We start from the raw sequence: 57671 nt of genomic DNA on the forward strand, positions 1-57671 counted from the left end.
CAGAAGGCAAGTCAACCTTGAACAGCGTGACCGTGGGGCCGGCAACCCAGCCGACAACCTGCGCCATGATGCTGAAATCTTCGAGGGTGTTTTGCAGCTCAGCGGCAAGCGTGCGAAGCTCAGCCTCATCGGCTTCGGTAGCAACTTCGGTATGGCGAATGAGGCCAAACGCCGGCAAGGTGAAATCGCCGCGCGTCTCCCCTTCTTTATTAAACGCAGAATTATCGATTTTCTTAGCTTTGGCCGAACCCGCAGCACGCGTTTTCGACGCTCCAGGCGCGGCGGAAACATCGCTCAAACGACGCGTCATCGGCTTTTCGGCAGCGCCCTCGTTCGAATCGGGCTGCAAAGCGTTGTCGACAGCCTCGGCTTCGTCTTCCCAAGGAAGCGGCTCACGCTTCGCTTTCAGCACCCGCGTTTTCGCAGAAGGCTCAGGAGAGCTGCAACCTGCCTGCTTTTTTATCCGGGAAGGCGCGGGCTTCGCGCCAAGAAGTTGAGTGATGGCTTCATCTTCGGCGGCATCGAGAGCAGCACGGCCACCCTCGGCCGCATGCGCTACGCCCATGCCAGTGGCAACACCTGCAGCCCCCGCCGCAGCATTTGAAGCAGCGCTCACGACATCGTCGGCAGCGCCGAAAGCGTATTCAGCTGGCCAATAGGTGTCGACCGTGGGAACAGGAGCCTGGCCAGGACGACGGCCTTCGAGCAATTGCGTCGAAAGCGACTCCGATGCGCGGCGAGGGCGTGAAAGGTCGCGAGGCACATGCACAGGCTCGGCACGACGAATGCGTGCTGGCGGCACCTCTCGTTGGGCCTCTTGCGCAGCCTTCGCAGCAGCGGCAGCTTCGCGTTCCTTTTTCGTCATGCCGAAGCCGGCAAGCAAGCCGCGCTCTTCGCGACGAGGGACGCGAGCCTCGGGAGACTCGACCTGCGCCTGAGGACGATTTTCGTCAAACGCAGCATAGGGATTATCGTTCTCATCGGCAGCTTCGTAAGGAATGCCAGGAAGTTCGTCGTCTTCCGCATCGCGTGCGGCACGCAGGCGCGCATTGAATTGCGAACCCTTCTCGCGAAGCGATTCGAATGCGCCCGTAAGCGAAAAGCCGATGATGACGGCTCCAGCAAGCGCGACCCCGAGAAGGAGCACGATGCTCACGGCTTCGCCGAACAGCTGCAGAAGTGCCCATGCAATGCCAGAGCCAACGTAGCCACCGCGCGAGGCAAGCACATTCGCGTCGAAAAGCACAGCGCCATTGGTTGAAGCACCAGGCGTAAGCAGCGAAAGGGCCGACATGAACGCAAAGAAGAGCATGGCAAGCCCCACGCCCAAGCGTAGAGGCAAATCGGCGCGATCGACGCGAACAATGAGGCTCGCGCCCACGATAACCAAAATGAACGGCAGCACATACGCGCCAATTCCGAGCGAAAGATGCAGCGCACTCGAAAGAGCGCTCGTCAGAAAGCCAGAAGGCTGCAATAGAACGGCCAAGAAGAGCACGACGGCAAGCACGGCGACAATGACGCCGGCGATATCGCGCTTGGTGCGATCGTCGAAAATACGCGGCTCGCGATCGATTTCCTCAAAGGGGGCTTCCTCTTCGACGGCGCGTGCCCGCGCCCTGCCGCGAGACGGAGCATCTTTAAGTGCGACGCGATCTTCGGCGTCGTTCTTTCCCTTTTTCCTTTGGGCAGAAGCGCCTTTGGCGCTATTCGATTGTGCGGTGTTCTTCTTTGAACCGCGGGCCAATGGCGTGCTCCTTCAAATACTGCGTTTACGATGCATATAAATTCGGCAGCGGCCGAGTCGCCTGAAAGGCAACCCGGCCGAAATATTCATACGGCTTGCACTGACGTGCGAAACCTGAATTATAGCGCAGCGGAATGTTCATTCCGCGAAACGTTTACACCTCGATAATCGTCGCGATGACCATAGGACGCTGCTTTGTGCGGTCCCACAGAAGCGAATGCAAGGAATCGCGGCACGCCTTCTCAAGGTCTTTGCCCTTCACGCCGCGCTCAACGCTGCGACGCAGGGTGCATTTGACGCCGTCGGTCGCCTCGCGACGAAGCTCAGCAACATCGCCGCCCGTGATGCCGTGCATCTCGACGCGCACATTGCCCAAAATCTGGTGGCGCTTATGATCGACAGCGGCGCAAATGCAAGCGAAGCCGCAATTGGAAAGTGTCGTGCGCTCATCGAGCACGTCTTTCGAGGTATCGCCCACAGAAAGGCCGTCAACGTAGACGATGCCGTTTTCGACGGGCTCACCGAATTTAACGATGCCGTTCGTCATCTCGAGCGTATCGCCGTTTTCGCACATAAAGATATGGCTCGGGTCAACACCCGTGGCCTGAGCGAGATTCGCATGAGCGCGAAGATGCATCGACTCGCCATGCACCGGCATGAAGTACTTCGGCTGCACGATAGAAAGCACGAGCTTGAGCTCTTCTGCACTCGCGTGGCCCGACACGTGAACCATGGCGCGGTGCTTGTCCCACACATCGCAACCAATCTTGGAAAGCTGGTTCACGATGCGCGTAACAGCTTTCTCATTGCCAGGAACGGGCGTCGCGGAAATGATGACCGTGTCGCCTTCGTCAATCTGGATGGTCTTATGCTCGCCGTTCGCGATACGGGCAAGCGCCGAAAGCGGCTCGCCCTGGCTGCCCGTGCACATAATGACAACCTTCTCGGGCGGAATACCCTTCAGGTCATAGGCGTCGATAAGGTCGACGTCTTGAATCTTAAGATAGCCCAAGCGACGTGCGATATCGGTGTTTTGAATCATCGAACGGCCCGTGACCACGACTTTGCGGCCGCACGCGACAGCCGCATCGGCGATCTGCTGCAGGCGATGGATATGGCTTGCAAAGCTCGCGATAATGACGCGACCCTTGGCGTTCTCAATAATGGGACGCAACGTCTTGCCCACTTCAGCCTCAGAAGGCGTGAAGTTCGGGTTTGTGGCATTCGTCGAGTCGCTCATCATGAGGTCGACGCCCATTTTCGAGAAACGCGCGAGCGCTCCGAAGTCGGTGCGAACACCGTCAATCGGGCTCTGGTCGAGTTTGAAGTCGCCTGTGTGCAGCACATTGCCGGCCGGAGACTGGAAGAACACGCCGAGCGCACCTGGAATAGAGTGATTCACTGCGAAAAAGTCGACCACGAAATTGCCGATTTTCATCTCGTCGCCGGGATTGACTTCGCACAGCTTCGCCTTGATGCGATGCTCCTTGAACTTGCCCTCGATAAGGCCGAGCGTCATCTTCGTGCCGTAAATCGGAACCTTCTTGGTAAGGTCTTTCATGAGGTACGGCAAGCTACCCGTATGGTCTTCGTGGCCGTGGGTAATGATGATGCCGCGAAGCTTATGCTCATTCTCAAGCACATACGTGTAGTCGGGAAGAATGAGGTCGATGCCCGGATGGTCGTCATCGGGGAACATGAGACCAGCGTCATCGAGAATCATGTCGTCGCCGCACTCGATGACGGTCATGTTCTTGCCAATGCCGTCGAGACCGCCAAGCGGAATGACCTTCAGAGTCACATCGGGGTTGTTCTTCACCGCACGGCGAGAATTGCTGCCAGAGCGAGGCTTGCGCGTGCGCGGTTTATTGAACGATTCGGGCTCGAGTTCGGAGCCTGGCGTAAGCTGCGGGCGCTTGTGATCGAGCGAGACGTGCTTGGTGCGCGTCGTGGAACGACGACGATTTCCGTTCGAAGCCCTCGATGACTGCTCGGCCTGATTGGCAGAGACAGCCTTGGTGTCTTGCTGGCTGCCGTTTTGCGCGGCGTCTTTCTTAGGACCGCGGCCGCGGCCCCCGCGAGAGCCGCGAGAACGGCTGCGATTTTTCGTACCATCGGTGCCTTCAGCGTCATTTTTTGCCGCAGAAGACTTGGCAGCAGCAATAGCGCCGCCAAGCGTGCCGGAAGACAGCTCCGGCAAGTTCTGTTCGTTAGTCAAGTTTCATTCGCTCCTTAAGCATAGTGAAACGCACATAGAGGCGCCCAAAGGTCGCACGGCGTTTCGGTATTCCAATGAACACATTGCCCGGCAGCACCAACGCGCGCCAGCGCAATGCAACATCCATACAAAAGAACGCGGTATGCGCTCGAAGACCAACCACCTATCGCACAATGCGAGCCGCAGAATAATTGGCAGTTTGGCCAGACGTCCAATAAAGCGGACGTAAATCAACAACGCAATATTGTACGCCAAAGGCATAACTGCCGCCAAATCGGCGGTATGACGATGCGAAGAAATGGTGAATTGAGACGAATCGTCGGTTCGCCCCGAGCCCTCAGCGGGCGGAGAGGCGCGCCACGACCGCGGACCGCTATCGCTCGCTTCGCTCGCTACGCGCGGTCCTCGCTGCGCTTCATTTTGAAATGAAGTGCACGAAATGAGCGCAGAGGGTCTCACACGCCCCTCCGCCCGCTGAGGACTCGGGGCGAACGTGAGCGAGATTCTTCATCTCAAAGCTAAACGAAGCCGGGCGAGCATAGAGGCAGCGCTCGAAGGGCGCGAAACGGTAGCGACCCGTGGTCGCAAGCAGCGTCACGAGACCAAAAACTGGCAATTGGGCCGAAATACGAAACGACCCCGCATAAGCGGGGTCGTTAGATGCGGAAGTCTTTAAGCAAAGATGCTCGTGTAGCCCATGACGAAAATGGCCACGATGAGCACAGGGATGCCGTATTTGATCCACGGTTTTGCCCAGGCGGGGAATTTCACGCCTTTCCCCTGGTCGGCTTCAGCAAGGAAGTTATCCCAGCCCCAGCCGAATTTCTGCGTGCAGAACAGCACGAAGACAAGAGCGCCCAGCGGCAGCATATTGTTCGAGACGACGAAGTCCTCGATGCTCTGAATATCGCCGATTGAGGGAATCGAGATATCAGAAAGCACATTGAAACCGAGCGCGCACGGCAAGCTCAGCAGCACGAGCAAAATGGCGGTTATGGTAACGGCACGGCTGCGCCACATGCCGAATTTGTCCATCGTCCAACTTACGAGATTCTCGAACACGGCAATAACCGTGGAAAGAGCCGCAAAGCTCATGAACACAAAGAAAAGCGCTCCCCATACATTGCCCAGAGGCATTTCCGCGAACACGGCGGGAAGGGTGACGAATACGAGCGAAGGGCCCGAATCGGGCGTGACGCCATACGCGAAGCATGCGGGGAAAATGATGAGGCCCGCAAGAATGGCAACGACGGTATTGAGCGCCGTAACCGAAATGGCTTCGCCCGTCAGGCTGCGCTCGCGGCCAATGTAGCTGCCGAAGATCTCCATTGCGGCAATGCCGAGCGACAGCGAGAAGAACGCCTGCCCCATTGCGGCGTAGACCGCCTGCCCAAACGTCGCCCACTGCTCAGCAGGCGTATTGCCGGCAAACAGCTTACCGAAATCGGGAATAAGATAAAACGCAATGCCCTCGCCCGCTCCCGGCAAGGTAACCGTGCGAATGCACAGTGCAATCATGATGACAAAGAGGGCGGCCATCATGATTTTCGTGATGCGTTCGACGCCTTTTTGCAGGCCTAGGCGGCACACAAGAAAGCCGATGAGCACAACGACGACCATCCATCCAATAAGCTGCGCAGGGTCGGCCAGCATGCCTGAAAACGTCGCGGCGATCGCATCGGGGTCGGTCGTGGACAGTTCACCCGAAGCCATTTTGGGAATGTACGCAAGCATCCATCCTGCAACCGTCGTATAAAACATGAGCAGCACGTAGCAGCCGATTTGGCCCCACCACGTAAACCAATGGAAACGGCGATTCGGCTCCAAAACGTCATAGGCAAGCGCACCGCTCTTCTGGCTCGCACGGCCCACGGCGAATTCCATCACCATAACGGGCAAACCAAGAATAACGAGGAAGATGAGATATAACAGCACGAATGCGGCGCCGCCGTATTCGCCGACGATATAGGGGAAGCGCCAAACATTGCCCAAGCCAATCGCGCAACCTGCAGCGATAAGCAAAAAGCCGATACGCGACGCAAAATGTTCGCGCGCAGGTGTGGCTTGCTCGTTAGAAGCCATCGGAAACCTCTCTATATAAATAGGTAGAACAACGATTGCGTCACAGAACGCAAACTCTAAAAGTATATCCAATAGCCAACTCTCTGCGCGAAAAAAGCCGCCCCTAGGGGCGGCTTTTCGATAAACGCAGCAGAAAACGCAATATGACAACGACCCTACCACTCAAGGCGCTCATTGAGAAATGGCTCGAACCATCGCATCACCAGCATGTTGAGACTCGCGTCGCTCTATCGAAGCAGCGGCTCTTAAGCGGTAGCTACAGACCCTTCGACGATCTTGCCTTCCTCATCAACGCGAGGCGCGCCAGCAGCGATTTGCTTCGCAACGAGCTTACGCGCGAGCTTCACCGAGGCAACCATGCACACACCCATAACGACCGAGATCACCATGCCGAAAATCCAGGCGGGAGTAAAGCTCAAAGCCGCGTCGAACGCCTGGCCGGAAACGATGGCGCCCATAATGCCGCCGACGCTCTGCACGGCGACCATGATACTCGTGGCCCTGCTGATATCGAGACGGCCGAATTCTTTCGTCATCATAACCGAAGGACCAACGGTGCATACGCACGTGCCGAACGCAAAGAACACTGCACCAAGAATCGGACCCCAGTCGGTCGTGTTGAAAATCATGAAGAAATTGGCCGCGAAGCACGTAAAGGTGCCGATAATGGTCGAAGGAATGAGTCCAAGACGGTCATACATCGAGCCGAGCGCAACCTTGCAGAACACAACAAGCACCAATTCGGCGGAAAGCACCGTAGAAGCCCAGGCGATATCATGGCCGCCCGTCACGATGGTCTCACCGTTCATGACAACGGAAGTCATGTTCGAAATCGTGTTCACGACGATCATCGCATTAATTGCGCCAACCAGCATGAAGCCCAGCGCAAGCAGCCAGAACGCAGCGCTTTTCTTCATGACCTTCCAACCAATGGCAACCGTGACCTCGGGGTCAGCCTGTACAACCTTTTTCTTGCCCTTGCTCTCGATCGCTTTAATTTCGTCCTCGGTAAGCTCAGCGCCATAAGGCTGCAGGCCTTTATCGGAAGGGTGCGAACGGAAGAAAATCACGGCGATAGGAAGTGAGCCGACCAGGCAGATAACCGCAAGTACCACGAAAGCAAAGCGCCAACCAGAGGTGGCGATGATGTTGCCGACGATCGGCGAGAGAATTGCGCCGCCGAACGCGGAACCGCACAGCGCCAACGACACGGCGAAACCGCGCTTCAAGTTGAACCAGTTCGTGATAATAACCGAGACGAACAGGCGGGCACCGGCAGTGATAATGGTGCCAGAAAGCGCAGCAAGCAAGTAAATATGCCAGGGAGCGCTTGCGACCGAATACCCGAAGAGCATCACCGTCGCAAGGGCCGTAATGCCCACTGCGATAGCGCGTGCATTGATTTTATCGAGCAAGAAGCCGATGATGAGCGTGCCCACAATCGAAATAAGCGACGCGAGCGATGTACCCGTGTTGTATTCGCCGATCGTCATGCCCAAATCGCCCACGATTTGCGCCTGAAAAAGCGATATGCAGTTCACGAAGGCCGTGTAGCACGTAGCCATGATCATAAAGCCGCCGATGACGATCCACCAGCCGTAGAAGAATCCCTTTTTCTCTTTGCCGCCCGTTTTCGGCGCGCCGTCTTGCGCACCATTCGCGACTTGTTCTTCCGCCATTGTTCTTCCTTCCAATATGGCCCCCGCTTGTACAGAAAGCCGGAGATATAATGTGTAAAGGTACGACGAATGGGCACTTTAGTCAACTAAAGTTTTCAACTCATTTACCTTTTAGCTGATTTTTTTGACATTTGCCATGAAACGCGTAGAATTGCTCGCCGAACTCTTCAGAACTTCAGCTTGCCCGAGGCTACGGCCCAGGCGGAAAGCGAGGCACCAGTGCCGACATCCATTAATTTCTTCGAAGAGGCGACCGCGCTTAAAGAGCAACTCATTGCATGGCGCCGTGACATCCACCAGATGCCGGAAATCGGACTCGAAACGCCCAATACGAGCGCCTACATTCAATCGGAGCTTACCAAGCTCGGCATTCCCTTCCACACGATCATCAACGGTTCGGGCGTCGTGGGAACCATTGGCGAAGGCGAACCGTGCCTTATGCTGCGAAGCGACATTGACGGCTTGCCAATGGCCGAAGAATCGGGCGAAGAGTTCGCATCGATCAACGGCAACATGCATGCCTGCGGCCATGACATGCACGCAGCAACCCTGCTTGGTGCTGCCCATATTCTGAAAGCGCACGAAAGCGAATTGAAAGGCACGGTGAAGCTGTTCTTCCAGCCAGGCGAGGAAGGCTACAACGGCTCTGACGAGGCAATTGCAGAAGGCGTGCTCGAAAACCCGCACGTCGACCGCGCATTCGCGATGCATGTGGTCTCGACGGTGCCCACGGGCGTCATCGTGTACGGCGAACGCCCTATGGCCGCGGCATACAACTGGAAAATCGTCGTTGAAGGCGTAGCGGGCCACGGGTCCATGCCCGACTCGTGCGTCGACCCCATCACCGCCGCCGCCCATATCCATATCGGACTTCAGGAAATTCTCGCCCGCGAGATTTCTCCCATGAGCGAGCTTGTTATTACCTGCGGCGCATTCAACGCCGGTGACGCCGGCAACGCGATTCCACAGTCGGCGACGATGCAAGGAACTATTCGCGTATTCGACAAGAAGACCGAGGAGCTCGCCAAAAAACGCATCACCGAAATCGCAAGCGGAATCGCACAAACCTACCGCTGCGCAGCCACGACGACCTTCGGCCGCCCGAGCCCTGCGGTGTTCAACGACAAAGAATTCATGGAACAATGCGTCGAATACGCCAAGCAGACGCTTCCCCAAGCGCAACTCTACGGCGGCGCACACGGCATGGGCTCCGAAGACTTCGGCAGCATCTCTCAAGCCTGCACCGCAAACTACATGATGATCGGCGCAGCCGCTGGTCCGCTCAACGAATGCTACGGGCAGCACAACCCGCATGTTCGATTCGATGAAAACGCACTTCCTATGTCGAGCGCGCTTTACGCAAGCGTCGCGATGAACTGGCTTGACGACAACGCGAAATAGAGCAATCGCGACATATCGCTTCAATTGAAATGGACTCATAAAATGTGGGTCCATTTCAATTTGCGCAAAAAGGCCTTCGAATGTGGCACGATGCAGCGACCTCCGCATTGCGCTAATATGTTCATGAGTTTCTGACCTGGAAATTCTTGAAATATGCGCGCGCACTTCTCAATCGCTCGATTCTACCGCCTTGAAAAAGCCACATTCGGGGGCCTTTTTAGACAAAATAAAACGCATATCCACATTGGGAATCTCATTTGAGCAATTTCCAATGCGATAGAGCAAAAGCCGACATTGCCCGCGAATAAAAGACGCTCAAGCACGAAAGCTTCTTAGAGACTTTTCGCCATCTCTTCCAAACGACGCACGCGATGGTACACCGCGCTTTTCGACAACGGAGGATTGGCGCGCTGACCAAGCTCTTTAAGGCTTGCATCAGGGTTTTGCAAGCGCAATTTTACAAATTCCTGCAAGCCTGGCGAAAGCTCTGCCATTTTGCCGCTCTCGGCGAGCTTTCGAATGCTCACGATCTGATCGATGGCGGCTTCAGCACTTTTCGCCTGGTTCGCGACTTCTGCGTTCACCTTGCGGTTGATTTCATTGCGCACACTCTTGCGCACACGCTCGTTTTCCATTGCGAGCGCACACTGATGTGCGCCAACAAATGCCAAGAATTCTGAAATCGCTTCCCCGCTCTTGAGGTAAACAATGTACGAGTTACGGCGATGAAGCACACGCGCATTAATGTCGCGGTCGGCCATGAGCTGTACAAGACCATCTGCCAATTCTTCGCTTTCCACGGTTATCTCGAAGTGGAAATCGCCACGTGGCTCGGCGATGAAACCGCTGCCCAGAAATGCTCCGCGCAAATAAGCAGCCGCGCAACACGTCTTCTCGACCAAATGAGGAAGAATTCCCATTTCAATACCAGTTTTTGCAAGAATTCCCAAATCGTGCAGCGCTGGCTCGAGATTCGGCTGCGAAGGAACGGTAATGAGGTAGTTCGGGGTTTTATGGAGCACGCTGCGTCGTACCGTAAGCTCGGTTTTCAGCTTATAGAGGGTGTGCAAAGAACGAATGACGAGACGCGCAACCGAGCTGATTTCCGTAGCAATCTCGAGCTTGTATCGCCCCGGGCCAGAAAACAGCAACGTGCCTTCAATGCGAGCGATTGCGGCAAGCGTAGCTTTATCGCAATGACTACACGTAGGAATCACGCGCGTGAGTTCGTCTTTGACATCGGCGGTAAACGACATGAATAAAGGCTTTCTAGGCTTCAGGAGCGAGTCGAAAGTTCAGTATACTGCAAATCACTTGCAAAATGGGACAATAGCGGAGCTCGATCGGGTGATTTCCCTGCTCATTCGACCGAATTGCAACTGCTATCCAGAGTTTTCGAATGAGCGCGACATGATTGAATAGCGCCGAAGAGCGCAACGAACATGTCATGTTCGCACACCTTTGTTTTGTTCAAAGTATACGCTGTGGTGGACGTACGCGAGAAGGCCATCACACAAGCCAATGCGGAAAAACAGCCATAGTGGCCCTATGCAACCTATTCGGCATGGGGCCACGGCTACAACGAAACAACAGACAGCATGGCGTCACAGTGCAGCAGCGTGGCAGCATGGCGCATTATCGCTATTCTTTCGTACGCACTTTCACCATATCGGCAGCGCGACGCTCTACCTCGCGATCCCTTGCGAAACGAGGCTGTGTGCGGGAAAGACGCAAAACCGTGCGGAACGCATTGCGCAGCGCAATAGGGTCATGCCAGGTAGGACGATCAGGGTCAACGAGGTCACGAACCATAACGACCGTGCCGCGTGATTGAATTCGATCGGCGTCATCGCAGGAAATGCGCACGGGACGAATTTCCTCGCCATGCACTCCAATTTGACCAGAACGGGCATCAAGGCCAACCCGATCGCAAGCACCATCACCAGGATGGAGCGAGTCAACGCTATGAACGAGCATGTAATCGACGAGCCCTTCCATGCCATGACGACAAAGCGCCTCGTAATGCTCGAGCGCCGTCATGCCACGCGTCTCGCCTTGCTGATCGGCAAGCGAGCACACGAACAAAGTCGCAGCATGCGAATCGCGAATCGCATCGATGACGCCCGGCACAAGCAAATTCGGCAGAATCGACGTGAAGAGCGAGCCAGGCCCAAGCACGATGAAGTCGGCTTCGCGAATCGCGTCGAGCGCGGGTTCATAGGCCCGAACCGGCGCAGCCGATTCAAGCCAAACACGATACAGCGTTGAATCGGAATGGCTCGCCTTCGCCTGACCATCAAGCTTGCACCCGTTCCATGTCGCGGCGCACAGGCGCACCTCATCGAGTGTCGAAGGAAAAACGCGTCCCCTCGCGTTCAATAATCGCGAGCAAATGTCGATAGCCTCGGGAAACGAACCCGTCGACTCTTCAAGAGCCGAAAGCATGAGATTGCCCAGCGTATGATTGCGCGCAAACGAAAAGCGGTATTTGAACGCCTTGGTGAGCGGGTCGCCCTCGTCAGCGGCCATCGCGACAAGGCACTTACGAATATCGCCAGGCGGCAATACGCCCGCCTCTTCGCGCAAAATGCCCGTCGATCCACCATCATCGGCCATGGCAACGACAGCAGATGTATCAGCTTCAAGGGAGAGTAGCGTACGAATAGATACGGGCGCGCCCGTGCCGCCACCGATGACCACGGCCTTTACCGGCGCTGCCGTATCGTGAAGCGCCTGAGCACCTACATCTTGTTCAAGTTTCGCAAACGCCGCCGTCGCCGAGGGATCGAGAGAAAACGGAGCGCCCATTACGCATGCACCTTAGCCTCACCCGTAAGTTCATTTTGCACCGATTCCGCTAAGGGCAAATCGCGATGCGTCACGCTCACGCGATATCCGCGCGTGCGCAGATAATCGCCCGTGGCCTCGGCAATCGCAACGCTGCGGTGTTGGCCACCTGTGCAACCGACCGCAATAGCGAGCTGCTGCTTACCTTCCTTCACATAGCCAGGCATCACACAATCAAGCAGGCTCTTCCAATGAGACATGAATTCAACCGTCTCGTCGCGATACATCACGAAATCGCGAACAGGAGCATCGAGACCCGTAAGAGACTTAAGCGCAGGGTCATAATACGGGTTCGGAAGGAAACGCACGTCGATAACGATATCGGCATCAAGCGCGGCGCCATGCTTGAAACCGAAGGAATACACGGTAACGGCAAGGCCTTCCCGCTCATCTCCCTCGCCAAACAGCTCGCGAATTTTCGCGCGCAGCTGCATGGGAAGCATATCGGTAGTGTTCACCACGTCTTGAGCCATAACGCGAAGCTGATAGAGCAGTGCGCGCTCGGCAGTGATACCCTGTGCGATCGTCATACCCTCGTCGCACAGCGGATGGCGTCGGCGACTCGCCTTATAACGAGCTACGAGCTTATCGTCATCGGCATCGAGGAACACAATACGAAACGGAATGCCCTTGCCTTTCAGAGCATCGAGCTCGTCGTCGAGATCGGCAAAATAATCTTTATTTCGAGCATCGCAAACCACGGCAAGTTTGCGCGAAAGACCGCTTCCGGCATCGGCGGTCACCACAAGCAATTGTCCCAACAAGCTTGCGGGCAAATTATCGATGCAAAAATAGCCCAAGTCTTCAAAAGCATGCATAGCTTCCGTGCGGCCTGCACCGCTCATACCTGTAATGATAACCAAGTCGTTCGGGCTCTCGCCCATCTTGCGCTCAACCATAGATACGCTCCCCCATCGACAAGCTACTCACCACGGGCCCATTCGGGCACGCTAATGTTTTCATCAATCACGTTTTCAGCAGATTGGTCAGGCGCAATGCCCTCGCCCAACCCCTCGACCCTATCACGCTCTCCATTATACTGCGCGAGCACGGTGACCACCTCACGCGCAACCTCTTCGGGCACCGCGCCAAGGCCAATAACCTCATCAACACTCATGTCTCGCAGTTTACGAAAGCCGCCCGCCGCCGAAAGCAGCGCCTTTTTACGGACAGGGCCCAAGCCAACGACGTCATCGAGAATCGACTTCGTCATGCCTTTGCCACGGAGCTCTCGGTGGAACGTAATGGCGAACCTATGGGCCTCATCGCGAACCTGCTTCACCAGATACAGCGACGCCGACCCGCTCGGCAGCACCACCGGACCGCTCTCCTGCCACGGAACGAAAAGCTCCTCGTCTCGTTTGGCCAAGCCGGCAAGCGCAATATCGTGGATGCCCATTTCGTCAAACATCTCAAGCACGGCGTTGAGCTGCGGCAAACCGCCATCGAGAATAATCAAATCGGGCTTCGAACCAAAACGCTCGTCGGCCATGCGCTCTGCGCAATATCGGCGCTGCATGACCTCCTGCATCGACAGGAAGTCATTTGCCTCATCGAGCGCCGTCTTGATTTTAAAGCGCCGGTATTGGTTTTTATCAGGCCTTCCGCCCGTGAACACCACCATGGAAGCAACGGTATACGAGCCATGGATAGTTGAGATATCGAAGCACTCGATGCGCATAGGGGCAACATCCATCGCGAGCGCGCTTTCGAGCTGCAGCAGGGCGTCGTTGATGCGTTTATCCTCGTAGTTCGTACGCACCTTGTAGCGCATGAGCGTATGCTGCGCATTCTTGCATGCCATGTCGAGCAAGTCTCGTTTTTCGCCGCGTTGGGGCACGGTGAAATGAACCTTTGCACCATGGGCGGAGTCAAGTTTGTCGGTAAGCCATGCCTCCATCGCCGATGCATCTTCCAATTCGCGCTCAACGATGACCTCGTGCGGAATGGATGTGGTGGCGTCGTAATAACGAAGCAGAAAGGTATGGAGCAAATCCTCGTCAGGCACATCACGGCCGCGGTCGAGCACGAACTCGTTGCCATTCACAACGCGGCCTTCCCGCACCATGAACACATGAACGCCCGCTATGGTCTCCTCTCGCGAAATACCCACAACGTCAGCGTTCAAGTTGCGAGACGAAACCGCGTGCTGTTTGTCGGAAAGCGAATTGATTGTATCGATGCGCGCCTTGATGCGACCGGCGCGCTCGAAGTCGAGCTCAGAGGCGGCATCACTCATTTCGCCCGTGAGCTCGTCAACGAATTCACGGCGATTGCCCGCGAGAAAACGCTCGATCCGTTCGACATTATGCCGGTATTCCTCGGGGGTAATTCGGCCGCAGCACGCACCAGGCCCAAGGCCTACGTTCGCATCGAAGCACGGCCGCGTTCCCGACTCCGACAAAAAAGCCTCGAGCGACCCCGCGTCGAGCTTGCGCTTCAGGCGGCGCCATTCGTTGCATTTCGACGAACAAATCGGCACGACTTTGCGCGCGATATCAACCAACTGGCGCGCCGCGCGGCTATCGGTGTAAGGGCCAAAATATCGCGTACCCTCTATGTGCTTTTCACGCGTGTATTTAATAGCGGGGAAAACATCGCTTTTCGTAATCGCGATGAACGGATAGCTTTTATCGTCTTTAAAGTCGGCGTTGAAAAAAGGTGAGAACTGGTTGATAAGGTTTTTTTCGAGCACGAGCGACTCATGCTCGTTATTCACCACCACGTACTCGAACGTCGACACCTGCTCAAGCATCATAGGGATTTTAGCGCGCTCGTCTTGACCCATAACGTACTGCTTCATACGGGCGCGAAGCTGCTTTGCTTTGCCGACGTAGATTACCCGCCCTGACGCATCTTTCCATAGATAGACGCCAGGAAGCGTAGGCACGCTTTTCAGCTGTTCTTTCAGACGGGCGATTTTTTCGTCGAATGATTCATGTTCGGGCGGCGCATCGAGCACCACGCCCCCCGCAGCGCTTAGGAAATCGGAAGCCATCATTCGGCCTTCGGCGCGCTAGCCACATCAACAAGCGCCGGCATCGGCTGCCACTCGGAGTCGCGCAAGATTTTGCGGGAATCACGCCAACCAGAAAGGAGCCGCTTGGTTCCCGAAGCAATATGCTCCCGGTCGACGACAACGAGTCGCACAAATTCCTTTGCAAACGTGAGCAAGGTTCCCAGACCAAATGCAAAGCGGCGATAATCGCCGTAGTATTTGAAATATCGAGCCATATAACCGCGATTTCGCATGATGTAATAACGCGTATTATCACTCGTGGAATTAAGCTGGCGCACGCCGGCAATATCCCAGTTCTTCATTTCACGCGTGCGTCGCATGATGAAATCGGGAACGACAACCGGCTGGCACACCTTCGAAGCGCGGTAGCCATACATCGCATCGTCCCAGTACAGAAAGAAGCGATCATCGGGAAAACCGATTTTTTCAACAACTTCACGCGCGAAAAGCCCACCCTCGAAGCAGGCAACATTCATAGGTCGTTCTTCGTCGAAATTAAAGGCCGCTGGAGCAAATGGGTCATAGATGCCTAGAGCAATGCTGAAGTGGTATTGCCAATAAAACGGGCCATCATCGTAATCGTATCTCGACCCTTGAACTACTTTGTAACGCTCTGTCCATTTCGAAAGACGAGCAAGGCCTTCTGGCTCAATGGCAACGTCATCATCCATGAGCCAAAACCATTGGGCTCCAAGTTCATAAGCAGCTTTCACGCCGGCAGAAAAGCCGCCGGAGCCGCCCAGGTTTTCTTGCTGCGGACAATACACAACGCGACTCTTCCCGCCACGTCCATCCGCGGCCGTGAGTCCCCACAGCGCATTGGCTTCCCTCTCGAAAACATGCACAACATCTGCGGTTGCCTGGGAATTCTCATTATCGACGACTACGATGCGCCATGGCGCCACCGTGGATTGCAAATAAGAATCAAAAAGCTTGCGGAGCAATTCCTGACGTTTGAAAGTCACCACAACAATGGCAACGTTTTCCATGTATTTCCACCTCTCGAAGCACGACCACTCCAGTTCGAAAATTGAAGGAACGATTGAGGAGCATGTTCTTCGGCATAATTATGCGCTGTTACGTGAATATGTATTATAGAATATCCGTTTGGTACCAAGAAGGACGTCGAAGATGACTTCGTATTCCTACACATTCAATCGAGCGAGGAGCGTGCATGACCTGGTTGCAATATGCCATCGTGGCAGCGGTTGCGTGCATTACCACCATGGCGCTCGTTCCGCCCGTTAAACGGCTCGCATTCAAGATTGATGCAGTAGACTACCCCAGTGAACGACGAGTCAATAAACAACCCACCGCGCGCTTTGGCGGCGTGGCAATGTTCGGCGGTCTTTTATGCGGCCTCGCGGTCATCATCGGCGGCGTCACTTTCTTTGATTGGCATTTCCCCCTACATTCGTTTGTAACCCGCGAAATTTCCTACCCTGGAATTTTCGCGGGTATAACGCTCGCGTTCCTCGTTGGCGTAGCCGACGACATATTCGACTTACGCCCCATGCATAAATTTCTGGGGCAGGTCATTGCGGCGACGATTGTGGCGGCGTCGGGCCTTTTACTCACCGATATGATGAACCCATTTGGCCACGAACAGCTTATGTTCGGTTGGCTCTCATACCCCATTACGGTGTTTTACTTGGTCGCCTTTTGCAATGTCATCAATCTCATTGATGGCCTTGACGGCTTAGCGGCCGGCATTACGGCAATCTCTTCGGCCGCCATGGTCGTATTCGCCATTCTCACCGTACGTCCGGAGGCAGCTTTCTTCGGACTGGCGCTCGTCGGCGTATGCGCTGGCTTCCTTCGATACAACTTCCACCCCGCAAGCATCTTTATGGGGGATTCAGGATCCATTTTGCTTGGCATGTCGCTTGGCGTTGTCTCACTTTTCGCCACCACGAAATCAACGCTCTTCGTTTCGCTGCTCATGCCCATCATCGTCGCGGGCGTGCCGGTAATCGATACGGCTGCCGCCATCATCCGCCGAAAGCGTCAGCACCAATCTGTCATGCAAGCCGATCGTGGGCACATCCACCACCGGTTGCTTTCAGAGGGCTACAGCCAACGATCAACCGTTCTCATCATGTGGGGATGGACAGCGATTTTGTCCGTTTCCGCCCTCTTCATCACCGAAATGCACGGGCTTGCCCGCCTGCCGTTCGTCTGTCTTGCGCTTGGCGTTTCGGCATTCTTCGTTATTAAGCTAAACCTATTGGGCCCTGTTTTGCAGCATCATTACAATCCGCGCCCGTCTACAGGCAAAAAACGAATCAATGAGCAATTCAATGCAGTTTCGGGCAATACTTCGTCATCTTCGCATACCGACGAAAGCTCAGACGAACAACCTTAGCGCCAATTGCTCACGTACGATGTTCTACAAGGCGTATTTGCAGAGGGGAGGAATGCAATGCCGTATAACAACGAGACGCACAACGAGCACAGACAGTATCAATCGCACTCAAGGGTCACGAGGCCAAAAGCTAAGCCCGATGGGCAATCGACCCGAACACGCCGTCAAGCAACTTCGCAACCCGGCGAGTCGTTCCAATACAGCCGCCATGCCCACAGATATGCCGCAAGGGAACGCGAGCTGAGGAATAAAAAACGCGCACGAGTCGCAGCGCTATCGTGCGTCGCGATTATCGCCCTCTGCGCACTGTGCTTTGGCGCCGTCAAAGCGTTCAACACCGCCACGAGCGCACAAGGCCCCCTCGGCAACGTACAACAGACTCAACAATCAGCGGCCTACGCCAAAGAGGAGCAAACGACCCCACAACCCAACGACGACCCGGGCGATATCGTTATCGGCGTCAATGGCGACGCTGATACCTATATGCTCCGCGGAGAAGAATACATAGAGGGCGGCGCGCATGCAGCGTCGCCAAGTCATGGAGTTTTGACGCCAGCAATCGAGACGAGCGGCAGCGTAGACCCGAATACGGCAGGCGACTACATCATCACCTATACGGCAAGCGATTCTGAGGGCCATGCAGCCAAGGCAGAACGCACCGTGCATGTCGTTGACACCATGGACACGATGAAAACAGGTGTCCCGGTACTCATGTATCATTATGTGTACGATGCGAGCAATCCGCCAAGCGACCTCAATGGCAACTGGATCCTTGACACCAAGGTTGATGAGCACATGCAATACCTCAACGACAATGGGTTCTATTACCCCTCTTTCCCAGAAGTGCAAGCATTCATTGAAGGCAAACACAGTCTCCCTGCCAAAAGCGTCGTGCTCACCTTCGACGACGGAGAAGACGGAACGCTTGGCTTCCTTGACGCGCTTTCAAGCAAGCATCGCATCCCGGTAACTTCCTTCATGATTTGCAGCGACCAAACCGCCGCCGCAAATAAAGTCGCGAAATACGCCAGTCCCTATGTGCAATTCGAAAGCCATTCCGTCTCTATGCACCAACCCGGTGGAACCATTGGCCACGGAGGACGTATCTCGGCCATGACGAAAGACGAAATTCTAAACGACCTTCGCGACAGCGCGTCAATCGTCGGAAGTGGGCAAGCATTTGCCTACCCCTTTGGCGATACGACCCCCGATGGACAGACGGCTGTCTCTGAAGCGGGCCTAAACTGCGCCTTCACTACGAAAAACGATTGGTGCTACATCGGAGATGACGTAACGGCCCTTAATCGAGTGCGCATTTCGGGAGAATACTCCATCGATAGCTTCGTGTATCTCGTAAACGAACAATAGAAAAACTGCGGTTGAGATTTTTGCCGATTGTTTGCATGCCAAAATGGCAGTGAATCGCAACTCTCTAGAGGATATAATTTTCTAGTTTATGTTTTAAAAACACGAGCAGTCCCTAACGGAGGCTTTGATGAGCGAAAGCATCGCGGTTCTCATACCGTGCTACAACGAGGCCGTGACCATCGCGAAGGTGGTCGACGACTTCAGGCGTGAGCTGCCCGAGGCGGCCATCTACGTCTACGACAACAATTCGAAGGACGACACCGCGAAGATAGCGGCCGAGCACGGCGCCATTGTGCGCCGCGAGCCGCGCCAGGGCAAGGGCAACGTCGTGCGCTCGATGTTCCGCGACATCGACGCCGACTACTACATCATGGTCGACGGCGACGACACCTACCCCGCCGAGGCGGCCCGCGACCTCATCGCGCCGCTCGCCGCGGGCGAGGCCGACATGACGGTCGGCGACCGCCTGTCCAATGGCAGCTACGGCGAGGAGAACGACCGCGCGTTCCACGGCTTCGGCAACGACCTCGTGCGCTGGCTTATCAAGGCCATCTACGGCTTCGCCTTCGACGACGTCATGACGGGCTACCGCGCCTTCAACCGCGCTTTCGTCAAGACAATGCCCGTGCTCTCCGAGGGCTTCCAGATCGAGACCGAGCTCTCCATCCACGCGGTCGACAAGCGCTGGCGCATTATCGACGTGCCCATCGAGTACCGCGACCGCCCCGAGGGCAGCTACTCGAAACTGTCGACTTTCGGCGACGGCGCGAAGGTACTCAAGGCCATCGCAAGCCTGTTCAAGGAATACAAGCCGCTCGCCTTCTTCGGCTGGATCTCGCTCATCCTCGTGGCGCTCGGCCTTATCGTGGGCATCCCCGTAATCACGGCGTTCGTTGCCACGGGCGTGGTGCTGCGCATTCCCTCGACGGTGCTCGCCGTGGGGCTCGTGTTCTGCGGATGTCTGTCCATGACAGCCGGCCTCATCCTCGATTCGGTGGCGAAAGCCAACCGCAAGCAATGGGAGCTCGAGGTCTATAAGTTCATGTCGAAGGATAACGAATAGCCGTTCCCATTTGTTAAAACAAGAACTATAGAAAAAGAGATCCGCGAACGCGGATCTCTTTTTCTATGGAGCGAAGGTTCGAAAAATTATTTTGCGATTTCGACGCCAAGCTCGTTTTTCACCAAATCAAACGCGGCTGCGACAGCTTTATCCATATCGTAATATTTATAGCCGCCCAGACGACCCGCAAACACCACGTCACCTTCCTCTGCTGCAAGCTTTTCATACTCAGCATACAGCGCCTCATTGCGTGCGTCATTCACGGGATAGTAGGGCTCGTCGCCAGGTTTCCAGTCGGCAGGATACTCGCGCGTCACAACGGTTTTCGGCTGGGTGCCGAATTCAAAATGCTTATGTTCAATGACACGGGTATAAGGAACATCGCGAGCCGTGTAATTCACGACCGCAACACCCTGATGGTTCTCTTCGTCAAGAATCTCACTCTCGAAACGAAGGCTGCGATATTCCAGCGTGCCCAATTTGAAGTCATAAAAAGCATCAATCGGGCCACAGTAAATCGTTCGATCGGCTATGTCGGGCTGTTCTGAAATGAGTTCTTTGTATTCGACGCCGCAACGTACCTCTACGCCCTCAAGCATGCGCTCGACCATCTTCGTATAGCCGCCCATAGGAATGCCCTGGAAACGGTCGTTGAAATAATTGTTGTCATAGGTGAAGCGGCATGGCAGGCGTTTGATGATGCTGGCGGGCAAATCTTTGCAATCTCGACCCCACTGCTTCTCGGTGTAGCCCTTCACGAGTTTTTCGAAGATGTCGCGTCCGACGAGGGAAAGCGCCTGCTCCTCAAGATTCGTAGGCTCGCCGATATTCTCGGCAGCAACCTGCTCAGCAATCTTTGCTTTTGCTTCAGCAGGCGTGAAAACACCCCAGAGCTTGCTGAACGTATTCATGTTGAACGGCATGTTATACGTTTCACCATTGATATACGCAACGGGAGAATTCACGTAGTTATTGAACTCGCAGAATTGGTTCATGTAATCCCATACGCCGCGCAAAGAGGTGTGGAAGATGTGCGCACCATAACGATGCACATTAATGCCCTCGACCTCTTCGGTATAGATATTGCCAGCAATATGATTACGGCGATCGATAACGAGGCATTTCTTACCAAGCTTTTTTGCCTCATGTGCAAAAACAGCGCCCGTAAGGCCTGCGCCTACAATAAGATAATCGTACTGAGACATGCGGTTTTCTCCTTAACGAATCGGAAACGTCGCATAACAAACTTACAGTAGTATACTCTTTCGCCCGTTCGACATGCGATATCATGAGGGCGCACATGAACACTCCGCGCAAAGCGCGATATTAATGATAGGAGGGCTTCATGCCCGCAATGCTCGCAGCGCGCCTTTACCGCGTTTTGCCCCTTCTCGCAATACTCGCGATAATCGGTATCGTCGTCTATATATTCATGTCGTGGCGATACACGCCGGCGCGCGCCAAAGAGGCAGTCATAAAAATCTTCATCGCCCTAAACGGCGGCCTGTCGATTCTCTTTGCGCTCGCAACGCTCTACGCATGGATTGAAAGCAATGCGTTCGTGGCCGATTTCTTCATTACCTGCTTGGCAACCACGCTCATCATGCTCGGCATTACGTTCATCTGCCGCAGGAATTTCCTCAAGCACAACCCCAACTACCGCTGGCGACTTACCGACCGCGCAAAGAAAGCGCCCAGGAAATAGAAAAACCCGTTAAACGCTACGAGCATGTAACAGGTTTTAAGCAGATTCGTCAGGCTTCGATGAACCCGAGGTGAACGCACGCATTCCAAATGCCGTCATCGTCGACATTGGTCGTCACGTAATCGGCACGCTGCTTCAGCTCGTCGATGGCGTTCCCCATGGCAACGCTCGTCCATTCAGGTAAAAACATGCACACGTCATTACTGCCGTCGCCAAATACCACGACGTCTTCGATCGACGCCCCTAAGTGCGCCATGCAGCGCTTGATTCCCTCGCCCTTATCAACGGGCTCAACGAATACGGCATATGGGCTGAAACGCGCCGTAGGCACTTTCGATAGAGAGGCAATGCGCCCCTCTTCTTCGGGCGAGCAAATCACATAGACCTTATAGAAGCACTCAATCGAACGATAATCGAGCTCCAGGTCGACAACCGTCTCCATATACGAATCATGCACAAGCGCATCGTAGTTGGCATAGCGAGTCCAGCGGCGGCGCGAATCGTCGAAAGAGATCGCCCATACAACGCCGAGTCGCTCGCATTCCTCGATAACGTCGATACATGCTTGCGTATCGAGCGGTTTGATTCCCAAAAACTCGCCATCGAGCGTAAGGCTATTGCCGCCGTCGGCCACCATATTCTGGAACCCGAGCTCATGCATGAAGCCCTCACCCATCGCATGCAGGCGTCCCGTGCATATCGCGAGGAAATGGCCTTCAGATTTCAAGATTTCGAGCGCTCGCTTCGTCGATTCGGGGATATACCGCCCCATAATCGGCCCCGCAGCCAAGGTGCCATCAATATCGAAAAAGAAATAATGTTTGCGCATATGCCTTCATCCCTATCGGCTCGATTGCATGAAGCAAACGAACTATAACCGCGCTCATAGCGAGCAAGCAGCATCCTAATCAGGCGCATCGACTCAAATGCGGGCTAAACACAGCCCGAACAGCAACAACAGAAAGACAAGGCACCATTGAGAACACCGCGCGACATCCATAAAAAAGGCCGACGGTATGTCGGCCTTAGTTCGTTCATGGAGCCAGTGACAGGAATCGAACCTGCAACCGACTGATTACAAATCAGTTGCGCTACCGTTGCGCCACACTGGCAAGTGAGCTTGGTTAGTGTACCACAACTACTTTACAAGCAGCTGAGCAATTTGCACAGCATTGGTCGCGGCGCCCTTGCGAATCTGATCGCCGCAGCACCAGAACGTGATTCCGCGCGATTCATTGGGGTTCGAGATATCGCGACGCATGCGGCCAACCCAAATAAGGTCTTGGTCGCTCGTATCGATAGGCATCGGGAAACGGTCGTGCGCATCAGCGGCGTCTCGATCGTCAACGAGTTTCACGCCAGGAGCCGAAGCGAGAACCTCGCGAGCCTGCTCAAGCGTGATGTCGCGTTCGAATTCAAGCGTGATGCTTTCGGAATGCGAACGAAGAACGGGCACGCGAACACAGGTGCAATTCACGCGCAACTCGGGAAGATGCATGATTTTGCGGCCCTCGTTCTGAAACTTCATCTCTTCCGAAGTGAAGCCCTCGTATTTAAAGCCACCAATCTGAGGAATGAGGTTGCTCGCAAGCTGAGCAGCGAATGAGCTCGGCTCAGGCATAGGTTCGCCCTTGCCCATCGCCGCAATTTGCGCCTCGAGCTCGCGCATGCCCGGCACGCCTGCGCCACTCGCGGCCTGATAGGTGCTCACAATCATACGCTGCACGCCCGCGGCCTGATGAAGCGGCCACGTAGGAACAAGACCGATAATGGTGGCGCAATTCGGGTTCGCAATAATGCCCTTATTCCATTTCACATCTTCGCCATTGATTTCCGGCACAACCAGGGGCACATCTTCATCCATGCGGAAGGCGTGCGAATTGTCGATGACCGTTGCGCCCGCTTCCACGGCATGCGGAAGCAATTCCTTGGCGATGCCATCGCCAGCGGCGCCCAAGACGATATCGCAACCCTTGAAGCACTGCGGGGTGGCTTCTTCAATGACGACTTTTTCGCCCTTGAATTCGATCGTTTTGCCAGCACTGCGCGCACTCGCGAAAAGCCTCAAACCAGCGACAGGGAAATCACGCTCCTGAAGGCACTCGAGCATCTGCTGGCCCACAGCGCCCGTCGCACCCAGAATTCCGACGTTGTAGCTACTCATTGGTCGCCTCCTCTTCGGCTTCCTCGACAGTAATGATGTTATCGTCACTATCGACAAACGCGCCGTAAATAACGCGAATAGCACGCTCAAAATCGTCGACATCGACGCCAACAACAATGTCAAGCTCTTCGGATCCCTGCGCGATCATGCGAATATTGATGCCCGCATGGCCCAGTTCGCCGAACAGGCGGCCCGAAGTGCCCGGGCGACTCGGCATGTTGCGGCCGACCGTGGAAATAAGCGCAAGCCTATCGACGATTTTGATTTCGTCGGGCTCGAGCTCGCTTTTAATATCGGCAACAATGGAATACAGGCAATCTTTCACATCGCTGCCCTGCACCACCACGGCAAACGAGTCGATGCCCGTGGGAATGTGCTCGATGCTCACGCGATAGCGCTCGAAAATCGACAAAGTTTTGCGAATGTAGCCAACCTTGCTCGACATATGGTTCGTCTTCACGTGAATAGCGACGAAATCTTTCTTGCCCGCAATACCCGTGATGAGCGGCTCGGCCACGCCAGGCTCGGTTTCCTCGGAAATCACGGTGCCGGGGTCGTCGGGCGCATTCGTATTCTTAATCACAAGCGGAATGCCGGCATCTTTCACCGGGAAAATCGCCTCTTCATGCAGCACGCTCGCGCCCATGTAAGAAAGCTCGCGAAGTTCGGCGTAGGTAATGCGCGAAATCGACTTCGGATTATCGACGATGCGTGGGTCGGCTGTAAGGAAGCCGGAAACGTCGGTCCAGTTCTCATACAAGTCGGCGCCCAGGCACTGAGCCACAATCGCGCCCGTGATGTCTCCGCCGCCGCGGTCGAGCAGCTTGATTTTGCCATCTTCCGTCGCGCCATAGAAGCCAGGAAGCACGAAGCACTTTTCCTCGCCGATCGCAGCCTTGAGCTTTTCGGAAGTCTTATCCATATCGATAGAGCTATCGGCGCGGAACGTAATAACGTCAGCAGCATCGACGAACGGGAAGCCCAAATATTCAGCCATCATGCGACCCGTGAAGTATTCGCCGCGGCTCACGATATACTCAGGCGTGTATTCTCCACGCTTCGCGAGCTCGCGGAAGATGCCGAATTCATGGGAAATGGGGTAGCTCAGATTCAATTCTTTGGCAATTTCGCAGAAGCGCTGGCCGATAGTGCCCAGAAGGTCATCGCATGTCACGTGGTATTGCAAGTGAGCGTTCACCAAATACAGCAAGTCGGTAATTTTGCTGTCGAACTTATCACGCTTGCCGGCGGCGCTCACGACGACAAAACGGCGAGAGGGGTCGGCCTGGACGATTGCCTTGACTTTTTTGAATTGGCCGGCAGAACTCACACTCGAGCCGCCGAACTTCGTAATCTTAATCATAGAACTACCTTCGATGCGCAGTACACGTAAAATCGATGATGCCACTTTAGCATGCAAAAGCGCAAGCCCTTTCGGCAGATGGCCAGAAGTCACCATATGTGGTACCTATTTGAGAGCCTCAGTCAAAATACGAAAACGCGCCGAGGAGACATACCCCTTGGCGCGTTTGAGTGTTATGCAAGTTGAATGCGCACTCCCTGAGTGTCGCACTCAAGCACATGCACCTGGAAATCGGGATGCATACTCTGCAGGCGCGCTCGCAGGCTTTCAGCGACCAGTCCATCATCGGTTACCGCCATAAGGGTGGAACCCGAACCAGAAATCCACAGCGTAGCCGCACCACCATTCAGGCAAACCTCCCGCACCTCATCGTAATCGGGAATAAGTTCACGGCGATAGGGTTCTTGGATTTTGTCGTCGCAGGCGGCAGCGATAAGACGAACGTCACCCGACTCCAAACCGCGCGTAAGGCCAGAGATGCGTCCCATTTGCCACACAGCGGTAGACAGGGGCACTTCCTGAGGCACAATCTTGCGCGCCTCCTCGGTTTTAACCTCGTAAGGCGGAATAACCGTGACGAAGCGCAGGTTCGGATTCACGTTATAGCGAATGCAATTCGGCAATTCGCCCTGCGGCGTAAACGAGCACACGAGCGACCCCATAATGGCGGGAGCGACGTTATCGGGGTGGCCTTCCATTTCGGTCGCGATGCTCACCGCCTCAGCGCGACCCACAATGCGGCCCGTGAGCGCAGCGGCACCCATGATGCCCGCAACCGTGCACGTCGACGAGGAACCCAAACCACGTGAAACGGGAATCGCTGCATCGATATGCAGCTTAATAGGAAACGGCTCCTCGCCCCAGTGCGCAAGCGCAAGCTCAAAGCTTCGATACACGAGATTATTTTCATTGCGATACTTCTCGGAGCAACCCGAAATCTGCAGCTCATCAGCACGTTCGAACGTGAATTCCGAATACAGGGAAACCGCCATACCCAGGCAGTCGTAGCCAATGCCAAGATTCGCCGACGTAGCCGGCACCGTAATTTTTACGCTCACAACAACTCACCGCATTTCGTTTCAACATAAGAAGACATGTCGCTAACCGCGATCACGTCGCCGAAACGCTCATCGGCGTTTTCGAGGGCGGCCAAAGCGGCAGGAGCTTTCGTTTCACTCGCGCCTTCGAGTTCGCGCATGCAAGCAAAATCGTCCTGCGGCGCAGCCAGACCCAGCGCCTCGCACACGTCATGGCAGAACTTATACGGGCTCGCGGTAGAAAGCACCACGCGGGGAACGCCTTCGGAATGAGGATGCATCTTTGAAACATGCCACGCACACGCCGTATGGGGATCGAGCACATAGCCCGTTGCATCGTGGCATTCCTTCATGGCAGCCTCGGCCTGCTCGTCGCTCGCCCAGCCGCAGGCGAACGTTTCCTGAATACGCGCAAGCACCTCGTCGGGCACCTGATAACGACCCGTTTTCGCAAGGTCGCCCATAAGGCCAGCAACAAACCCAGCAGCGCCATCGCTCGCGTAGTACAGAAGGCGCTCAAGGTTCGACGAAATCAAGATATCCATCGAAGGAGAAATGGTTTTAAAGAACTCGCGATTGCGGTCGTACACGCCCTCGGTAAGGAAATCGGACAGCACGTTATTGCAGTTGCTCGCGACAATAAGCTTGCCAACGGGAAGGCCCATGCGCTTCGCAAAATACCCAGCAAGCACATCGCCGAAGTTTCCGGTGGGAACGCAGAATTCGACGGCATCGCCGCATGCGATTTCGCCTGCGCGAACGAGCTGGGCATAGGCATCGAAGTAATACACGACCTGCGGAGCCAAACGGCCGATATTAATGGAGTTCGCGCTTGAAAGCACCGTATCCTGCGCCGCAAGACGCTCGCGCAGCGCCTCGTCTCCAAAAATACGCTTTACGGCGCTTTGGGTATCGTCGAAATTGCCTTCGACGGCAGCGACGGCAACGTTGTCGCCGGCCTGGGTGACCATTTGCAATCGCTGGATTTCGCTTGTGCCGTTATGCGGGTAGAACACGGTAATGCCCAGCCCGGGCGTATTCGCGAAACCAGCCAAAGCAGCCTTGCCGGTATCGCCGCTCGTTGCGGCAAGAATCATGATTTTTTCGCCCGCGCCTTGCGCAGCTCGGCTCATGAGCTGAGGAAGCATCTGCAGCGCAACATCTTTGAAGGCACTTGTCGGGCCGCGGAAGAGTTCGAGCACGAACGCATCGCCGACCTTTACCACGGGCGCAACGTCATCGGTTTCAAAGGTGCCTTTGTATGCAGCCTTAACGCACGACTCAATTTCTTCAGCGGAATAATCATCGAGCAGCGTACCCAAAATATACGCGGCATTTTCGCGATACGTGTTCGTCACAACGCGTTCGAGATCGATTTTCGTTTCGCCCAGCGCATCGGTAACGTAGAGGCCGCCATCGGAAGCAAGGCCATTGAGCACCGCGCGTTTCGCGGACACGCATGCATCGGCGTTTCGAGTGCTGTGGTACATCGAAGTCATATGCCGCCCTTTCGTTTGGTTGAATTCGCTCTAGCATACCAAGCGCGGGCAATGCAATATTACAGCTTTGTTAAATACACCGCTCACCAGCGGTAAACGGCCGACATGGCAGCCGAAAGCCACAAGCGATAGATCACTCGGCACACGAAGCGAGCTCGGGGCCCACAACTCCTTCATGCGAGGCGAAATCGGGAATGAAACTTTCTTCGGCAGCTCCCCCCTCTTGCCAGAAATAATCATCGCAGCCGATATCGTCGGCATAATCGAGAAGCTCCTCGAACGCTTCAGGATCGACTCTCTGCTCAAGTTCAGGATGCAACGGAAACGCTCCCATAGGCGTGTATTGGCTCATGAGAGAAAGCTTAAGCTGGCCGAGCGTTTCTTGCACGGCATAGGTTTCATGCACATATCGCACGATTCGCTTTGTTTCCTCCAAGTGCGTCGGAAGCAGCAGCACGCGAACGATAACGTGCGCGCCCTGTTCCACCATCGCATCGAGCGAAGCCATAGCGAATTCGGGGTACGTTGGCGCTTTCGAATAGCTGCGCGCCGTCTGGGCATCGATATAGCGAAAATCGACCAGATAGGTATCGACGAGCCCTTTGAGCAAAGCGATAGTTTCTGGCGTTTCGTAGCCTGAAGTGTTGTACACAAACGGAATGGTGAGCCCCGCTTCACGCGCGAGCTTTGCCGCTTCGATAATTTGGGGCACATAGTGCGTTGGCGTTACGAGGTTCACATTAAGAGCGCCTTGGTCCTGCAATTCCAAAAAAATACAAGCAAGACGACGCACGCTCACATCGACGCCGCAGCTGCCGTTCGCGATGGGTTCGTTTTGACAATACACGCAATGCAGCGGGCAATTCGAGAAGAAAACGGCCCCGCTGCCCATATTGCCCGAAATCGGCGGCTCCTCCCAGAAATGAAGGGCGGCCCGGGCGATGCGCAGCTCATCAGCCGCGCCACACACGCCCCGCGCACCCGCTACGCGATTCGCACCACACGCACGAGGACAGAGCGAGCAATGTTCAAGCAAGGAAATCGTGGCATCAGAAAAAGAGGCCGTCGAAAGAGCGGCCTCTTCCATACATGACGTGTTATCGCGCACACCCATCGATCGCCTAAGCGCCGCCTTTGATTTTACGTGCGATGCGATCGGCTACCGAAAGGTCCTCTCGGCGGTCTTGTCCCCAAAATACGATTGCAATCATACCGGGGCCCACATGGGTTCCAATAACGGGACCAATATGCAAATCAAGGAACATGGCATCTTCTTGTTCCTTCGCGATAAGCTCATGCATGCGCTCAAGGTCTTTAGGACAATCGGCATTGCCCGTCACAATGGCGCCCGAAGGGCCGTCCTGAGAAACTTTATCGAGATAGAACTGAGCGAGCTGGCGAATGCCCTTTTTGCGGCCGCGGGCCACACCCTTCAAGGTGAGCTTGCCTTCCAAATCGATAGTGAGCATAGGCTTCACATCGAGTTTCGCACCCGCCGCAGCAACGCCATCGGGAATGCGGCCGCCACGACGCAACGACTCAAGGTCGTCGACCATAAACATCATGTTAAGGAAATAGCGCGCCTCTTCAGCCCACTCGACGAGCTCTTCAGCCGTAAGGCCCGCATCGCGCTGGCGCAGGGCTTCATATACCAAAGCCCCTTCCGCAACAGAAGCAAGCTTGGTATCGACGATGTGCAGCTGCATATCGGGGTACTTTTCCTGAAGCTGATCGCGCACGAGCAACGACACATTGTAGCTGCCCGAAAGCGCCGAAGAGAAACTCAAATACACCGTAGGAATGCCCGATTGCGCAGCGCGCTCAAACACCTCGGTGTAAGCGGGAATGGAAATTTGAGACGTCGTAGGGAAATTGCCCTTGCGCATGCGGTCGTAGAATTCCTTGGCGGGCATGCTCACGCCGAAATCGTCGAGATGCTGCTCGGTGTCGAAGAGGAACGGGAATTCAACGAGATACACGCCCTCGCGCTGCACCATCTCCAGCGGCAAATCGCAACACGAGTCGATAATAAGATTGCATTTCGCGGTCATTCGTGGCCTTTCTGAAAGCGATTCCGCGCTCCTTACGCGCAATACTTTGACAGACGAACTATATCAGGTCACGGCAGCATTCGAGTCGCTTTGTCAAAATAGAATCAAATTGTCACTTATGCCGAGCGCACCGAAACATCCCCACAACGCAAAAGGCGGCATCGAACCATAAGGCCCGATGCCGCCTTGTTATTCCGCGCTCGAGTTGAAACAAGAATTCTTACCAGCCGATTTTTTGGCCACGAAGCTCCGCCACGAGCGCCGCACGGCGATGCCACATGCCCTCTTCCAGACCCACGGGATACGTATGGGGGTTCAGCAAGCGTTTCTGAGATTCGTCAAGCTTTCTAAGAGCTTCTTTCGCACGCGCCTGCGCGGCCATAGCGCAACGGTCTTCGGCGGCGAGCACCGATTTGCCATCACGCGAAAGCGGACGAAGCAGCGTCTCGCTCGCAAGCCCCGCAAGCGATTTCTGGCGAAGCAAGTCGGATGGATCGATGATCTTGTCTTCGGCATTTACCGGTTCATTCACGTCGAAAACCATATCGCCTGCGATGCGCCCGTCTTCGAAGAAGAAGCGACGCACATCGAGAACGCCTGGGAGCGTGAGCTTGCTCGACATCTCAGTTACCTTGAGGCGAGCCTTCCATTTCGAGTCGCCCTGCGATTTCGTAGCCGACAGCTTATACACGCCGCCAAGCGCCGGCTGGTCATACGCGGTTGCGAGCTTCGTGCCAACGCCCCAGCTCATAACGTTCGCGCCCTGCTCGCGAATAGATTCGATCGTATACTCATCCAAATCGTTCGAGAGCACGATGCCGCAATCGGTAAGGCCCGCTGCATCGAGGCGCTCGCGCGCATAACGCGAAAGCCACGCAAGGTCGCCCGAATCGATGCGAATGCCGGCAAGCTTTTCTCCGCGCTCGCGCATTTCGAGGCCCACGGTAATGGCATTTTCAATGCCTTTTTTCACGTTGTACGTATCGACGAGCAGAACGCAGTTCGTGGGGAAGCATTTCGCATACGCGCGGAAAGCTTCAAGTTCGCTATCGAACGACATGACCCAAGAATGGGAATGCGTGCCTGAAACAGGAATGTCATAGAGCTTGCCCGCAAGCACGTTGGAAGTCGAGGCGCATCCGCCGACAACCGCAGCGCGACTCGCCCACAGCGAACCGCCTGCGCCTTGCGCGCGGCGCAGGCCGAATTCCGCAACAGGCGTTTTCGCAGCAAGGCACACACGAGCCGCTTTCGTCGCGATGAGCGTTTGGAAATTCACGCAATTCAAAAGCGCGGTCTCAAGCAGCTGGCATTCAAGAATGGGGCCCATGACGCGAACGATGGGTTCCATCGGGAAAATAACCTCGCCCTCGCGCACGGCGTCGATGTCCACCGAAAGCTTCAGAGCCTGAAGGTATTCAAGGAACTTCGCCTTGAAGAGCTTTCCGCCGCCGGGAGCATTGAGCCCCGCCAGGTATTCGATATCAGATTCGGTGAATTCGAACCCATCGATCATTTCCGCGAGCTGCGACATACCGCACGCAATGGCAAAGCCGCCTTTGAAAGGAGCATCGCGGAAGAAAACCGTGAAGCACGCCTGCTCGTCAAGCTTGTCATTTTCCCAATACCCTTGCGCCATAGTGAGCTGATACAAGTCGGTAAGCAGCCCATACGCCAAGCGCGGCGTTCCGTTTTCAACGGTTGGCTCGTCGAGGGTTTTCATCTTGATGCTCCTTTCAAAAAATGGAACAGGAGCTTATTCCTGTCCCATTTTGGGTTATTGCTCGCGGTTCTGACTCTCGCCGCCCTGCGCTTTATGTGTGCGACGACGGGGACGCCTATGCGTCGAGGTTTCGCTTGCCTGAGTCTGCTGCGAGCCTTGAGCCTTCGTCTGAGACAGGCCCGAGGAACGCTGCCCGGGGCGACGTTGTTGTTTGGGCTTATCTTGCTTTTGTGCCGCGCCGCGGTTTTTCTGCTGCTGCGGCTTATCGGAGGAACGCTTAGGCTGCACATTCTGAGAAGCCTGGCCATCGCGGCGTTTCGAACCCTGGGCGGTTTGCGAACTGCGGCGTTTCACACGACCCTGGCCCTGCTTCTGTTGGTCTTCGCCGCCTGCGGTTTCGCCGCGAGAACGCTGCTTGCGCTGCGAATCGCGCTTCTCTTCAACCGTAGCTTGCGAGGAAGCGCCACGCGAACGACGACGGCGGCGCGAAGAACGGCCCTGCTCCTCGTCGGCTTCGGCCTTGCGTGATTTACGGGAGCTCTCATTATGGCGTGCCACGGGCGCTTCGGCGAGCTTATCGGTGCCTGTGAAAATCGAGCGATCGACGATTTCCGCAACCTGCATATTCGGATTCGCGGCATTGATGGCAGCTTCGAGCACGTCGGCGGAAACAGAATTCGGCTTACCCGACTTTTTGTCGACACCCATCTCGGCAACAGGAACACGCACGCGCTTGTCTTCGACCTGCAGCGTGACGGTTTCGCGGGGCACGTTGATTTCAACGACCTTCGCTTCGCCGCCCGGCACCTTCACCATGGACCCTTGCTTGGGGCAATGGCACTTGAATTCCTTATAGGTATCTGATTCATAGCGAAGGCAACACATGAGGCGACCGCACAAACCCGAGATTTTTTGCGGGTTCAACGACAAATCCTGGTCTTTCGCCATTCGAATTGACACTGGATTGAACTGGCCGCCTAAGCGAGCACAGCACAACTCCTGGCCGCAGTGCCCGAAGCCGCCGACGATGCGCGCTTCGTCGCGCACGCCGATTTGACGCATATCGATTCGAACGTGGAATTTCGCGGCGAGCGCACGCACGAGTTCGCGGAAATCGATACGCTCGTCTGCTTCAAAATAGAAAATCGCTTTGTCGCCATCGAAAAGGAATTCGACGGTCACGGGATGCATGTCGAGCTTGTATTGCTCGACCATTTCCTTGAAAACAGGAAGCGCCTCTTCGGCCTGAGCCTGAAGATTCGCCCACTTCGCGGAATCTTCAGACGTGGCTTTGCGCATCACGGGCTTCAAGGGGCTTTTAAGTTTCGCGATGGCGTCTTCGGAAACCTCTTTCAGGTTTTCATCGGCCACGCCGTATTCCAGGCCGCGCTCGGTTTTCACGATAAGCGCATCGCCCGCGGAGAACTCGACTCCATTGGGATCGAACCACAACACCCGAGGGTTATAGGTAAGCCTGACGGCAGCGACGTTAGGCATAGAGAACCTCTCTTATCTCGAAAAGCATCGATTCGATGCTCACTTGCGGAGAAACATTATACGAAATGGCGTCTTCGCAGGCGCTCACACACTCCTGTGCGCGCGTAACGCGCTCGAGCGTGGTGCGGGCGGCGGCGTCGTGAATAGACGCAGCCACATCGACGTTGACGACGAGAGAATCGTCGCCTGCACAGCATACTCCCACGTCGCGAAGCCAAGCGCGAGCTATCGAGCACATTTGGCGCAACAATTCCATGGACGCCGCGCTCATGGCGCGCTTCTGGCGGGCTTCAAGCTGCTTGAGAGCCGAAGCCTGCAGGAATTCAGCCTTTTCTTCCAAATTGCGCTCTTGTTCACGACGCACCTCATCGAGCGGCGTTTTGGACGCCAAAACCAAATCGCGGGCATACTCAAGAATATCGAGGTCATCTGCGCGCAAAAGCGAGCCCATGGCACCTATGATTTTCGTGCGGAACACGCCTCGCTCCTTGGAGCGTAAAAACTGAGCCGCCTTCGTGATGGAGCCGCCCACCGCCTGAATAGCAATGGCTGCCTCGGGAAGAGTGCAGCCCGTATTCTGGGCCAGAATGCCCGACGCCTCGCTCGCCGGAATATGACGAAACGGCACAACTTGACAGCGCGACACGATAGTCGGCAGCACGGCTTCGCGGGTGCGGCCAAGCAAGATGATCGTGACGTCGTCGGGCGGCTCTTCGAGCGTTTTCAAAAACGCGTTCGCGGCCGACGTACCAAGCGAGTCGACCCGATCGAGGATATACACCTTATGCCTGCCAGCAAGCGGAGCCAGCTGGGAATCGGCGACAAGCTCGCGAATTTGTTCGACAACATAGCCCTGGGCACCTTCTGGAGCGAGGTAATGCACGTCGGGATGGGACTTGCGGTCGATGAGGCGGCACGTGTCTGCCGAACACGCCTCGCATGAGGAACATGGGTCGCCTTCGCACACGATGGCCTTCGCGAGCGCGAACGCCGCCGCCGTTTTATTCGAACCCGCTGGCCCCGTGAACAAATACGCATGACTCACGCGATCGCCGCGCACGCACGCACGCAAGAAATCACGAACTTTGGGTTGCCCGAAAATCCCGTCGAAGACGTCAGACATTATTCGGCCCCGTTTTTCGAATGCGAAACAGGAGCGGCAAACGTCGCTTTTCCGGTATGAGGCTTCTTGGTGTCGAGCGGTGCAAAATGCGCGCCCGATTCATCCGCAAGCAGTTCTACCATAAACGGAAAAATGTCAGCAAGTTCGGCGAAAACAGCCTGAGACGTTTTCGACTTCTTGTCTGCCGAATACACCGTGCGAATGCGCTTCGGGTCATCAGCGGCGATTTCGGCAAACGCATTGCGCACACGCTCATGGAACTCGACCCCCGCAGATTCAAGGCGATCAGCGCCATCGTTTTTCGTCGCGCGAATCAAGCCGTCTTTCGTCGAAGGCGGAACAAGCAGAATAGTTCTGTCGGGAACAACGCCCTGGCATGCAAATTGGTTAGCGCGCCTCACGAAATCGGCATCGATCCCACGACCGTACGCCTGATACGCCGTCGTGGAATCGAAGAAACGATCGCACAAAACCACGGCCCCGCGATCGAGCGCCGGCTTAATGACCTCTTCAACGATTTGCGCACGTGCCGCTTCGTACACAAGAAGCTCGCATGCATCGCACATCGCGGCATTACCCGGATCGAGCACGATGCTGCGCAGCTTGTCGCCTATAGCGGTACCACCCGGCTCGCGCAAGCGCACCACTTCAAATCCGCGCGCTTCAAGCGTTTCTGCCAAAAAGCGAATATGGGTCGTTTTGCCCGCACCTTCGCCACCTTCAAACGAAACGAAGACGCCGCGGCGTTGACCGGCCTTATTCGAGGTCATAAATACAACTTCCCTTCACATCGACGCCTACGAAGACGGGGAAATCTCGCACAACGATGCGTCGCAAAGCTTCAGTGCCCAAGTCGTCATATGCGACGACTTCGCCAGATTCAACGCGCTGGGCCAAAAGCGCCGCAGCGCCGCCCGTAGCAACGAAATAGACCGAACTGGTTTCAACGCACGCATCAATCACAGCTTGGTTGCGCACTCCCTTGCCCACTGTGGCGGCAATGCCCGCCCGATGCAGCTCAGGAGCAGCGAAATCCATGCGCGATGCCGTGGTAGGACCAACCGCACCAAAGGGTCGACCTGCCGCAGGAGGTGTCGGCCCCGCATAAAAAATCGTGGCGCCCTCCAAATCATACGGAAGGCATCCTCGCTCGTGCAGCTCGTCGAGCAAACGCATGTGGCCGGCGTCTCGCAGCGTGTACATAGCGCCCGAGAGCGTGCAGGCATCGCCAGCGCGAAGAGAGGCAAGCGCCTCGCGGGAAAGGGGCAGCTCCAATGCGAGAGGAGAATTCATCGAATCGGCCATGCCTACTCCCCCGTTTCCGTATCAACGCGCTCGAATTCACCTGTCTGAGCGTTAAATTCAAACGTAGCGCGACGCATAGCAGAACAGCCCATATTAATGGCGAGCGGCAAAGCCGCGATATGGCACGGCGCCGTGTTCACATGCACAGCAAGCGCCAACGTTTTGCCTCCAAGAGCGCCAGGGCCCATACCCGTCACGTTCACCATATCGAGCAGCTCGTTTTCGAGTTCCACCGTGCGTTCGTCCTTCGCTGAAGAGCCAACGGGGCGCAAGAGCGCCGATTTCGCCATGCCAGCGACCTTATCGAACGTGCCGCCGATGCCAACGCCAATCACGAGCGGTGGGCACGCATTTGCCGCCTTATGTCGAACGCAATCCATGACTTCATTGAGAATGCCCTGCTTGCCTGCGCCTGGCGGCAGCATAACCACACGCGAAGCGTTGTCGGACCCGCCACCTTTCAGCAGCACATGCAACCTGCATCCAGCTTTTTCGCTGAAATGAATATCGGTGAAAGCGGGCGTGTTGTCGCCGGTGTTCGTACGATCAAAAAACGCATCACGCACAACGCTCTTGCGAAGAAGCGCTTCGCTATATGCGCGAGCAACCGCATCATCAGTTTCCGCAAACACGTCGCCCGGCACGAGCACATCGGGACCTGCTTCAAGGCAAACCCAGCACGTTCCCGTATCTTGACAAATGGGGACGCAATCGCGCTCAGCGATTTCCGCATTTTCGAGAAGCTGGTCAAGAACGAGGGCGCCGCGTGATTCGCCCTCGGCCTTTCGGGCTTCCGCAAGCGAGCGTTTCACGTCGCACGGAAGCACGCAAGCGACATTCGGGATGGCCTCATACACGGCTTTCGCCACGGCCTGTTTAGTAATGAGTTTCGTAGTATCCATAAAGACAAGTATAGCCCGCACCCGTCGAATAAGCTTCGACGAATACGGGCTATATAAGATGCACGAAATTATGCGACGCGAAAAGCGCTACTCAACCGCTTCGACGAACCAGGAAGTAATGCTCGTGGGGTGCGTGATGGCGGTGCCAACCACAACCGCCCACGCGCCCGCATCCATTGCAGCCTTCGCATCGGCAGGCGTATGCACGCGGCCCTCGCAGATAACAGGCTTGTCGGGGAATTCCGCAACAGCCTGGGCGACCAGCGCCACATCGGGGCCGTCGGCCATGCCGCAATCGATGGCAGCGCCAGGATGAGAAAGCGTTGTAGAGGCGATATCGCAGCCGATGGCGAAAGCGTGGCGAATGTCTTCGATGGTCGAGCAGTCGGCCATAACAAGCACGCCCTCTTCTTTCAGCGGGCGCACGGTATCTTCCAGCGTTTTGCCATCGGTGCGAGGACGATCGGTAGCATCGATAGCAACGATATCGGCGCCAGCCGCGACGCACGCACGAGCATGACGCAAGGTCGGCGTAATGTAGACGCCTTCATGGCCTTCTTTCCAAATGCCAATGACGGGAACCTCGGTACGGCCCTTAATGGCAGAAATGTCGGAAAGGCCCTGGCAGCGAATGCCGCCCGCACCGCCCAGCTCGCACGCGCGAGCCATTTGCGCCATGGTTTCGGGATGGCGAAGCGGCTCGCCCATATACGCCTGGCAGCTCACGATAAGTTTGCCTTTGAGTTGTTCAATAATGGGATCCATTGCCCGTCTCCTAGTTCTTCAAAGTATCCAGCAGATTTTCCGCAGCTCCAATGAGCGGCGCATTATCGCCGAGCGATGCATCGACAATGGGCAAATCGGCGAGAACGCCCGGAGTGCGCTCCTTGAATGCCGACACCATCGCGTCACGCCAAATGGGGCCAGCCTTCGTAACGGACCCAGAAACTACAGCGATATCGGGGTCAAAGATATTCGTCCAGCCAGCAAGCGCCAAACCAAGAGCACGGCCCGCATTTTCAATGGTTTGACGTGCAATGTCTTCACCGAGTTGCGCACGATGGGAGATTTCGGCCCCGGTTTGATGGACACCGCATGCAGCATAGTAGCGTGCCTCAATGCCGCTGCCTGCCGCCACCGACTCAAGATTGCCATCGCCGGCATCCAAGGTATTCATCGTCGATCCGATTTCACCCGCGAAACCATGTTTGCCGCGAACGATTTTGCCATGGCAAATAATACCGCCGCCAAGGCCCGTGCCTGGAGCCATGACAACGGCCGTCTGCGCACCACGCGCCGCACCCCAACGTGCCTCGCCGAGCGCATGCGACTGCACATCTCCGAGCACAGCGCTCGGGCATTCGAAACGCTCACGCAGCGCATCGCCGAGCGGCTGCCCCGACCATCCGGGCATGATTTCATTCGCAAAAGCGATATTGCCCGTATCCACGTCAACACGACCAGCCGTCGCAACGCCAACGCCCACGATGGTTTCGCCATGAGAAAGAGCCTCGGCACGCACATCATCGACAAGGTCGAGAATGCGAGCAAGCACGACTTCCCCACCCTGCTGCGCATCGGTAGGAATCGAGCGCTTCGAAAGAATGATGGGTGCAGCGTCGACGTTTTCATAACGCACGACGGCACACGCAATTTTCGTTCCGCCCACATCAACAGCAACAACACTGAATGGATATTCCAAAGGAAAACCTCCAAAACAATCCCGATCGCACAACGCCGCGACCGGGAATTCCCGCAAAAAAACGGCCACACGCTATGAGCCAACCGCTTATGCGCCAAAAACAGCAAACGGCCACGAAGCGTGCCAGATTGCCCATCATGAAGCCACTCGTATTCCATACGCGGAAGCCCTGCACAAAGAGCAAGCTGATGCGCCTCGCGGCCGCACGGCGCCATAACGCCTCAAACGAAGAAGCGCCGCCCGTAAGGACGGCGCAACAAATCTACATCATGCCGTTCTGCTCGAGAACCGCACGAATGGCAGCAACGTCTTCGCCCTCGAGAGCCTGAACGGGCTCGCGCATCTGGTTCGTGTTGAACACGCCCATTTGCCACAGAGCGGTCTTGAACGCACCAACACCAGCACCAAAGCCGACGGTCGCCTTCACGACGCGAGTCACGAACATCAAGCGAGCGAGGTGGTCCTGAATCTGACGGACTTTCTCCCAATCACCAGCCTGGAAGGCCTTCCACTGCTCAACATAGCTGTAGGGGTCGATATTGGCGAGGCCCGGAACGGAGCCATCGGCGCCAGCCATGTAAGCACCATCGACGCACACCTCGTGGCCAGTGAAGACCTGCAGAGGATGGCCAGCATCTCCATTCTCGAGGCACAGCCAACGGAAGCTCACGTCGTCGCCCGAGGAGTCTTTAACGCCCTGGATAACACCGTCTTCGCCGAGGCGAACGAGCATCGTGGGGTCGAGCTTCGTGTGAACGCAGACAGGAAGATCGTAAGCGAACAGCGGCAAATCGGTCTGCTCGCGAATGGCGCGGAAATGACGCTCTGTTTCCTTGGGGCCGCCCAGGGCATAGAACGGAGCGGTCGCGACAAGGCCGTCGACGCCATAGCCCGTAGCACGCTTGGCCTGATCGACCACACGCAGGGTCTCCATATCGATAATGCCGGCAAGAACGGGAACGCGGCCATGAACCATGGCGACGGCCTCCTGCAGCACATGGTAGCGCTGAGCGTCGGTAAGGAAGGCAACCTCGCCCGAGGAGCCCAAGAAGAACAGGCCATCAACACCTGCGTCAATCATGCGGTTGATCGAGCGCTCGAGAGCCTCAAGATCAAGCGTACGCTCGGCGGTCAAAGGAATGACCACGGGAGGAATAACGCCATGGAATTTGCTTTCAGTCATGAGAAGACCCTTTTCTATTGGATACAGCAAACATCAAAATTGTAAGCCCTGGTCGGTACGCGTCAAGCGGTAAGCGGTAAATTCAGCCCAAGAACAAAGAAAGCTCGTCCCTGCATGTTCTGCCCAGGTTCCTATGGCATCGTCTGCGTTCATTCTGGTTTTATTCATAAGTTGAACGCAGTCAGCCGAGCGCATAGTGAGCGATGCGAACGGTAGCGAGGCGTGGTGCCATGGGAACCTGGGCAGAACATGAAAAAGCGCCGCCCTTACGAGCGACGCTTTTCATAAATATCCGTGTGGGGGTTATTGACCCAAATCGGGATGGAGCAAAGAAGGGGCAGCACCCAGAAGCAAACGAGTGTAATCGTCCTTCGGGTTGTTGAACACCTCGGCGGCGGTGCCGCGCTCGACTGCTTTACCCTTGTTCATGACGATGATGTTATCGGAAATATAGCGCACCGTCTGAATGTCATGGCTGATGAATACCATCGAAAGGCCCAGTTCTTTCTTCAGGTCGGTAAGCAGATTCAGAATCTGCGCACGAACCGAAACGTCGAGAGCCGAAGTGGGCTCGTCGGCGATGATGGCATCGGGCTTCAACGACAGAGCGCGGGCAATAGCAACGCGCTGACGCTGACCACCGGACATCTGGCCAGGCAAAGCCTCAAGAACGGAGCTCGGCAGACCGACCATTTCAATAAGCTCTTTAATGCGCTTCTCACGCTCAGCCTTCGTACCCACGTTGTGAACGATCATGGGGTCGAGCAGCTGATCATGAACAGTCATGCGAGCGTTTAGCGCCGTGGCGGGATCTTGAAAGACAACCGAAATAACGCGGCCGATGGTCTTGCGCATATCGGCCGTGCGCTTTGTGACGTCAACGCCCTTGAAGTACACCTTGCCAGACGTAGGCGCCTGCAGACCGCACATAACATTCGCCGTAGTGGACTTGCCGCAGCCAGACTCGCCAACAATGCCGATGGTTTCGCCAGGCATGAGTTTAATCGTGAGCCCATCAACAGCGGTCACCTTATTGGGATGCAGAATGGAGCCCGTGCGCGTATTGAACACGACACGAATATCATCGAGGAAGATGATAGGCGTCTGCTCTTTCGCATTCGAGGTTTCGGTCATTACTGCTCACCTCCGTACGGCGTAAGTCCAAGGCGCTTCATTTCTTCATCGGGCAGCTCGGCGTACCAATGGTTCGACGTGCCATCGTGCTTGAGAATCGGTCGAACGTCCGAATGCAGGTCGGGATGGCTCGAACGAGGAGCGAAACGGTCGCCCTTCGGGAAGTCTTTCGGCGAAGGAACGGAGCCGGGAACCTGATGCAGGCGACCCGAACCGGCTTCGATCGAAAGCACGGAGCCCAGAAGGCCACGGGTGTACTCATGAATCGGGTTGGTGAGGATGTCGTTCACCGAACCCTGCTCGACGACCTGGCCCGCATACATAACGGTAATAGAGTTCGCAACCTGAGCGACGAGCGCCAAGTCGTGGCTCACGAAGACCATTGCGAAGCCGAGTTCTTTCTGCAGGCGCTTCAGCAGGTCAACGACCTGCTTCTGAACCGTAACGTCAAGAGCCGTGGTAGGCTCGTCGGCGATAACGACCTTCGGGTCGCGAGTCAACGCCATAGCGATAAGCACGCGCTGACGCTGGCCGCCAGAAAGCTCATGCGGATAGGAATCAAGCGTACGCTTCGGATCCAGGCCAACGAGCTTGAGCAGCTCCTCGGCAGAGCGAGTGCCACCACGCTTGGTGAGCTGCTTCATTTGGGTCTTGATGAGCATCGAAGGGTTCAGTGAAGAGAGCGCGTCCTGATAAATCATGGCGATTTCGCGGCCGCGAAGCTGGTTCTTTTCCTTCTCAGTCATCGCAAGCAGGTTCTTGCCCTGATACAGAATCTCGCCAGATACCTGCGCTTTGGGGTCGAGCAGGCCCATGATGGTGAGAGACGTGATCGACTTGCCGCAGCCCGATTCGCCAACCAGACCCATGGTCTGATGAGGGCGAACCTTGAAGCTCACGTTGTCAACGACGTTCACATCGCCATGGCGCGGGAACTTGATGCAAAGGTTCTTCACCTCAAGAATAGGTTCTGCGGTAATGTTCGATGCGGCACGGTCGGTACGTTGGCTCTCGACGATCTTAAGCTGGGCCAAACGCTCCTCCAAAGAGGCAGCCTGGGCCTGGTACGCGAGCACGGGGTTGGCAACAAGGCGGTCAGCCTCGCGGTCGCTGTTCAGGTCGGAGTCGCTTGCCTTGATGGCAGCCTTCGGAGCGGCGGCCATAGCATCGGTCATGCCTTCGGAAAGAATATTCAGGCACAGAACCGTAATCATGATGGCCAAGCCCGGGAACAACGCCTGCCACCAACGGCCAGCAAGCACGCCAGCACGAGCGTCGGCAAGAATATTGCCCCACGTGGGAGTAGGCTCAGGAATGCCAGCAGAGATGAACGAAAGCGAGGCCTCGAAAACAATGGCGTCTGCCACGAGCACGATGGTAAAGACCAAAACCGGCGCGATGCAGTTACGCACAACATGCTTCCACAGAATCCACGGGGCACGAGCGCCGGAAACGACAACTGCACGCACGTAATCTTTGCCGTATTCGCTCACGATGTTCGCGCGAACGATGCGGGCGATCTGAGGAATGTACAAAAAGCCAATGGCGAAAATCAACGATGGCAGGTTGTTGCCGAAAACGATGACGAACGTAGCAGCCAAAGCGATACCCGGGAATGACATGATGATGTCGAGGATACGCATGATGACTTCAGAGATCCACTTGCGCGAAACGGCGGCAAGCGAGCCGATGATAGAACCGCACACAAGCGCAAACGCGGTAGCACCAAGACCGATGGTCAGCGAGTAACGCGCGCCATACATCATGCGCGAGAGAACGTCACGGCCTTTATCGTCGGTACCGAAGAGGAATTCCCCATCGGGAGCCTGACGGGCGGTGTAAATCGCCAACGGGTCATGCGGCGCAATGAAGTTCGCGAAACAAGCGATGAGCACGACGGCGACAAGCACGACAAGAGAAATACGCGCGCCGATGGACATTGCCTTCCAGCGACGGAAGTGCACCTTGCCGGCGCCGTCTTCCATTTTCTTAGTAAGGTTTCCTCGAAGTTGAGCTGCCATGCTACACCGTCCTGATTCGCGGATCGATCAGGATATAGAGCATATCCACCACGATATTGATGATGATGAACGTCACGGCAACAACCAACACGACACCCTGAACGAGCATGGTGTAGTTGGACTGAATGCCGGACAGAATGGCCATGCCCATGCCGGGCAGGTTGAAAATGACCTCAATAACGACCGCGCCGCCGATAAGGTAGCCAATGCGAAGGCCAAGAACGGTAACGGGCGTAATAAGGGCATTGCGCAGCACGTTGCGGCCAATAACGACACCCTTCGGAATGCCGGCGCCAAGCGCGGTGCGCACGTAGTCTTTATCGAGTTCTTCGACCATAGAGGTGCGAATAACACGAGTGAGCTGGCCAGTGACGGGAATAGCCAGTGCGATAGCGGGCATCGCCATGCGGGCGAGCCAGCCAGCCGGGTCTTGCGCAAAGCTGGGCAGCGCACCGGATGCGGGCAGCACATGCATCATAGACGAGAACAGCAAGATCATGAGAACCGCCAGCCAGAAAGAGGGCGTAGCGATAGCCGCGATTGAGAACACGCGGATAACTTGGTCGGGCCATTTGTCTCGATACACGGCGGAAACAATGCCGAGGATGGTCGCAAGAACCACCGCGATGATCAAGCCCATAAACGTAAGCTGCAGCGTAACCGGCAGTGCCTGCGCAACGCGATCGGCGACCGATGCGTTGTTGGCGCCATAGGTGCCAAGGTCGCCCTGAACAAGGCCGACCATGAAGTTGCCGTACTGCACAAGCACCGGATCATTCAAGCCATGCTCTTCACGATACTGAATGACCTGAGCTTCTGACGCGTTTTCGCCAAGGACCGAATATGCCTGGTCGATCGGCGAAAGCGACATGAGGAAAAACACGAGGATAGTGACGCCGATGATCATGATTGGCAGAGCGATCAAGCGTCGGCCAATCAATCTGAGGAGGTTGCTCACCGTGTTCCCCCTTTCGCAATCGTGCGGGCATTGCCCGCTTCCCTAAAAAACAAGCCTGCGCTTCCCCGTCAAAGGCAAGAGAACAGACTTATTGATTATACAGAAAAGGCCGCTCACCGATGAATAAGAACCGCTGTTTTCTCGAGATGAATTCGAACGCAGACCCCCTCCCCCGCAGACGGATTAAATTCGACGGCAAACGGCAATATTCAAGCGCGAACGGATAGTTCACTCTCCATCGAATTCAAGTTTTCGCCATGGAAACCGCACATCAACGTTTCAACAACAAAAAAAGGAACGCGCCGAAGCGCGTTCCTTAAAACATCAGGTGACTTCTCTGCGTTAGTTGGCAGCAGCGGAAGCGTCGATGAAGACCAGGCCCGTGGTCGCGATGGGCTTGAAGCCTGCGATCTTGTCGGCCCAGTAGCCGGTTGCAACCTCGCGATGGAACAGCGGGTACAGCGGGCAGTATTCGGCGATGATGTCGAAGCACTGGTTCCACAGCTCCTGCTGAGCCTTCTCGTCGGCCTCTTCGCGAGCCTCCTGCATGAGCTCCTGGAGCTCCTTCCACTTGCCGTCGGCAGCCTTAGCCCAGCAAGAACGACCGCGGGTCCAGGTGTTGTCGCCGTACCACCAGCTCATGAGCAGGTCGGGGTCGTTGCCGAAGCAGGTCGGGTCGCCAGGGGTGAGCATGACGTCGTAGTCAAGCACGGAATCGGACTCAGCGAGAGCAGACCAGTTGATCTTCTCTTCCTGAATCTCGCACTTAACGCCAGCAGCCTCGAGGTCGTTCTTGATCTGAGCAGCAAGGCCCTTGACCCAGTTGTTGTTGGTGAGAAGCTTGAAGGAAAGGTCGCTCACGCCGGCCTCTTCGAGCAGCTTCTTGGCCTTCTCGGTGTCATAGGTGTACACCGTTTTAGCCTCGTGATAGTTCTTGTGGTCCTTGGGCAGGAAACCAGTAACCTTGCTTGCATGACCAGCCATCTGGTTGCTGATGAGCTTGTCAACGTCGATAGCGTAGAAGAATGCCTGACGAACGCGATAGTCGTCGAAAGGAGCCTTCAGCGTGTTGAACATAAGGAACGGCTGGTTGAAGCCCTGAACGTACTCAACGGTAGCGCCAGCAGCGGAAAGCTGGTCGGCGTTGGCGTCGGGAACGTTCTCCATAACCTGAACCGTGGCCTCCTGCAAAGAGGTGGTACGGGCGGTTTCGTCGAGCTGGATGAACCACTGCATCTTGTCGGCGGTAGCCTTGTGCTCGCCGTTGTAGTTGGCGTTGGGCAAAAAGTCAATTTCGCCGCCGTCGTCGCCATTGATGGAGTCGTACATCCACGGACCAGAGCCGATGGGCTTGGTCTTCAGGTCGTCCTCGGTGAGGCTCTTCGGGAAAACCTTAACGACGGACAGACGACCCTCGAGCAGGCTTTCGAAGGGGTACTTCAGCGTGAAGGTGACGGTGGTGTCGTCCTTCTCGGCAACGGCGTCGATGAAGGAAAGGAATGCACCGTAGGTGGCGTCGGCCATGTTGAGCTCGAACGCGTTCACAACGTCAGCGGCAGTAACCGCGGTGCCGTCGGAGAACTTAGCACCGTCGCGAAGAGCAACTTCATACTCGGTTTCGGAAACCTTGACCGGCTTGTCGGCAGCCAGGGCATTGTAGGTCTTGTAGGTGTGCAGATCGAGGTCGTACAGGCCCTCGAAAACATGCCAGGTAGCAGCAAGCATCAGAGCAGAGCTGTTGCCAATGGGGTTCACGTTGGTGGACGTGTAAGAGCAAGCGCCGGTCAGCGTGCCGCCCTCAGCCGCGGTCGCGGTGGAGCCGGTAGCACCTTCAGAGCCAGCGTCGCTTCCGCCGCCGCAACCAGCAAGGCCCAGGCCAACAGTGGCAGCAGCCACAGCGGAGCCAGCAACGAACGTGCGGCGATCGAGGTTAAACGAGTTTTCCATGATCCTCCCTTTCAAAAAGGTACAGTCGATGCCCAACCTTCCAAGCAAAGCATCAAAGCGCCCACGGCTCATATTGGAGGCCGTGCAAGTAAGGCGCGGGCAAAATTCAAAAAAGAACCCTGCCCGAGCCCAGCACGAATGCATCGCTCCCCGTGCGCAATGCCCTTCCCTCTTCAAGCCGACAAGTAGAATACCCCAAATTCGAAACGTTTCAGGCGTGGGGTAATGACTTGTAATATTTAAGGGTGCTTTCGGCGGTAAGCGGCATCTTTAACCGCACGAACGGCACAAAAAAAGGCCGGCCATTCGGCCAGCCTTTTTTCAATCAAGCGTGCTGAGCTCGTTTTGTCGAAAAGCCCAAAGGGCGATTCAAAAAAGAGCTTACGCGTTGAAGAGCTCGATGGTGTCGCCGTCTTTCAGCGTAACCATGGCCTTCTTCCAGGTGCGGGTGCGACCCGGCTGCATACGAACGCGTTTCGGCTTCGACTTGACGTTCAGGGTGTTCACCTTCGTCACGGTCACATTGAAGATAGCTTCGATGGCCTGGCGAATCTCAACCTTGTTGGAGTCTTTGGCGACTTCGAAGGTGTAGGTGTTCTTGTTCATCATGTCGTAGCTGTGCTCGGTGATAACCGGGCGAATGATGACCTCGCGGGGATCCTTCATTATGCAAGCACCTCCTCGAGGCGTTCCAGGGCGGCCACGGTCAGAACGAGCTGCTTGTTGTCGACGAGCTCGTAGGTGTTGGCGGCCGAGACGGGAATGATGTTGACGTTCTCGAGGTTGCGGAACGAAAGGAAGGTGTTCACGTCGTCGTCAGCGATAACAACGGTAGCACGAACCTTGTCGAAGCCCAGGGCCTCCATGGAAGCCTTCGCATCTTTGGTGCGAGGAGCCTCGAAGGCGAACTGGTCAACCACGGTGAGCTGCTCGTCGGCCAGCTTAGCGGAAAGCGCAGAGCGCATAGCAAGCTTGACTTCCTTGCGGTTCACGCGGAACGCGTAAGAACGGGTGTGGGGACCGAACACGGTGCCGCCGCCAACCCACTGAGGGGAGCGGATGGAACCCTGGCGGGCACGACCGGTGCCCTTCTGGCGCCACGGCTTCTTGCCGCCGCCGCGAACTTCGCCACGGGTCTTGGTGTTAGCAGTGCCCTGACGCAGGCCGGCGCGATAGGCACGCACGACCGTGTGCATCACGTGGATGTTCGGCTCGATGCCGAACACGGCGTCGTTCAGCTCGACGGATTTAACCGTCTTGCCCGCGACGTCTTTGATGTCAATAGTAGCCATTGTGGTGTTTCTCCTAATAAAGCGGGGCACTAGGCCATGCGGACGCGAACGATGCCGTTCTTGCCGCCCGGGACGGCGCCCTTCACGAGGATCAGGTTCTGCTCAGCGTCAACGCGAACAACCTCGAGGTTCTTCACGGTAACGGTGTCGCAGCCCATGTGACCCGGAAGGCGAACGCCCTTGAAGACGCGGGAAGGCGTGGCGCACTGGCCGATAGAGCCGGGAGCGCGATGGAAGTGAGCACCGTGTCCGCCAGGGCCGCCAGCGAAGCCATGGCGCTTGATAACGCCAGCGAAGCCTTTACCCTTGGAAGTGCCGGTAACGTCGACCTTCTTCACGTCGGCGAAAGCTGCAACGGTCTGCAGGTCGCCGGTCTTGTACTCAGAAGCATTCTCGACGCGAACCTCACGCAGGTAGCGAACAGGCTCGGTGCCGAGCTTGGCGAAATGGCCGCCCATGGGCTTGGTGATCTTCTTGGGCTTGATGGCGCCAAAACCAAGCTGAACAGCTTCGTAACCGTCGGTAGCAGCGGTCTTCACCTGGCAAACCTTGTTGGGCTCAGCCACGATGATAGTGACGGGCACAACCTGGTCGTCCTCGTTGAAGATCTGAGTCATACCGATCTTTTTGCCGTAGATAGCGTTGATCATCTCATGCACTCCTTACAGCTTGATCTCGATGTCGACACCAGCCGGGAGGTCGAGGCGCATCAGCGAATCAACCGTGTTCGGGGTGGGCTCGAGAATGTCGATCAGGCGCTTGTGCGTGCGCATCTCAAACTGCTCGCGAGAGTCTTTATCCTTGTGCGGGCCTTTGACGACGCAGTACAGGTTGCGCTCGGTGGGCAGAGGGATAGGTCCGGAAACCTTGGCACCGGTCTTCTGGGCGGTGTCGACGATGAGCTTGGTGGACTGATCCACGATCTCATGGTCGTAGCCCTTCAGGCGGATGCGAATCTTCTGATTAGCCACTTTCATTTCCTCCATGAATTAAGCGGTTCGCCGATTAGGCGTTGCCGCCGGCCTTGCTGATAATATCCGCAGCCACGTTCTTGGGAACGGGCTCGTAGGAATCGAACTGCATGGTGTACGTCGCACGGCCCTGCGTACCAGAACGCAGGTCGGTGGCGTAGCCGAACATCATACCCAGAGGCACCTTCGCAGAGATGACCACAGCGCCGCTGCGCTGCTCCTGGCCCTGAATCATGCCGCGGCGGCTCGGGATGTCGCCCATAACGAAGCCGGTGTACTCATCGGGAGTTTCGACTTCGACAGCCATGACGGGCTCGAGGATGACGGGGTCAGACTTGCGCAGAGCGTCCTTGATGGCCATAGAGCCAGCAACCTTGAAGGCGGCTTCAGAGGAGTCGACTTCATGGTAAGAACCGTCGATGAGCTCGACGCGAACGTCCTCGACCGGGTAGCCAGCCAGAACGCCAGAATGCAGCGCTTCCTGGATGCCCTTGTCGATAGCGGGGATGTATTCCTTGGGAACAACGCCGCCGACGATCTTGTTCTCGAACAGGTAGCCCTTGCCAGCTTCCTGCGGGTACATGTTGATGACCGCATGGCCGTACTGGCCGCGACCACCGGACTGACGCACGAACTTGCCTTCGGCGCCGAGCACTTCGTGGCCCGGACGCTCGCGGTAAGCAACCTGCGGCTTGCCGACGTTCGCTTCGACCTTGAACTCACGGAGCAGACGGTCGATGATGATTTCGAGGTGCAGCTCGCCCATGCCAGCGATGATGGTCTGGCCGGTCTCGTGGTTGGTGGACACGCGGAAAGTCGGGTCCTCCTCAGCCAGCTTCTGCAGCGCGAGGCTCATCTTGTCCTGCTCAGCCTTGGTCTTAGGCTCGACAGCAATGTCGATAACGGGATCAGCGAACTCCATGGACTCAAGGATGATAGGAGCATCCTCGGAGCACAGGGTGTCGCCCGTGGTGGTGCTCTTCAGGCCAACAACGGCAACGATGTCGCCAGCAGCGCAAGTATCGATGTCGACTCGCTGGTTGGAGTGCATCTGCAGCAGGCGGCCGATACGCTCGTTCTTGTCCTTGGTAGCGTTGACCACGTAGGAACCGGAATCAAGCTTGCCCGAGTACACACGCAGGTACGTAAGCTTACCAACGAAGGGGTCGGCCATAATCTTGAAGGCCAAAGCCGAGAAGGGAGCCTTCGGGTCGGCTTCGCGGGTGTCTTCCTCGCCAGTCTCGGGGTTGGTGCCCTTGATGGCAGGAACGTCGCCCGGAGCAGGCAGGTAATCGACAACGGCGTCGAGGAGTTCCTGAACGCCCTTGTTCTTGTAAGCGGAACCCACGAAGACGGGGTTGATCTTGCAAGCGATTACACCCTTGCGCAGAGCAGCCTTGAGCTCTTCAACGGAGAACTCTTCGTCCATGAGAACCTTCTCCATGAGTTCGTCGTCGCAGTCGGCTGCGGCGTCCACGAGCTCCTGGCGGTAGATGGCAGCATCGTCGGCAAACTCGGCCGGGATGGCATCCATCGGCTCGGGGTAGGTCATGCCCTTGTCATCGGCCTTGAAGTCCCATGCGGTCATGGTAACGAGGTCGATAACGCCCCAGAAGTTGTCCTCAGCGCCCATGGGCAGCTGAGCGGCAACTGCATTCGCACCCAGGCGATCCTTCATCGTCTGAATCGCATGCAGGAAGTCGGCGCCGACGCGGTCATACTTGTTGATGAACGCGATGCGAGGAACGCCATAGCGCTCGGCCTGACGCCAAACGGTCTCAGACTGAGGCTGAACGCCAGCGACGGCGTCGAAAACGGCAACGGTGCCGTCGAGAACACGGAGGGAACGCTCGACCTCAGCGGTGAAGTCAACGTGGCCCGGGGTGTCGATGATCTGGAAGCGATAGGTTTCGCCATCTTTCTTCCAGAAGCAGGTGGTAGCAGCAGCGGTAATAGTTACGCCGCGCTCCTGTTCCTGAACCATCCAGTCCATGGTGGCAGCGCCATCGTGGACCTCGCCGATTTTGTGCGTCTTGCCCGTGTAGTACAGGATACGCTCGGTCGTGGTGGTTTTGCCGGCATCAATGTGAGCCATGATGCCAAAGTTACGGGTGAGATTAAGGTCGTTTGCCTTTGCCATTATCTCTCACGCCCTACCAACGATAGTGCGAGAATGCACGGTTGGATTCAGCCATCTTGTAGAGGTCTTCGCGCTTCTTGACAGACGCGCCAGTGTTCTCGGCGGCGTCCATGATTTCAGCAGCAAGACGCTGAGACATGGTGTGCTCCTTGCGCTTACGGGAGAAGTCGACGATCCAACGGATGGCGAGGGTGGTGGCGCGACGGGGGTTGACTTCCATCGGCACCTGGTAGGTTGCGCCGCCAACACGCTTGGGCTTGACCTCAAGGGTGGGGCGAACGTTGTCCATAGCCTTCTTGAAGACGCTGAGGGCGTCCTGCTGGGTCTTCTCGGCGACGATGTCGAACGCACCGTAGACGATACGCTCGGCGAGGGACTTCTTGCCGTCGAGGAGGACTTTGTTGATCAGCTGAGTGACCAAACGGTTGTTGTACACGGCGTCCGGCTGAACTTCGCGGCGGACTGCTGCTGCACGACGAGGCATAAATGTGCTCCTTGGTGATTGTGCGCGCTTCCGGGGATTTCCCCATTAGGCCTTTATCGGCCCGCGCGACTTACTCATACTTATTTCGGGCGCTTAGCACCGTAACGGCTGCGAGCCTGCATGCGGTTATTCACAGCAGCGCAGTCGAGGGCGGCGCGAATAATCTTGTAACGCACGCCCGGGAGGTCCTTAACACGGCCACCGCGGATAAGCACCATGGAGTGCTCCTGCAGGTTGTGACCGATGCCAGGAATGTAGGCGGTAACCTCCATGCCGTTGACGAGACGAACACGAGCAACCTTACGGAGTGCAGAGTTCGGCTTCTTCGGGGTGGTGGTGTACACACGCGTGCACACGCCACGCTTCTGGGGGTTGCCCTTGAGCGCCGGGGTCTTCTTCTTGTCGACCTGCTTGGCGCGGCCCTTGCGGACCAGCTGGTTAATAGTAGGCAAAGCTTCTCCTTCAAATCTTACGGCTTGCCGGCACTTTCCAGCGACCTGCGCAAGCTCGTTCTTGCCTGGGCTGAGTGGGTCAGCCCCTCCCCTGGCCTTGCGCTTCCCAAGCTCAATGTTCAACCCAGGAGCTCGAAAACCGTTCGGCCTTGCCTGCAGCCTGGCAGCACGCCGGCGCAAACAAACGTCCCTCGCGAAACGCAAGGCGAAACTTTACCATCGTCAAAATAGAGTGTCAAACGCCACGCACCCGGGCGTATCTATTCATCTTAAATATCGTTTTCCCAGGTCACAGCTCTTTTAATCATAATTAAGTCGAGGAATTGTGAACGAATCGGCAAAAAAATCTTGAACCAATCAACGGTTTGTGGAAGGAAACGCAAAAATGCAATGTGTATATTGCATTACGAAGCGGAAGCCTATCCCCATGCACCTCACAAGGAAACGCCGCGCTCGAAAGGCACGTTTTCCAGCGCGAAAATTACGACAGTATGCCGTCTCGAGGCAACCATTGTATGAACCGCGGACAAAGCATCGTGTTTTAAAAAGCACGCACGTCAATAGTCGCTCTTCCGAAACACGACCGATGATTGTCGCTTTTCCAAATCGCCCTCATAAAGAAAGGAAGCCGCAAAACGCAGCTTCCAGAACAATATGTAATTTCAAGGAACGCGTAAACCCGTTACGCAAGTTCGCTATTTCGCAAAACCAATTTTCTTTTCGTCTTCGGTATTGAAAAGCTGGCGATGCTCGTCAGACTCTTCAATCCCATGACGGTCGGCATAGCCCGTAAGCATGAGCGTCAAGGCGCCGTCGCCCGTGATATTGCACGCAGTGCCGAAGCTATCTTGCAGGGCGAATACGGTGAGCACGAGCGCCGTGGCCGTATCGCCGAAACCGAGCACGCCCGTAATAAGGCCAAGCGATGCCATAACGGTGCCGCCGGGAACGCCGGGAGCGCCAATGGCGAATACGCCAAGCAGCAGGCAGAACAAAATCATGGTAGAAAGCTCGGGCATGGATCCATTGATCATTTGACCAATGGTCATAACGAAGAAGACTTCCGTGAGCACCGAGCCACACAAATGGATGTTGGCGAAAAGCGGAATGCCGAAGCTCACCATATCGCGACGCAGCGGAGGCACAGCGCGATTGGCGCCCTGAAGCGCAACGGCGAGCGTCGCAGCGGATGACATGGTGCCAACAGCCGTCAAATACGCGGGGCCGTATTGGCGAAGAACCTTCAACGTATTCTTTCCCGAATAAGCACCGGCGATTCCGTACAGAATAGCAAGCCAGATGTAATGGCCGACGATGACGATAAGCACCACCGCAAGGAACACGGGCAGCTGACGCGTAATGGTGCCCTCATATGCAAGACCGCAAAACGTCGTAGCGATAAAGAACGGCAGAATCGGAATAACCACGCGCGTCACAATGGACAAAACGATGCGCTGGAACTCGTCGAGCAGCTTGCACATGAGATCGGCATGCGTCCATACCGCGGCAAGGCCAAGCAGAATGGAAAGCACTAGCGCACTCATAACAGGCATGATTTGTGGAATATCGAGCTGGAATACGATATCGGGCAGCTCTTTGAGTCCTTCAACCGACGTGGCGATAGACAGGTTGGGAATGATCGCATAGCCGGCGAGCATCGAGAACAGCGCAGCGCCAATGCTCGAGCAATACGCGATAAGCACAGCCACGCCCAGAATGCGCGACACGTTCGAGCCGAGCTTCGTGATGGACGGCGCAATAAAGCCGATGATAATAAGCGGAACACAGAACATAATGACCTGGCCGAGCACGTACTTGACCGTCACAACCACGTTCATAACCGCCTCGTTGGCAACAAGGCCAACGAGAATGCCCGCGACCACCGCTACGAGCAAGATAAACGGCAGACTGGTGAAAAACTTCTTCATGAAAACCTCCGTGCTAATATGCGGCACAAGCCCGAAAACGCAAACAATACCATGTTATGCGGCCCACAACGACGAGGCATGAGGACTCATGGATTAATGGACGAAAACGTTCGTGAAAGCCAGCCAGAAGAAGACGACGCACGCCGGCACAGCGCCTAAGCGACGTGAAAGGCGTACATCATAATCGACTGATTCGCGATTGCATTCGCGTCCCAAGTTTTCACGGTATTCACACTGGAATACGGGTCGTTGATTTGAATCGTGCCGTCACTCGAAATGCCTCGCGCAACGAAGAAGTGACCGCTATCGGTGAAATCACCAGGACCTACGTTAACGATCACGACGAAGCCGTTTTTGAGATAGCGAACGAGGCTTGCTGCGGAGGGAGAGAATTCCTCGCACGCAAGGCCAAGCTTTCCGGCATCATTAACAAGAAATTCGCCGATGGTCCCTTCCCCATCGACCGCATACCCATCGGCGGTCGCAAGAGCGGCCATGTCGGCGGGCGACTTGTCGGTTTTGCCCGTGAGCGCCATATAGACCATAGAAAGCGACGTGGGACAGCATCCCGTAGAACCAAGAGCGGCGCCGCAATACTCGACATAGCCCCAACGCTGATCCCATTGTTTCAAGTCGGGAACCGATCCCCGCGCCACGGTATCAGAGTACGCCGCACCCGAACTTGCAGGATATCGATCGGGAAAATCGGCAACATAATCAAGAGCCTCGGGGTCTTTAGCGGCAAGTTCCAGCATTTTCTGCTGGTAGTGCTCCCCCGTTTTACCAAGAGCGACAACATTATTCACAATGCTCACGATACGCGGGTCATCAGATTGAGCTTCGAGAGATTCGCGCGTTTTTGCATCTAAACCCGCGGGCAATAGAGAGAAATCCGCAATTTCCGCATCACCAGAAGCATCCCCGTCTTCGCCTGGAACGCTTTCTACTTCCTCAAAAGTATCCAACGAGGCAATTTCGGGAGTATGCCCGAAACGAGAAGCAACAACCATCAGCGAAAAGATAACAAGAACCGCAACGACACAAATGACGACAGATCTCGGAATCGACGAGAGAGACGACAGCGAAGCCGCGATATAACGAACACCACGATAATCGGAACGAAACGACCTGCCATGCATCCGTGAATGAGAATTATGACTACCGGCATGATCTCCACCGGCATCTCGGGCATTCTTGGGTCGATGAGCACTGCGCCCCGAAAGATCGAAAATATCATCATCAAAGGAAACGTCTTTTTTCGAAGCCTGCCTACGCTCAAGGCGGATGCGAGCAGCATCACGCGTTTCGTTTTCGATTGATATTTTCTTGTCTTCGTCGTTCGGCAGCACGCTCGAATCCTTCTTATATAGATAACAGCAATTCGTATCAGCAATAAGCCAGCTAGAGGCGCTTGGCTTTTTCAATCGTTGCCAAAAGGCTCTCGATGACCGCCGAACGCATGCCTTTCTCCTCGAGCACGCGAAGGCCTTCGATGGTCGTGCCGGCAGGCGAGCAGACAGCATCTTTCAGCGCGGCGGGATGCTGGCCCGTTTCGAGCACCATACGAGCCGAGCCCGCAACGGCAGCCGCGGCCATGCGATATGCCGATGCCCTGGGCAACCCTTCGGCAACGCCAGCATCGGCCATGGCCTCGATGAACATATATACATATGCTGGAGAACAACCAGCGACGGCAGTTGCGGCATCGAAAAGGTGCTCAGAGAGCACCTCGCCTTCGCCAAACGATTGGACGAAAGCCATGACGCGAGCCTTGTCGGCCTCGTCAAGCCCGTCGCCATACGCAACAGACGTCATACCGCAGCCAATGGCAGCAGGTGTATTGGGCATCAATCGCACGATTTTTTTCGCGCCCGTTTTTTCGGCAAGCCATGAAAGCGTTTTACCAGGAGCAATGGAGACTACGATCGCCTCGCTCGAAAGCGAGGGCGCGACTTCGGCAATAACCGATTCGTACATTTGAGGTTTGACGGCCAAAATAACCATCTCGGCTTTTGCCGCATCGCCATTGTTCGAAGCCACATTGACACCGAATTCCTCATGAACGGCATCGAGCGTTTTCTGCGTACGCGCGGAAACGATGATATCGCCAGATTCGCACAAGCCAGCAGAAAGCACGCCAGAAAGCATAGCGCGGCCCATATTGCCGCACCCAACAAAACCAATCTTATGCATGAGGCCCACCTTAAAAGAGGAAGTTCGAACTCGCATCGCAGAGCCTTCCCGCCCGCGTCGAAGACATCAGACCGTAGCACAAAGCCGCATGGAGAACGCTCTGGAAGCGATTCATCCGCAAATGCTGCAACCCATTCCCAAAACGTTCTTTCGCATCGTTTCAGGAATGGGTTGCGGAATAACCCGCAATATCGCGTCGCAGACGATACCGCGCGAAAGCAAGAGGCCGGCCCCGAAAGGCCGGCCTTTCAATTAAGCCGCGAGAATCGGCGCAGCAACCTGCTTCTTGCGCGAAAGGACGCCCGGCATCCATACGCTCTTGCCAGTGACATCGATGCCGAAGACCTTGTTCACGAATTCGGTATCGCCTTCGCAAATGAACTGGCTGCCCTCAGCCAGAATGTCGGTCGCGAAGAAGAGCACGAATTGGTAGCCCTTCTCGGCAACGAGAGCCTTGATGGCCTCGCGAATCTCAGCCTCGCGACCAAGCACGGCCTGAAGGTCGACGGTTTCGAACTGGCCGATATAAACCTTGTTGCCGTTCGAAAGCTCGAATTCCTTCGCATCGGCGTTCACGATTTTATCGACAGGCAGCTCGGCCGGGTTGGAGCGGCACTTGAAGATGCTCATGCCGTACTCCACCGGGTCAACGCCAACGAATTCAGCCGTTTTCGCGATGATGTCGCGGTCGAAATTCGTGGTGGTAGGAGACTTCATGATCACCGTGTCGGTGAGCATGGCGCCCAACAGCACGGCAGCGATAGCCTTAGGCATTTCGATGCCCTCGATGCCGAACTCGCGAGCAACAATCGCGCAGGTCGAGCCAACAGGCATGGCGTTGTAGCGCAGCGGCTGCGCGGTGGTAAGGCCGCCCAGACGATGGTGGTCGATAATTTCGACAATCTCGGCATTCTCGAGGCCCTCGGCAGACTGCAGCGCCTCGCTGTGGTCGACAAGAATCACCTTATCGCCTTCGCCCACACCCTCGATGAGACGCGGGGTCTCGATGCCATTCTCGGAAAGAATCCACTCGGTCTCGGGCGGGAGACCGCCGAGGCGAACAGCTTCGTACGTCACATCTTCGCCGTTCTTCTTGGCGAGTTCGTTCTTCAGATAGGCATAGCCAATCGCAGCCGAAATCGCGTCGTTATCGGGATTCTTGTGACCGAACACCAGAATCGAAGGCATAGGGTTTCCTCCTTGTTTCACTTCATACAAATCGCAGCGAAACAGTGTACCATGGCAGAATCACGCGAGCCCGTTCGTGTGCAATGACCCATAGAATTCCCAGCAGAAAGGCCAAACATGAGGATTCTTGGCATTCGAGATATCATCGGCCCCATTATGATTGGCCCATCGAGCAGCCACACCGCGGGCGCGCTTCGCATCGCGAGCATGTGCCGCCGTTTGCTCGCGGGCGAGCCTCGCCAGGTGGCCTTTCATCTATACGGCAGCTTTGCCCACACCTATCGCGGACACGGCACCGACAAAGCCCTTGTCGCAGGCCTGCTCGGCATGGCGGCCGACGACGAACGCATTCGCGATTCATTCGAAATCGCCAAACAACAAGACTTGAGTTTCACATTCGAGCCGCGCCCGAACGAACCGATGCCCCACCCCAACACCGTATGCATCGAAGTCACCGATTCCACGGGTTCTCATGTTTCCATGCGTGGAGAAAGCATTGGCGGAGGCGCAGCGGTCATCACGCGCATCAACGGCATCGACGTGCGCCTGACGGGCGAATATCACAGCATCGTCGTGAAGCAACGCGACGTGGCAGGCGTGCTCGCGCACATCGCGACATGCCTTTCGGTATTCGACGTGAATATCGCCACCACAAAGCTGTTCCGCGAACGAAAAGGCGAGCTCGCCTACACCATTATGCAAACCGATGACGAAATCGACGAGCGCGTGGCCGCAAGCATCGCGAAGCATCCAGACATCTTCGACGTGCGCATCGTGAAAAGCGACCGAGCGAGCGAAGCGGTTGCCCCCGTGAAAGGCAATGCGGAAAACGCCGGCGGTTTCGCCGCCGAATTCACCCCGCAGGAAGCCGCCGCCCGTTTTGAAGAACTCGATTTTGCATGCGGGGCAGAAATGCTCGCCTATTGCGAACATGAAGGCATCGCAATTTCTGAGGCAATGTGCCGCCGCGAACGGTGCATGCTTGCAGCCGATGGCGTCGCGGTCGACAACACGCGACGCTATTTGGAACGCGTGCTTTCCGTTATGCGCGAATCGGCAACCGCGCCCATAGCATCGCCCGTGCGTTCGATGGGCGGCCTCATTGGTGGAGAGGCAGCCGCGCTTTCGAAGCTCGAGGCCAAAACGGATAGCGGCACGGCCAACGCATGCATCGCCGACCCCATGCTCGCCCGCGCAACCACGTATGCCATGGCGGTGCTCGAAACGAACGCGTCTATGGGGCGCATTGTCGCGGCCCCCACAGCCGGTTCTTCAGGTGTCGTGCCCGCAATGCTTTTAGCGGCGCAAGATAAACATGGATCCAGCGATGAAGAGCTCATCAACGCTTTAGCGAACGCAGCCGCAATTGGGTATTTGATCACGAGGAATGCTACGGTTGCCGGAGCCGAAGGCGGCTGTCAAGCCGAAGTTGGCGCCGCGAGCGCCATGGCCGCAAGCGCGGCATGCGAGCTTTTCGGAGGAACGCCCGCACAATGCTTCGCCGCAGCGAGCAATGCGCTTTGCGGGCTCATGGGCCTTGTGTGCGACCCCGTCGCAGGCCTGGTCGAAGCGCCCTGCCAGAAGCGCAACGCCACGGGCGTCGCCAACGCAATCGTATCGGCGCAAATCGCGCTTGCGGGCATTGGCAACCTCGCGAACTTCGACGAAACCGTTGAAGCCATGCGGCGCGTGGGCAATTCCCTTCCCTTCGAGCTTCGAGAAAGCGCACTCGGCGGCCTTGCCGCAACGCCTTCCGCATGCGCATTCTGCGAAGGCTGCATGAACTAGCAAACCAGCAGGATGTGTTAAATGCTCGTAGCATTTAACACATCCGTCTCGCCCTTTTCGCACAGGAACGCTAGCGAACCACTTCCCCTTTATAGCCCGTGATGCCGCCGATATTCTCAACCTTGGTGTAAC

General features: G+C 56.1%; 48 protein-coding genes and 1 tRNA gene (2 of these 49 cut by a window edge). 6 read left to right on the forward strand and 43 right to left on the reverse strand.

Going from position 1 to position 57671, the window contains the following annotated elements:
- The 4 genes from DMP05_RS10080 to DMP05_RS03195 all read right to left on the reverse strand — a co-directional run.
- Window positions 1-1747 carry the 5' portion of an FtsK/SpoIIIE family DNA translocase gene (locus DMP05_RS10080; RefSeq protein WP_244595020.1) on the reverse strand. 1304 nt of this gene lie to the left of the window's left edge, so 1747 of the gene's 3051 nt are visible here — the first part of the coding sequence; its start codon is at window positions 1745-1747; its stop codon lies off the left edge, out of view.
- A 154-nt stretch (window positions 1748-1901) separates the two neighbouring features.
- Complete coding sequence (locus DMP05_RS03185; protein WP_244595021.1) at window positions 1902-3965, reverse strand: ribonuclease J; 2064 nt, start codon at window positions 3963-3965, stop codon at window positions 1902-1904.
- Between the two features lie 672 nt (window positions 3966-4637).
- Entirely contained in the window at window positions 4638-6047 is a 1410-nt protein-coding gene (locus DMP05_RS03190) for a sodium-dependent transporter (protein ID WP_123219126.1), read from the reverse strand.
- 245 nt (window positions 6048-6292) lie between these two features.
- Complete coding sequence (locus DMP05_RS03195) at window positions 6293-7726, reverse strand: MFS transporter (protein WP_123219127.1); 1434 nt, start codon at window positions 7724-7726, stop codon at window positions 6293-6295.
- Window positions 7727-7945: 219 nt separating this feature from the next.
- Here DMP05_RS03195 and DMP05_RS03200 point away from each other — a divergent pair, with 219 nt between their 5' ends.
- On the forward strand, window positions 7946-9127 hold the full coding sequence (locus DMP05_RS03200; RefSeq protein ID WP_211326840.1) for a M20 metallopeptidase family protein: 1182 nt from the start codon (window positions 7946-7948) through the stop codon (window positions 9125-9127).
- Window positions 9128-9459: 332 nt separating this feature from the next.
- Here the strand turns inward: DMP05_RS03200 and whiA are convergent, their stop codons facing one another.
- The 5 genes from whiA to DMP05_RS03225 form a co-directional block, all read right to left on the reverse strand.
- A complete protein-coding gene (gene whiA / locus DMP05_RS03205; protein WP_123219128.1) occupies window positions 9460-10383 on the reverse strand; it encodes a DNA-binding protein WhiA in 924 nt (307 codons plus the stop codon).
- Between the two features lie 385 nt (window positions 10384-10768).
- Window positions 10769-11935: a gluconeogenesis factor YvcK family protein gene (locus DMP05_RS03210; protein WP_123219129.1), complete on the reverse strand. Its 1167-nt coding sequence runs from the start codon at window positions 11933-11935 to the stop codon at window positions 10769-10771.
- Window positions 11935-12858: an RNase adapter RapZ gene (gene rapZ / locus DMP05_RS03215; protein ID WP_123219181.1), complete on the reverse strand. Its 924-nt coding sequence runs from the start codon at window positions 12856-12858 to the stop codon at window positions 11935-11937. Before rapZ ends, DMP05_RS03210 begins: the two co-directional genes overlap by 1 nt.
- A 38-nt stretch (window positions 12859-12896) precedes the next feature.
- Window positions 12897-14975: an excinuclease ABC subunit UvrC gene (uvrC, locus tag DMP05_RS03220; RefSeq protein ID WP_244595022.1), complete on the reverse strand. Its 2079-nt coding sequence runs from the start codon at window positions 14973-14975 to the stop codon at window positions 12897-12899.
- Window positions 14972-15982 (reverse strand): glycosyltransferase, encoded by a 1011-nt coding sequence (locus tag DMP05_RS03225; RefSeq protein WP_123219131.1) that lies wholly within the window; start codon window positions 15980-15982, stop codon window positions 14972-14974. The genes uvrC and DMP05_RS03225 overlap by 4 nt, the downstream gene beginning before the upstream one ends.
- A 185-nt stretch (window positions 15983-16167) precedes the next feature.
- On the opposite strand from DMP05_RS03225, the gene DMP05_RS03230 reads away from it, so the two are divergent.
- The 3 genes from DMP05_RS03230 to DMP05_RS03240 all read left to right on the forward strand — a co-directional run bounded on the left by DMP05_RS03230 (window position 16168) and on the right by DMP05_RS03240 (window position 19789).
- On the forward strand, window positions 16168-17358 hold the full coding sequence (locus tag DMP05_RS03230; protein WP_123219132.1) for a glycosyltransferase family 4 protein: 1191 nt from the start codon (window positions 16168-16170) through the stop codon (window positions 17356-17358).
- A 57-nt stretch (window positions 17359-17415) separates the two neighbouring features.
- Complete coding sequence (locus DMP05_RS03235; protein WP_123219133.1) at window positions 17416-18726, forward strand: immunoglobulin-like domain-containing protein; 1311 nt, start codon at window positions 17416-17418, stop codon at window positions 18724-18726.
- A gap of 127 nt (window positions 18727-18853) precedes the next feature.
- The gene (locus tag DMP05_RS03240) at window positions 18854-19789 is read left to right on the forward strand and encodes a glycosyltransferase family 2 protein (protein ID WP_123219134.1); all 936 of its coding nucleotides are present in this window, start codon (window positions 18854-18856) and stop codon (window positions 19787-19789) included.
- Window positions 19790-19875: 86 nt separating this feature from the next.
- Here the strand turns inward: DMP05_RS03240 and glf are convergent, their stop codons facing one another.
- Window positions 19876-20994, reverse strand: coding sequence for a UDP-galactopyranose mutase (gene glf / locus DMP05_RS03245; protein ID WP_123219135.1), 1119 nt, complete (start codon window positions 20992-20994; stop codon window positions 19876-19878).
- A gap of 140 nt (window positions 20995-21134) precedes the next feature.
- Here glf and DMP05_RS03250 point away from each other — a divergent pair, with 140 nt between their 5' ends.
- Complete coding sequence (locus DMP05_RS03250) at window positions 21135-21494, forward strand: hypothetical protein (RefSeq protein WP_123219136.1); 360 nt, start codon at window positions 21135-21137, stop codon at window positions 21492-21494.
- Between the two features lie 49 nt (window positions 21495-21543).
- Here the strand turns inward: DMP05_RS03250 and DMP05_RS03255 are convergent, their stop codons facing one another.
- The 32 genes from DMP05_RS03255 to DMP05_RS03410 form a co-directional block, all read right to left on the reverse strand.
- Complete coding sequence (locus tag DMP05_RS03255) at window positions 21544-22323, reverse strand: HAD hydrolase family protein (RefSeq protein ID WP_123219137.1); 780 nt, start codon at window positions 22321-22323, stop codon at window positions 21544-21546.
- A gap of 208 nt (window positions 22324-22531) precedes the next feature.
- A tRNA-Thr gene (locus DMP05_RS03260) sits at window positions 22532-22606 on the reverse strand.
- Window positions 22607-22632: 26 nt separating this feature from the next.
- A complete protein-coding gene (locus DMP05_RS03265) occupies window positions 22633-23658 on the reverse strand; it encodes an aspartate-semialdehyde dehydrogenase (RefSeq protein WP_123219138.1) in 1026 nt (341 codons plus the stop codon).
- Window positions 23651-25021 carry an aspartate kinase gene (locus DMP05_RS03270; RefSeq protein ID WP_123219139.1) on the reverse strand — a complete coding sequence of 457 codons (1371 nt, stop codon included), beginning with the start codon at window positions 25019-25021 and terminating at the stop codon, window positions 23651-23653. The genes DMP05_RS03265 and DMP05_RS03270 overlap by 8 nt, the downstream gene beginning before the upstream one ends.
- A gap of 173 nt (window positions 25022-25194) precedes the next feature.
- Entirely contained in the window at window positions 25195-26079 is an 885-nt protein-coding gene (thrB, locus tag DMP05_RS03275) for a homoserine kinase (protein WP_123219140.1), read from the reverse strand.
- Entirely contained in the window at window positions 26076-27557 is a 1482-nt protein-coding gene (gene thrC, locus DMP05_RS03280) for a threonine synthase (RefSeq protein ID WP_123219141.1), read from the reverse strand. The genes thrB and thrC overlap by 4 nt, the downstream gene beginning before the upstream one ends.
- A gap of 133 nt (window positions 27558-27690) precedes the next feature.
- On the reverse strand, window positions 27691-28665 hold the full coding sequence (locus DMP05_RS03285; protein WP_342210433.1) for a radical SAM protein: 975 nt from the start codon (window positions 28663-28665) through the stop codon (window positions 27691-27693).
- A 13-nt stretch (window positions 28666-28678) separates the two neighbouring features.
- Window positions 28679-29608 carry a DegV family protein gene (locus DMP05_RS03290; RefSeq protein ID WP_123219142.1) on the reverse strand — a complete coding sequence of 310 codons (930 nt, stop codon included), beginning with the start codon at window positions 29606-29608 and terminating at the stop codon, window positions 28679-28681.
- Window positions 29609-29828: 220 nt separating this feature from the next.
- A complete protein-coding gene (locus DMP05_RS03295; RefSeq protein ID WP_123219143.1) occupies window positions 29829-31331 on the reverse strand; it encodes a nicotinate phosphoribosyltransferase in 1503 nt (500 codons plus the stop codon).
- A 54-nt stretch (window positions 31332-31385) separates the two neighbouring features.
- On the reverse strand, window positions 31386-32828 hold the full coding sequence (locus tag DMP05_RS10225; RefSeq protein ID WP_123219144.1) for a regulatory iron-sulfur-containing complex subunit RicT: 1443 nt from the start codon (window positions 32826-32828) through the stop codon (window positions 31386-31388).
- Entirely contained in the window at window positions 32821-33951 is a 1131-nt protein-coding gene (locus DMP05_RS03305) for a DNA polymerase III subunit (protein ID WP_123219145.1), read from the reverse strand. Before DMP05_RS03305 ends, DMP05_RS10225 begins: the two co-directional genes overlap by 8 nt.
- A complete protein-coding gene (gene tmk, locus DMP05_RS03310; RefSeq protein ID WP_123219146.1) occupies window positions 33951-34721 on the reverse strand; it encodes a dTMP kinase in 771 nt (256 codons plus the stop codon). The genes DMP05_RS03305 and tmk overlap by 1 nt, the downstream gene beginning before the upstream one ends.
- Entirely contained in the window at window positions 34708-35256 is a 549-nt protein-coding gene (locus DMP05_RS03315; protein WP_123219147.1) for a FumA C-terminus/TtdB family hydratase beta subunit, read from the reverse strand. Before DMP05_RS03315 ends, tmk begins: the two co-directional genes overlap by 14 nt.
- 2 nt (window positions 35257-35258) lie before the next feature.
- Window positions 35259-36158 carry a fumarate hydratase gene (locus tag DMP05_RS03320; RefSeq protein ID WP_123219148.1) on the reverse strand — a complete coding sequence of 300 codons (900 nt, stop codon included), beginning with the start codon at window positions 36156-36158 and terminating at the stop codon, window positions 35259-35261.
- 87 nt (window positions 36159-36245) lie between these two features.
- Complete coding sequence (locus tag DMP05_RS03325; protein ID WP_123219149.1) at window positions 36246-36923, reverse strand: N-acetylmannosamine-6-phosphate 2-epimerase; 678 nt, start codon at window positions 36921-36923, stop codon at window positions 36246-36248.
- Window positions 36924-36933: 10 nt separating this feature from the next.
- On the reverse strand, window positions 36934-37860 hold the full coding sequence (locus DMP05_RS03330) for an ROK family protein (protein WP_123219150.1): 927 nt from the start codon (window positions 37858-37860) through the stop codon (window positions 36934-36936).
- A gap of 262 nt (window positions 37861-38122) precedes the next feature.
- Complete coding sequence (locus DMP05_RS03335; protein WP_123219151.1) at window positions 38123-39043, reverse strand: dihydrodipicolinate synthase family protein; 921 nt, start codon at window positions 39041-39043, stop codon at window positions 38123-38125.
- A gap of 303 nt (window positions 39044-39346) precedes the next feature.
- The gene (locus DMP05_RS03340) at window positions 39347-40177 is read right to left on the reverse strand and encodes an ABC transporter ATP-binding protein (protein WP_123219152.1); all 831 of its coding nucleotides are present in this window, start codon (window positions 40175-40177) and stop codon (window positions 39347-39349) included.
- Window positions 40177-42198, reverse strand: coding sequence for a dipeptide/oligopeptide/nickel ABC transporter permease/ATP-binding protein (locus DMP05_RS03345; protein ID WP_123219153.1), 2022 nt, complete (start codon window positions 42196-42198; stop codon window positions 40177-40179). The genes DMP05_RS03340 and DMP05_RS03345 overlap by 1 nt, the downstream gene beginning before the upstream one ends.
- A gap of 1 nt (window position 42199) precedes the next feature.
- The gene (locus DMP05_RS03350) at window positions 42200-43156 is read right to left on the reverse strand and encodes an ABC transporter permease (protein ID WP_123219154.1); all 957 of its coding nucleotides are present in this window, start codon (window positions 43154-43156) and stop codon (window positions 42200-42202) included.
- A gap of 342 nt (window positions 43157-43498) precedes the next feature.
- Entirely contained in the window at window positions 43499-45103 is a 1605-nt protein-coding gene (locus DMP05_RS03355) for an ABC transporter substrate-binding protein (RefSeq protein ID WP_123219155.1), read from the reverse strand.
- A gap of 381 nt (window positions 45104-45484) precedes the next feature.
- Window positions 45485-45769, reverse strand: a complete 285-nt coding sequence (rplW, locus tag DMP05_RS03360; protein ID WP_114616163.1) for a 50S ribosomal protein L23 — start codon at window positions 45767-45769, stop codon at window positions 45485-45487.
- Window positions 45769-46395, reverse strand: a complete 627-nt coding sequence (rplD, locus tag DMP05_RS03365) for a 50S ribosomal protein L4 (protein ID WP_114616162.1) — start codon at window positions 46393-46395, stop codon at window positions 45769-45771. The genes rplW and rplD overlap by 1 nt, the downstream gene beginning before the upstream one ends.
- A 29-nt stretch (window positions 46396-46424) precedes the next feature.
- Complete coding sequence (rplC, locus tag DMP05_RS03370) at window positions 46425-47045, reverse strand: 50S ribosomal protein L3 (RefSeq protein ID WP_114616161.1); 621 nt, start codon at window positions 47043-47045, stop codon at window positions 46425-46427.
- 12 nt (window positions 47046-47057) lie between these two features.
- Complete coding sequence (gene rpsJ / locus DMP05_RS03375) at window positions 47058-47372, reverse strand: 30S ribosomal protein S10 (protein ID WP_221182916.1); 315 nt, start codon at window positions 47370-47372, stop codon at window positions 47058-47060.
- A 28-nt stretch (window positions 47373-47400) separates the two neighbouring features.
- The gene (fusA, locus tag DMP05_RS03380) at window positions 47401-49506 is read right to left on the reverse strand and encodes an elongation factor G (RefSeq protein ID WP_123219156.1); all 2106 of its coding nucleotides are present in this window, start codon (window positions 49504-49506) and stop codon (window positions 47401-47403) included.
- 13 nt (window positions 49507-49519) lie between these two features.
- Window positions 49520-49990, reverse strand: coding sequence for a 30S ribosomal protein S7 (gene rpsG / locus DMP05_RS03385; RefSeq protein ID WP_123219157.1), 471 nt, complete (start codon window positions 49988-49990; stop codon window positions 49520-49522).
- 80 nt (window positions 49991-50070) lie between these two features.
- Window positions 50071-50442 carry a 30S ribosomal protein S12 gene (rpsL, locus tag DMP05_RS03390; protein ID WP_114616158.1) on the reverse strand — a complete coding sequence of 124 codons (372 nt, stop codon included), beginning with the start codon at window positions 50440-50442 and terminating at the stop codon, window positions 50071-50073.
- A 695-nt stretch (window positions 50443-51137) separates the two neighbouring features.
- Window positions 51138-52370 (reverse strand): dicarboxylate/amino acid:cation symporter, encoded by a 1233-nt coding sequence (locus DMP05_RS03395; protein ID WP_123219158.1) that lies wholly within the window; start codon window positions 52368-52370, stop codon window positions 51138-51140.
- A 155-nt stretch (window positions 52371-52525) separates the two neighbouring features.
- Entirely contained in the window at window positions 52526-53335 is an 810-nt protein-coding gene (locus DMP05_RS03400; RefSeq protein WP_183907121.1) for a C39 family peptidase, read from the reverse strand.
- Window positions 53336-53771: 436 nt separating this feature from the next.
- Entirely contained in the window at window positions 53772-54563 is a 792-nt protein-coding gene (gene proC / locus DMP05_RS03405) for a pyrroline-5-carboxylate reductase (RefSeq protein WP_123219184.1), read from the reverse strand.
- Window positions 54564-54815: 252 nt separating this feature from the next.
- Window positions 54816-55751 carry a manganese-dependent inorganic pyrophosphatase gene (locus DMP05_RS03410; RefSeq protein WP_123219160.1) on the reverse strand — a complete coding sequence of 312 codons (936 nt, stop codon included), beginning with the start codon at window positions 55749-55751 and terminating at the stop codon, window positions 54816-54818.
- Between the two features lie 117 nt (window positions 55752-55868).
- Between DMP05_RS03410 and sdaAA the strand changes: the two genes are divergently transcribed.
- Window positions 55869-57539 carry an L-serine ammonia-lyase, iron-sulfur-dependent, subunit alpha gene (gene sdaAA, locus DMP05_RS03415; RefSeq protein ID WP_123219161.1) on the forward strand — a complete coding sequence of 557 codons (1671 nt, stop codon included), beginning with the start codon at window positions 55869-55871 and terminating at the stop codon, window positions 57537-57539.
- 70 nt (window positions 57540-57609) lie between these two features.
- Here the strand turns inward: sdaAA and DMP05_RS03420 are convergent, their stop codons facing one another.
- Window positions 57610-57671, reverse strand: the final stretch of a protein-coding gene (locus DMP05_RS03420; RefSeq protein WP_123219162.1) for a rhodanese-like domain-containing protein. The gene runs 259 nt beyond the window's last position; the window shows 62 of its 321 coding nt (coding positions 260-321); its start codon lies beyond the right edge, outside the window; the stop codon is at window positions 57610-57612.

Origin of the sequence: Slackia isoflavoniconvertens (assembly GCF_003725955.1) — a bacterium.
In the GTDB taxonomy this organism is placed as follows: domain Bacteria; phylum Actinomycetota; class Coriobacteriia; order Coriobacteriales; family Eggerthellaceae; genus Slackia; species Slackia isoflavoniconvertens.

Excerpts from the sequence above, each read along its gene's own strand:
- DMP05_RS03190 (WP_123219126.1), bottom strand. The coding sequence starts at position 6,047 with ATGGCTTCTAACGAGCAAGCCACACCTGCGCGCGAACATTTTGCGTCG.
- DMP05_RS03195 (WP_123219127.1), bottom strand. The coding sequence starts at position 7,726 with ATGGCGGAAGAACAAGTCGCGAATGGTGCGCAAGACGGCGCGCCGAAA.
- whiA (WP_123219128.1), bottom strand. The coding sequence starts at position 10,383 with ATGTCGTTTACCGCCGATGTCAAAGACGAACTCACGCGCGTGATTCCT.
- DMP05_RS03210 (WP_123219129.1), bottom strand. The coding sequence starts at position 11,935 with ATGGGCGCTCCGTTTTCTCTCGATCCCTCGGCGACGGCGGCGTTTGCG.
- rapZ (WP_123219181.1), bottom strand. The coding sequence starts at position 12,858 with ATGGGCGAGAGCCCGAACGACTTGGTTATCATTACAGGTATGAGCGGT.
- uvrC (WP_244595022.1), bottom strand. The coding sequence starts at position 14,975 with ATGATGGCTTCCGATTTCCTAAGCGCTGCGGGGGGCGTGGTGCTCGAT.
- DMP05_RS03225 (WP_123219131.1), bottom strand. The coding sequence starts at position 15,982 with ATGGAAAACGTTGCCATTGTTGTGGTGACTTTCAAACGTCAGGAATTG.
- DMP05_RS03230 (WP_123219132.1), top strand. The coding sequence starts at position 16,168 with ATGACCTGGTTGCAATATGCCATCGTGGCAGCGGTTGCGTGCATTACC.
- DMP05_RS03235 (WP_123219133.1), top strand. The coding sequence starts at position 17,416 with ATGCCGTATAACAACGAGACGCACAACGAGCACAGACAGTATCAATCG.
- DMP05_RS03240 (WP_123219134.1), top strand. The coding sequence starts at position 18,854 with ATGAGCGAAAGCATCGCGGTTCTCATACCGTGCTACAACGAGGCCGTG.
- glf (WP_123219135.1), bottom strand. The coding sequence starts at position 20,994 with ATGTCTCAGTACGATTATCTTATTGTAGGCGCAGGCCTTACGGGCGCT.
- DMP05_RS03250 (WP_123219136.1), top strand. The coding sequence starts at position 21,135 with ATGCCCGCAATGCTCGCAGCGCGCCTTTACCGCGTTTTGCCCCTTCTC.
- DMP05_RS03255 (WP_123219137.1), bottom strand. The coding sequence starts at position 22,323 with ATGCGCAAACATTATTTCTTTTTCGATATTGATGGCACCTTGGCTGCG.
- DMP05_RS03265 (WP_123219138.1), bottom strand. The coding sequence starts at position 23,658 with ATGAGTAGCTACAACGTCGGAATTCTGGGTGCGACGGGCGCTGTGGGC.
- DMP05_RS03270 (WP_123219139.1), bottom strand. The coding sequence starts at position 25,021 with ATGATTAAGATTACGAAGTTCGGCGGCTCGAGTGTGAGTTCTGCCGGC.
- thrC (WP_123219141.1), bottom strand. The coding sequence starts at position 27,557 with ATGACTTCGATGTACCACAGCACTCGAAACGCCGATGCATGCGTGTCC.
- DMP05_RS03290 (WP_123219142.1), bottom strand. The coding sequence starts at position 29,608 with ATGACCGCGAAATGCAATCTTATTATCGACTCGTGTTGCGATTTGCCG.
- DMP05_RS03295 (WP_123219143.1), bottom strand. The coding sequence starts at position 31,331 with ATGAAAACCCTCGACGAGCCAACCGTTGAAAACGGAACGCCGCGCTTG.
- DMP05_RS10225 (WP_123219144.1), bottom strand. The coding sequence starts at position 32,828 with ATGCCTAACGTCGCTGCCGTCAGGCTTACCTATAACCCTCGGGTGTTG.
- DMP05_RS03305 (WP_123219145.1), bottom strand. The coding sequence starts at position 33,951 with ATGTCTGACGTCTTCGACGGGATTTTCGGGCAACCCAAAGTTCGTGAT.
- tmk (WP_123219146.1), bottom strand. The coding sequence starts at position 34,721 with ATGACCTCGAATAAGGCCGGTCAACGCCGCGGCGTCTTCGTTTCGTTT.
- DMP05_RS03315 (WP_123219147.1), bottom strand. The coding sequence starts at position 35,256 with ATGGCCGATTCGATGAATTCTCCTCTCGCATTGGAGCTGCCCCTTTCC.
- DMP05_RS03320 (WP_123219148.1), bottom strand. The coding sequence starts at position 36,158 with ATGGATACTACGAAACTCATTACTAAACAGGCCGTGGCGAAAGCCGTG.
- DMP05_RS03325 (WP_123219149.1), bottom strand. The coding sequence starts at position 36,923 with ATGGATCCCATTATTGAACAACTCAAAGGCAAACTTATCGTGAGCTGC.
- DMP05_RS03335 (WP_123219151.1), bottom strand. The coding sequence starts at position 39,043 with ATGACTGAAAGCAAATTCCATGGCGTTATTCCTCCCGTGGTCATTCCT.
- DMP05_RS03340 (WP_123219152.1), bottom strand. The coding sequence starts at position 40,177 with ATGACCGAAACCTCGAATGCGAAAGAGCAGACGCCTATCATCTTCCTC.
- DMP05_RS03345 (WP_123219153.1), bottom strand. The coding sequence starts at position 42,198 with ATGGCAGCTCAACTTCGAGGAAACCTTACTAAGAAAATGGAAGACGGC.
- DMP05_RS03355 (WP_123219155.1), bottom strand. The coding sequence starts at position 45,103 with ATGGAAAACTCGTTTAACCTCGATCGCCGCACGTTCGTTGCTGGCTCC.
- rplW (WP_114616163.1), bottom strand. The coding sequence starts at position 45,769 with ATGAAGGATCCCCGCGAGGTCATCATTCGCCCGGTTATCACCGAGCAC.
- rplD (WP_114616162.1), bottom strand. The coding sequence starts at position 46,395 with ATGGCTACTATTGACATCAAAGACGTCGCGGGCAAGACGGTTAAATCC.
- rplC (WP_114616161.1), bottom strand. The coding sequence starts at position 47,045 with ATGATCAACGCTATCTACGGCAAAAAGATCGGTATGACTCAGATCTTC.
- rpsJ (WP_221182916.1), bottom strand. The coding sequence starts at position 47,372 with ATGAAAGTGGCTAATCAGAAGATTCGCATCCGCCTGAAGGGCTACGAC.
- fusA (WP_123219156.1), bottom strand. The coding sequence starts at position 49,506 with ATGGCAAAGGCAAACGACCTTAATCTCACCCGTAACTTTGGCATCATG.
- rpsG (WP_123219157.1), bottom strand. The coding sequence starts at position 49,990 with ATGCCTCGTCGTGCAGCAGCAGTCCGCCGCGAAGTTCAGCCGGACGCC.
- DMP05_RS03395 (WP_123219158.1), bottom strand. The coding sequence starts at position 52,370 with ATGAAGAAGTTTTTCACCAGTCTGCCGTTTATCTTGCTCGTAGCGGTG.
- proC (WP_123219184.1), bottom strand. The coding sequence starts at position 54,563 with ATGCATAAGATTGGTTTTGTTGGGTGCGGCAATATGGGCCGCGCTATG.
- DMP05_RS03410 (WP_123219160.1), bottom strand. The coding sequence starts at position 55,751 with ATGCCTTCGATTCTGGTGTTCGGTCACAAGAATCCCGATAACGACGCG.
- sdaAA (WP_123219161.1), top strand. The coding sequence starts at position 55,869 with ATGAGGATTCTTGGCATTCGAGATATCATCGGCCCCATTATGATTGGC.